This window comes from Mesorhizobium sp. M0001 (genome assembly GCF_040324255.1).
Lineage (GTDB): Bacteria > Pseudomonadota > Alphaproteobacteria > Rhizobiales > Rhizobiaceae > Mesorhizobium.
Genome location: NZ_JAMYVS010000001.1, coordinates 967,981 through 1,023,429, shown reverse-complemented (window position 1 = coordinate 1,023,429; position 55,449 = coordinate 967,981). Strand labels below are relative to the sequence as shown.

Below are 55,449 nucleotides of genomic sequence, written 5' to 3'. Positions count from 1 at the left end.
GTCGAAGCCTTGCAACGAGGCATTCTCGCCGATCAGGTCGAAACCGGGGTTTTGTCCGAAATCAGCGAAGCGCCTTATGGCGGCAAGGCCAGTGGGTGTCAACCGCACCGCAAGGCAAAATGCGCTGATTTTGACAGCTCACCCGGCAAGCCGGCTTTCTGCCTGTATCCATGGCCCGGCGACGCGGCTATAGAAGCCGGCCATGAGCAATGACAACACGCCCAAGACCGCCAAAGACACCCACTACGCCAAGCTGCGTCGCGCCCATCGCGACGAGAAGGCCGGCGGCGCGCCTGCCTTCCGGCCGCGCCAGCCGGTGCCGCCGGGCGAGAACGCCGCCGACGGGCTGGTGCGGCTTTATGGCCTGCACACGGTGCGCGCCGCGCTCGACAATCCGCGCCGGCGGATCAGAAAGATGTTGGTGACGCGCAATGCCGCCGAGCGGCTGGCGATCGCCGACCTCGCCGCTTTGCCGTTCAAGGCCGAACTGGTCGAGCCGAAGGACATCGACAAGATCACCGGTTCGGACGCCGTCCACCAGGGCGTGCTGATCGAGGCCGAGCCGCTGAAGCCCAAGCGCCTTGACGCGCTCGGCGATACCAAACTGGTGCTGGTGCTCGACCAGGTCACCGACCCGCACAATGTCGGCGCCATCCTGCGCTCGGCGGTCGCCTTCGGCGCCGGTGCGCTGATCACCACGGCCCGCCACAGCCCGCAGGAATCCGGCGTGCTGGCCAAATCCGCCTCCGGCGCGCTGGAACATATCGACCAGATCGAGGTGAAGAACCTCGCCGGCGCGCTGGAACAGCTGCACGAAGCCGGCTTCCAGACCATCGGCCTCGATTCGGACGGGCCGGCCGAACTCGAAACGAGTTTTTCAGGCGAAAAGATAGCCCTGGTGCTCGGCGCCGAAGGCAAGGGCCTGCGCCAGAAGACGCGCGAGACGGTGACGACACTCGCCCGCCTCGACATGCCCGGCGCCATCCGCTCGCTCAACGTGTCGAACGCCGCGGCGGTGAGCCTTTATGCGGCACGGAAGTTCCTTGGAAAGTGAATAGTGAATGCTGAATGGAAAGCGTTCTTACCGTCACCGTTCACTATTCACCCACTTCATGCCCCGCCATCCGCTCCAGCGCCCGCACCAGCGCCGAATGATCCTCTTTCGCCCCGCCATTCGCCGCGCACGAGTTGAACAGCTGCTGCGTCGTCGAGGTGTTGGGCAATGAGACGCCGAGCGCCTTGGCGCCTTCCAGCGCCAGGCTGAGATCCTTCTGGTGCAGTTCGATGCGGAAGCCCGGCGCGAAGGTGCGCTTTATCATGCGCTCGCCATGCACCTCGAGGATGCGCGATGCCGCCAGCCCGCCCATCAGCGCCTGCCGGACCTTGGCGGGGTCGGCGCCGGCTTTTGCGGCAAAGACCAGCGCCTCGGCGACCGCCTCGATGGTCAGGGCTACGACGATCTGGTTGGCAACCTTGGTGGTCTGGCCGACGCCGTTCGGGCCGACAAGCGTGACGTTCTTGCCCATCTTTTCGAACACGGGCTTGGCGCGCTCGAACGCCTTGTCCTCGCCGCCGACCATGATGGTCAGCGACGCCGCCTTTGCGCCGACCTCGCCGCCCGACACCGGCGCGTCAAGATAGTCGCAGCCGAGATCGTTGATTTTCTTGGCGAAAACCTTGGTCTCGATCGGCGAGATCGAGCTCATGTCGATGACCAGCTTGCCCTTGCTCAGGCCGGAAGCGACACCGTTCTCGCCGAACAGCACCTCGGCTACCTGCGGGGTGTCGGGAACCATGGTGATGATGATATCCGCGGCCTTCGCCACTGCCGCGTGGCCGGTGATGCTTCTCAAGCCCTTGGCGACGAGATCGGCCGGCGGCTTCGAGCGGTGGTCGCTGGCAATGACGGCGTAGCCGGCATCCAGGAGATGCCCCGCCATCGGCGCGCCCATGATGCCAAGGCCGATGAAGCCGATGGTTTCCATTGTTTTCTCCTTTGTTGAGGCTGAGTTCCTTCGCGCCCCCTCTGACCTGCCGGCCATCTCCCCCACTTGTGGGGAGATTGGCAGTTTCGGCGCCTCGCTCACCCTGCAATGTTGGGGAGCGAAAGCCGGGATGACGTCCGATCTCCCCACCTGTGGGGGAGATGGCCGGCAGGCCAGAGGGGGGCGCGAAGGAACGCGACTTCAATCGTAACAGCTAAGCCGCGGCACTCCCCTGCCCGTTAAGCTCCCGAAACCACCCCAGCCCAGCCTCCGTCCCCGCCTTCGGTTTGTATTCCGCTCCGACCCAGCCGGAATAGCCGATCCTGTCGATATGCTCGTAGAGGAAGGGATAATTGATCTCGCCCGTCCCCGGCTCGTGACGGCCGGGATTGTCCGCAAGCTGGATATGCGCGATGCGGCCGAGGTTGGCCTCGATGGTACGGGCGAGATCCCCCTCCATGATCTGCATGTGATAGATGTCGTATTGCAGGAACAGGTTCTTCGAACCGACGCGCTCGATCAGCGCCAGCGCCTGCTCCGAATAGTTCAGGAAAAAACCCGGTATGTCGCGCGTGTTGATCGGCTCGATCAAAAGCCGGATGCCGGCCTGCTCCAGTTTCTCGGCTGCAAACGCGAGGTTCTCGGCTAAAGTATTTTCCAGCACCGAACGATCCACGCCCTGCGGCGCGATGCCGGCGAGGCAATTGACCTGCTCGCAGCCGAGCGCATGGGCATAGCTGATCGCCTTGGCGATGCCTTGCCGGAATTCCGGCGCGCGGTCGGGCAAAACCGCGATGCCGCGCTCGCCGTTGCCCCAGTCGCCGGCCGGGAGGTTGAACAGCACCTGTGTCAGGCCGTTCTTCTTCAGCCGGGCCGCGACCACGTCAGGCGTATGATCATAGGGGCCGATATATTCGACGCCCTTGAAGCCGGCGCGGGCTGCGGCATCGAAGCGATCGAGGAACTCATGCTCGCCAAAGAGCATCGACAGATTGGCTGAAAAACGCGGCATTCTTTTTCTCCTTCTTCTGCTTGGCCCTAGGCGTGTTGAGATTCAGGTCGGGCAGAGTCGAAAACGGTGACTTTCGAAAACCGGAGCGGAACGTACTTTCTGTACGTGAGCACCGGAAGCGCAGGAAGGCGCCGTTTGCAGGCCTGTCTCACCTGAATATCGGCGCGCCTAATCGAGCAACACAATCGCCGTTGGCGCATCCTCATGGCTTTCGGCAAGGTCCTCGAATTCGGTGATCTTGTCGATTTCCGTGCCCATGGAAATGTTGGTGACGCGCTCGAGGATGAATTCGAGCACCACCGGCACCTGGTATTCCTTCATCAGCCGCTGCGCTTCCTTGAACGCGCCGGCGAACTCTTCCGGTTTGCGCACCCGGACCGCCTTGCAGCCCATCGCTTCTGCGACCGCGACATGATCGACGCCGTAGCCGGCCTCCGGATCGTTGGCGCGGTTGACGTTCTCGAAGGCCAGGCTCACCTCGAAATCCATCGCAAAACCGCGCTGCGCCTGGCGGATCAGGCCGAGATAGGCATTGTTCACGACGACATGGATATACGGCAGTTTGTGCTGTGCGCCGGCCGCCAGTTCCTCGATCATGAACTGGAAGTCGTAGTCGCCCGACAGCGCCACGATGGTGCGATCCGGATCGGCGGCGCGCACGCCAAGCGCTGCCGGCAGCGTCCAGCCGAGCGGGCCGGCCTGGCCGCAATTGATCCAGTTGCGCGGCTTGTAGACATGCAGGAACTGCGCCCCGGCGATCTGCGAGAGGCCGATCGTGGTGACGTAGGTGGTGTCACGGCCGAACGACTTGTTCATCTCCTCATAGACGCGCTGCGGCTTCAGCGGCACCTGCTCGAAATGCGTCTTGCGCTTCATCGTCTTCTTGCGGGTCTGGCATTCCTTCGCCCAGCCCGACCAGTCGCGCAGCTTTCCTGCCGTCTTCCATTCGGTGGCGACGTCGAGCAGCATCTTTAGTGCCGCACCGGCGTCCGAGACGACGCCGAGATCCGGCGCGAACACCCGGCCGATCTGGGTCGGTTCGATGTCGACATGGATGAATTTCTTGCCCTTGGTGTAGACATCGACCGAACCGGTGTGGCGGTTGGCCCAGCGATTGCCGATGCCAAAGACGAAATCGGCTTCCAACATCGTCGCATTGCCGTAGCGATGCGAGGTCTGCAGCCCGCACATGCCGGCCATCAGCCGGTGGTCGTCGGGGATCGCGCCCCAGCCCATTAGCGTCGGGATGACCGGCACGCCCGTTATCTCGGCAAATTCGATCAACAGATCCGACGCATCGGCGTTGATGATGCCGCCGCCGGCGACGATCAGCGGCTTTTCCGCGGCATTGAGCATCGCCAAGGCCTTTTCGGCCTGGGCGCGCGACATTGCCGGCTTGAACGGGACCAGCGGTTCATAGGCATCGATATCGAATTCGATCTCGGCCAATTGCACGTCGACCGGCAGGTCGATGAGCACCGGGCCCGGTCGCGACGAGCGCATCAGGTGAAATGCCTTCTGCAGCGCCATCGGCACGAGATAGGGCTCCATGACCGTGACCGCCCATTTGGCGACGGGTGCGGCTATGGCGGCGATATCGACCGCCTGGAAATCCTCCTTGTTGAGCCGTGCCCGCGGCGCCTGACCAGTGATGCACAGGATCGGGATGGAGTCCGCCGCCGCCGAATAGAGCCCGGTGACCATGTCGGTGCCGGCCGGGCCCGACGTGCCGATGCACAGCCCGATATTGCCTGATTTAGCTCTCGTGTAGCCCTCGGCCATATGCGAGGCCGCCTCGACATGGCGCGCCAGGATGTGGCGGATCGAGCCCCTCGCCTTCAGCGCCGAATAGAACGGATTGATCGCCGCGCCCGGCACGCCGAAGCCGCAGGAAACGCCTTCCTTTTCGAGAACGAGAACCGCTGCATCTACAGCGCGCATCCTGGCCATGTCCAGCCTCCGCAAATTGTTGGTCGACCGACAATGCCAGTATGGTTTTCATTTTTCAATTTTTTCAGAATAATTTTTCATTTCTAGAAAACGGCTCCTGTCCACTGATTTCGCTGGCTTTTCCGTTTTTCATGAATCCGGGCACCAGAATCTGTGAAAAAGTTTTTCATTGCGATTTCGGCGAAACCGGCGACAATGCCGCCATGGAAACCAGCGAAAAACGCCAGCGCGGCCGGCCGCGCGCTTTCAACGGTCCGTCCGAGGCCGGTTCTGTACAGTCGCTGGACCGGGCCTTGCGCATCCTGGCCATCGTCGCCGAAGGCAGTGGCCTGTCGCTGAGCGAGATTTCGGCGCGTAGCGAGCTCGCGGCGTCCACCGCCTACCGCATGCTGACGACGCTGCAGAACCACGGCATGGTCGAGTTCGATACATCGGACCAGCTGTGGTCGATCGGCGTCGAGACCTACCGCATGGGTGCCGCCTTCCTGCGCCGCCGCAAGCTTGTCGACCGGGCCCGCGTGGTCATGCAGGAATTGATGGAGAAGACCGGTGAAACCGCCAATCTCGGCGTCGCCGAGGACGATTGCGTCGTTTTCGTCAGCCAGGTCGAGACCCATCAGGCGATCCGCGCCTTCTTCCGCCCGGGCACGCGCAGCTCTTTCCATGCCTCGGGCATCGGCAAGGCGGTGCTGGCGCAGCTCGAGCCGGAACGCGTCGCCGCCATCCTGCGCAAGTCGGGCCTGCAGCGCTTCACCGACAAGACGCTGTCCGACATTTCGGCGCTGGCCCATGACCTGGCTGTCATCAAGCACCGTGGCTGGTCGGTCGACGACGAGGAGCGGCATCCCGGCATGCGCTGCGTGGCCGCCGCCATTTTCAACGAGTTCGGCGAGCCGATCGGCGGTGTCTCGGTCTCCGGACCGACGGTGCGGGTGACGATGGAGCGGCTGGACGAGATCGGGCCGCTGGTGCGCGACGCCGCCGCTGAGGTGACGAGGATGATCGGCGGGTTCCGATCATAATGCGGAGAACGCTTCAGCTTTTGCTCGCCGCTTCACTGTGCGGATGCGTGGCGACGGCGCCCGAACCCGCCCCTGTCTCCCAGCAAGTCAGCGAGATTCCGATCTCGCTCGCTTTGGAGGAGACAATCACGATCGGCATTCGCCAGCATTTGCAGGATCCTGTATCCGCCAAATTCGGGACGATGCGCGCCGGCGAGCGGACGCTCAACGGCCGCCGGGAAATCGTGGTCTGCGGCCATGTCGCCGCGAAGTCATCGTCCGGTGGTCATACAACAGACCAACCGTTCGCCGCCAAGATCTATCCGGATGAAGGAAGCAGCTTCGAACTCATCGCCATGGGCGATCAATCGCTGAATGCGAGCGGTGGTGTTGTCGGCACCTGCCATGCAGCCGGATTACCGATCTCCAAACCGTAGCTGACACTGCCACGCGCTCAAATGTAGGAAAGAGGGGCTGCGTACAGCCCCTCCTTCTTGTGGGGAGCCTCCTCTTAGAGGCGGCAATAGTGGCGGTAGCCGTCATAGCCGACATAGGTGTCGGAGTACGGATCGTAGCTGGCGTAGTAGCGATTGGCGCAGCGGCGGACGTGCCAGGAACCACCCTCGTCGTCGACATAGACGGTGCGGGGCTGCTGGTTGAGCAGGCTGCCGAGCACGAAGCCGCCGACGCCGGCGGCGATGCCGATGCCGATTTCGCGGTTGTGGTGATGGCTGTGGGCGGCCGAGGGCTGGACGGTGCCGACCAGCGAGGTGGCGGCGACGGTGCTGGCGATGAGGGCAGAAGCGATTTTGCGCGTGAACATGACGATCTCCTTGTTTCGTTGCGAGAGGCGATCCATCCGCCTCTTGATCATCTGTCGTTTCGGCGCGGAAAAAGGTTCGAAAGAATTTGGGATTTTCTTGAAGGCCGGAAATCAGCCGATGGAAACCAAGATCTGATCGATCGAGCGCTCAACGCAAAAAAGGGCGGCCGAAGCCGCCCTTCCGCGAGGCAGGTCGTCTCGCTCAAAGGAAGATGATCACCTTGCCGTGGTGATGATGATGCTTGTGGTGATGGTGCTTGTGTTGATGGTTCCACCACCAAGAGGGCTTGTCGTGGTGCTTGTGATGGTGGTGATGATGGCTGTGAGCGGAGGACGACTGCACGGTACCGGCGAGCGCGCCGGTGGCGACGAAGATGGCGACCAGGCCCGAAGTAAGACTGCGCTTCAACATGATGATCTCCTTGATCGAGGCGACCATTCGCCTCTGGAGATCAGTCGCGGTGACGTGGTGAAAGGTTCGAGGTTTTGAGCGAGTAGTGAGTAGTCAATGGTCCGAAAGGCGTTCGCCCATTCACCATTCACCATTCATCCCCATCCCAGTCACATGCCGCAGCCAAAACGCCATCGCGATAAAACCGACGATGGCGGCGATGCCGGTCCAGTCGACATTGGCGCTCTTCACGTCCCTGATGAGCTTTACCGCAAGCAGCCAGGCAATGACGACAAGCGGCAGGATGATGACAAGTCTGATCATGCGACACCCCGTTCGATGCGTTTGCACCTGAGAGATATGTAGGGATCGCATTGGCGGTTTTCAGCATGGCGGCCCGCCCACCTCGGCGGGGTCCATTAGCGATCGAAAACGGAGTTTTGTCTTTACTGGCGCACGAAATATGCTAACCGGAGCGCCGTGCCCTTGTAGCTCAGCTGGTAGAGCAGCGGTTTTGTAAACCGAAGGTCGGCGGTTCGATTCCGTCCGGGGGCACCACCTTTCGCTCTTCGAGCTTCGGGTGGCAGGCCACTCGAAGCTCGTTAGTCGAAGGAGGACTGCCGACGGTTCTATTCGGCGGAGCTGGCAGCACGACATCAGGCCAACTCGCAGCCGTCGGACCTTCTAGGAAAATGTGGCAGCCTGTATGGCTGCCGTATCGCCGAACGTGTTCCTCACCCTAACCGACCTGTAGACGTAGGCGGCCCAGATCCCTGTGACTATGAAGGATGCCAAAGGTGTAACCAGAGCTCCTCCGGCAAGCAAACGGTTTACCGGGACACCCAGAACAGTCGATATCCAAACTGTGTCCAGTACGAATAAGAGAGGGATCGCGAACCACAGACATATGAACAGCTGCGGAAAGCGGTGGCTTCGCCGCAGCATCGAAACAAGCACGACCAGCTGAAGCACCAGAAATGCCAGATTGAGGGCTGCCTCGCCATAGATGGCCAAGGCCCCGTTGGGCACTGTAACAAGCTGTTGGTAGGTTTTGACCAGACTGGCCATATCGACAAGTGTGCGCAACGGCGAAAGGGACAGGCTGATCGCCAGCAGGATCAGCCAGCCGCCGAACCCCACGAGGTCATCTGGGCTCTGTGAGGATTTGCGCGACGACCGGACGGCGAAGAAAACCGGCACGCCAATCAGCAACAGAAGTATCGCCCAATGCCACATTTACCCACCCTCGAATGCATCCCTGGGTTGTTTAGCTCGCACCTCTGGATTGTGCAAGCGTTTTTACAGAGATCAAGGCATCGTAGAGATTTTCGGGTTTAGGTTTGCAGAGGACGCTTTCGTCGCTCGCAATGGCCGCATCTCACCCCAAGTCAAAATGCCGCGGAAAGGCCTGGTGCAGCAGGAGCAGCATGGTCTTGCGCAGCACGTCGGTGTCGCGGCTGGACGGGTTGAGATGGTCCCAATACCAGGCGCCGTGAACCAGATAATTCAGGCTCTCCGACAGCGTGTCTATGTCGACGCCGGTGTAACCGCCGCTGCGCGAAATCTCGATCAGCAGTTCGCGCGCTTCGGCCGTGTAGGCGAGATCGCTGGGCAGGCCTATCTCGTTGTAGAGCTGCATGCTCTTGCGGTCGCTGGAGAACACGACGAAGACCGACACCCAATTCGGATGCTGGCGGGCAAAGCGTTGCGCGCAATCGACCGCGCCCAAGACCCGCTCGACCGGCGACAGGCCGGGCGCCCGCACCAGCGTCAGCCACAGCGCGTCATATTGGTCGCTGAGATATTGCAGGACGGCTCGGAACAGGTTCTCCTTGCTGCGAAAATGAAAGACCACCAGTGCGTTGGACGAGCCGACATGCTCGGCGATGCGCTGCATGGTGACGCTGGCCAGCCCCTCCTCCGCGATGAGCTCGATTGTGGCGTCGATGATGCGCTGGATGCTCGCTTCGCCGCGCTCGCGCCGGCGGTCCTTGGGCGCAGCGTCGTTCGCCGCACCCTTGGCCGCCTTGCTTTTTCCCGCATCCGGAGTGGCTATGCGTTGCGCCATTGTCGTCAGGCCTTTCCCCGGCGGCCGAAACATCCCGCCGCTGCCTTGGGATGCCGGCGCCCTGCGGACTCACAGCGCCGGGCGTGTCCCGGCATTCGTGTACCACTGACCACGAGCCGTCTCATAGGCCATACCCGCCCGGAACACGTCGGCGTCGCTATAGGTGCGGCCGACAATCTGGATGCCGGTGGGCACGCCGTTGGCGGCGCGGCCCGACGGCACGGACAGAACCGGGCAGCGGCTCAGCATGTTGAACGGCGTCGTCATCACCCAGCCCAGCGACGGGTTCACCTCCCGTCCATTGATCTCGACCTTGCCTTTGGTCTGATCGAATTCCGCCGGCACTGCGGGAAGCGCATTGGTCGGGCAGATCAGCACATCGTGTTTTTCCAGCAACGGCCCCAGCGTCAGATACATCCTGGCCGCCACGTCCAAGGTCGCGACGAAGTCCGTGGCCTTCGACTTCTGCCCGTCGTTGGCAAACTGCCTGGCATAGCTGGTCATGTCCTTGCCGTGCTTGGCGAGCAGCGGCGACAGCGAGGCGCCGAAGAGATGTTCGAGATAGGCCATGCCGGCCTTGAGCACCTCGTCGCCCCAGCCGAGGTCCACCTCCTCGACGGTGGCGCCGAGCGAGCGGAACACATCGCAGGCAGCGAGCGTGTTCTTGCGCACGTCCGCATCCACCTCGAAGGACCCGAGATCCATGGAGAATGCGATCTTCCAACCCTTGATCGGCTTGTAGTCGAGCGGCAGGCGCAGTTTCGGGCGCAGCGTGGCGATGTCGAGCGGGCTCGGCCCGGCCATGACGTTCTGCAGCAGGATCGCATCCCCGACGTTTCGGGCCAAGGGCCCGGTGTGGCAGTAGAAATCGAGATTGAACGGCGCCTCATCGGGATTGCGGCCGTAAGGCGGCTTGAAACCGACCAGGCCGCAGGCCGAGGCAGGGATGCGGATTGAGCCCGCTATGTCCGAGCCGGTTGCGATCGACGACGTGCCGGAGGCCAGCGTTGCCGCCGAACCGCCCGACGAACCGCCCGGCGTGAAATCCGGGTTCCAGGGGTTGCGCGTGACGCCCCAGCGCTTCGACCAGGTATAACCGGCGCAGCTGAATTCGGGCGTCGCGGTGCGGGCGTGGACGATGCCGCCGGCCTTCATGACACGCTCGTTCATGGTCGAGGTATGGCCGCCAATGGCGTCCCCGGACAGCAGCGAGCCATGCGAGGTCGGCTTGCCCTTGATGTAGCTCTCATCCTTGATGCCGATCGGCAGGCCCTCGAGCGCGCCGGTCCTTGCGCCTCTGGCGTATTTCGCCTCGGCTTTTCTGGCGAGATCCATCGCCTCGTCGAAATGCGTGAAGGTGAGGCAGTTGATCGTCGCCTTGGTTGCCTCGGCGCGGCGGATGGTGGCCTGCATCAGTTCCACAGGCGACAGTTTCTTCGCCTTGAACAGCCGCAACGCCTCGCTGGCCGGCATGTAGCAAAGGTCGAGATCGGACATAAAAAATCTCCCGCGGCGGCTTTACGGCATCTGGCATTGGGGATGGCCGAGCCGCGATGCGCGGCCCGATGTTGGTCAGCTTCGGCCGGCGGCGCTGCTATTTCTGCAGATCGGTCCAGATCCTGGTGTAGAGCGCCTGGACGTCGGCGGGACAGGCCGACATGAATTGGCCCTTGTCGGCAAATTCGGCCGGAACATCCACTTCGGGCGCGCCCTTCATATCGGCCGGCAGGAAGGGCTCGGAGCCCTTGATGCCATTGGCGTAGTGCGCGAAGGCCGAGATCATCGCTGCATTCCTGGGGTCCATGATGAAATTCTGGAAGAGCTTGGCGTTCTCGACGTTCTTGGCATCCTTGAGCACCGCGACACTGTCCATCCAGATTGGAAAGCCCTCCTTGGGATAGCCGTAGACGATCTTGTCGTTCTCCAGCCGCTCGCGCAGCGATATGCCGTTCCAGTTGACGCCGGCGGCAATGTCACCCCTGCCGAGACCGTCGACGGCCGCATAGTCGAGCGACAGCCATTTCGCTTTCGCCTCGATGAGCTTGTCATGCACCTTTTTCAAAAGCACCTTGTCGTCGGTGCAGTACTTACCGCCCTCATAGGCAATGGCGAGGAACATGATGTCTCCCATTTCGGGCACGACATTGATCTTGCCCACGAGTTCCGGCGGCGGATCGAGGAAAATCGCCGAGGTGTTCGGATCGCCCGCATAGACCGATTTGTTGACCGAGATGCCGGTCGTGCCCCATTGCCACGGCACCGAATATTTGCGGCCGGGGTCGAACGGCACGTCGACCCATCTCGGATCGACGTTTCTAAAGTTCTCCATCGTGTTGGGATCGGTTTCCAAGAGCAGGCCTTCGCTGATCCAGATCGGCATCACGCTGGCCGATGGAACGACGATGTCATAGCCGGAAGCGCCCTGGCGGACCTTGGCCAGAGCCGTATCGTTGGAGTCGTAGTCGGTGACGGTAACCTTGACCTTGTAGGTTTCCTCGAACTTCTTGATCAGGTCCGGGCTGGTGTAGTTGCCCCAATTGTAGATTTGGAGTTCGCCCTCGGCGCGGGCAATGCCGGTCATCGCCAGCAGCGACAGGCCGAGCGCCGTGGCGGTCGATTTCAACTGCATGCTTGTGTCTCCCATTGTTGGGACCGGCGGGATTGCGCCTCGAGTCCCTAAGTTCCCTTCGTCCTGGTGATCATTCACCGGCGAATGCCGGCTGACCAACTCGGTATCTCGGCAACGGTATTAATTACTAAACATACAGTCAATATCTTTTGCGACACAACTGCATGATCGGCACCGGCAGTGCGCCGGCGAAGCCGACATGATATGGTCAAGGTTGGGCCATTGATGAATTGGGGCAAGCCGTGGCGTGAGCGCCGCAGCCTGCAGGGCTTGGATCACGGTCATGCGCCTTTTTCTGGCGGTCGTGCTGCTGATGACCATGGCGCTCTTCTCCGCTGCGCGCGGCGAAGCGCGGATAGCGCTGGTTGTCGCCAATCCGGCCTCTGAGGGCTCACCGGCAATCGCCAACGCCGACCTCAGTGCCGAACTCGTTGCAGCGACACTACGATCGCTTAGCTTCACCGTCCGGCAGGTGTCGGATGGCGACCGCGCCGATGTCGCGCGCGCCATGCATGATTTCGCCCAATCCCTGGCCAATCCGGACTCCGTCGGCATCTTCTACTATGTCGGCCACACCGCGCAGGCCAACGGCAGGAACTATTTACTGACGCGCGGCACCCGGATCGATTCAAAGGAAACGGTCGACCAGACGGCATTGCCCCTCGATCTGTTCATGCAGGCGCTCGAGGCAACCCCGACATTGAAGGTGGTTCTGCTCGACAATCCCGGCGATGGCCACAACCCTACTTCCGGCGTGATGCAGGGTCTGGCTGCGGTCGATCCCCTCACCCACGCCATCGTCGCTCTGTCGGCCAAACCCGGAACCGTTGCACTGGACGAAGCCCGCCCCGTCACCGTATTTGCCGATGCGCTCACCGCTGCGCTGGTCAAGCGCGGCGCGGACATAGCCATCATCCTCGCCTCGGTCAGGCAAACCACTATCGACAAAACGTCAGGCGCCCAGTGGCCATGGATGGCATATGGCCGCTCGGCAGACGCTGCCTTTGTGCTGACGCCGGACCAGGTGGCCGGCGCGGCACCGGCGCTGCCGCTTGTGCCGGAACCGGCACCGCCGGCGATGGCGAGCGGCGGCTACATCTCCGGGAGTGGCGGTTGGGAGCCTGATGGCAGCGACTACGCCGATGGCAGCGGTCAGGAGCCCTACCCCATGGACGTTGCCCCGGGCTCCGGCAGTCCCGATGCCGCGATGGGCGACAGCGCCAAGGAGGCGGCGCTCTACGAGGAATACAAACGCCAGGAACAGCAGCGCCAATTGCAGGAAGAGCAGGCTCGGCAACGATACGAAGAGGAAAAGCAACGTCTTGAAGACGCAGCTGCGGCCGCTGCCCAGAACAATCTCGGCGGGACCTATCCGCAGGATGGCGGAGCCACCGGCGCCGAACCGCCCCCCGATAAGGCAGGGATCCCCCCTGAGGACGGCATGACATCGGCCCCGCCACCCGCGACCGGCGCCGAAAGTCCGCCGGAGGCGCAGGCGCCACCGAAACCAGCGCCGCCGCCCATCGACCAGGCGCAAAGCCCTCCTTCCGGCGGCGCCCTTCCACAACCCGAGACGGGCGCTGTCGAAGTGGTGCGCCATCCAACCATCGATGCGCCGGATGAGATTGTCGCCGGCGAGACGGTGACCGTTTCGATCGCCCTTACCGAAGAGCAATTCACGCCCGAAGTGAAGGTGAAGGCAGCGCCGGGCTCGTCGGTGACGGAAGATGGCGCCCTGGCCATGGCGATGCCGGCAGGAGCCGAGCAATGGCCGATCGACATCGATCTGTTCGCCTCCGGCTTCGATCTCACCGACGGCGACAAATGGAGCCGACGGACGACGCTCTACCGCCAGGGCGACAGCGACTTCGTCCGCTTCGACGTCAAGGCGCGGCCGATCGCCAAGGACAGCAAGCCGTCCCAGTTCATCGCACGCATCTACAGCGCCGGGAGGTTCCTCGGATCGGCGTCGCGGTCCGTTGTCATCCGTCGCACAGCGCCTGTCGAGGCAGCCGCTCCGAGCGCCACAGCCGAACGCTCCGCAGCACCTGCCATGCTGATGCTGGCCGCAGCGGCGCCGCAGCCGGCGGTGCCTGGCAATGTGACGCTCGGCGGCGCAGCCGGCGATGACGTCCCCGATCTCGACGTGACCATACTCTATGACGATCCGAGCGGGCTGGGTTCGGGGCAGATCATCATCCATTCGCCGCATCTGGCCGGTCCGGTGACCGATACGTTCTCGACGCCACCTGAGATGGCGGCATGGCTGGACTCCGAATATCGCCGCCTGCTGCAGCTCGGCCTGAGCCTGCGCGGCGCGGTATCGCTGCAGCAGCCTGCCGCAAGCAGCGATCCGGGGACGCAAAAGCGCTTTGTCACGCTCGCCGCCGAAGGTTTTGGCGATGCGCTCTACCGCGACTATGTGCCGAAAGCGTTCAAGGACGTGTTCTGGTCGCTGCGCGGCAAAGGCGAGCTGCATTCGATCCAGATCACCTCGAACAGCCCGACACTGCCCTGGGAATTGATCCGCCCGCGCAGCGTCGACGGCGCCACCGCCGACGGTTTTCTCGGCATGGGCTATCGGCTGGCGCGCTGGGCTCCGCGCAGCAGTGCCTCACAGGTCGACAACCCGCTCGACCGCATGACCTTCACCGGCGTCGCGGCTGTCGCGCCCTCCTATGTCGACAAGCGCTCGCTGCGCTTCCAACAGGACGAGATCGCGGCGCTGAGCAAGCTTTACGGCTACCGCCGCTTCGATGGCGATTTCACCTCTTTCGAGAAACTGGTCGGTGAAGTCTCGACCGGTTTCATTCATTTCTCCGGTCATGGCGCGGTCAACCAACCGGGCAGCGGCCGGCCGGTCTTTGCCATCGATCTCGTCGATCAGTCGCTCGACCCGGATACATGGGCTGCGTTGGTCGCCACCGCGCATGGCAAGGGCAATCCGTTCTACTTCTTCAACGCCTGCGACACAGGCCGTTCCCAGATGCTCGGCGGCTTCGTGCAGGGCTGGGGTCCGGCGGTTCTGGCGGGCGGCGCTTCCGGCTTCATCGGCGGCATGTGGCCACTGACCGACCGCGCGGCAGCGGCCTTCTCGACCGATTTCTATGGTGGCATCAGCACGCGGATCAAGGACAGGCCGGTCTATCTGGCCGAGATCCTGCAGGATGTCCGCAGAGAATTCTACCAGACCGGCGATCCGACCTATCTCGCCTACACATTCTACGGCAACGCCAATCTTCAGATCGTCGCGCAGTGAGCGATGGATCGTCGTTGGCAGATTGGCTTCAGCCTACAACGCGTTTTGCGGGCATGGCACGCCGGCGTCGCCGCAGCGTGAGGCCGTCGGCCTGGAGCTCATGTCTTCGGAATGCCGTACAAGCTCAGCAAAGAGAAGGGCGAAGCTTCCCAGCATCAGGAAGACGATAATCAGGCGTGTCACCGGCAATATACAGGTCTCGACTGGCTAGCCCCCAGCCACCCATCCTCTGTCGGCTAACATGATCGATCAGGCTTTACGAGTGCTTAAGCTCGCACTTAACCATCACATTCGCCGTTCCGGCGACATGAAGCGCGAGCCGCCGATTTCGTTTCGCCGCGGCCGCAACTGCGCCGACGATGCCTCCCTTTGCAGATGCGCTTGCCCATGCTACCCCACGCAACCGCCGCCGACCGCCATCGGCCGACCGCCATCGGAATGTCATGAGCAAAGCCAATTTCGCCTTCGTCTCCTCCGACACTGCCGATGCCAAGGCGGCGATGGAGAGCCTGTCGGCCCGCTATGGCCAGGCATCCTTCGACGACGCCCAGGTGGTGGTGGCGCTGGGTGGCGACGGCTTCCTGCTGCAGACCTTGCGCGACACGATGAGCACGGGAAAGAAGGTCTACGGCATGAACCGTGGCACCATCGGCTTCCTGATGAACGAGTACCGCGTCGGGGGCCTCACCGAGCGCATCGCGGCCGCCGTCGCCGAAACGATCCGCCCGCTGGAAATGCTGGCGTTGACGCATGAGGGCGAGACGGTTTCGGCACTCGCCATCAACGAGGTGGCGCTGTGGCGTCAGTCCTACCAGACGGCAAAGATCCGCATCACCGTCGACGAGCAGGTCCGCATCGAGGAACTGAACTGCGACGGCGTGATGATCGCGACGCCGGCCGGCTCCACCGCGTACAATCTTTCGGCGCACGGGCCGATCCTGCCGCTGGATGCGCCGTTGCTCGCGCTGACCCCGGTCAGCCCGTTCCGGCCGCGCCGTTGGCGGGGTGCCTTGTTGTCAAACAAGGCGACCGTACGCTTCGATATTCTGGAGTCGGAAAAGCGCCCGGTGAACACCGCCGCCGACCACACCGAGGTCAAGGCGGTGGCTTCCGTAACGGTCCGCGAATCGCCGACTGCGACGGCGACGCTGCTGTTTGATCCCAACCATTCGTGGAACGAACGCATTCTCGCCGAGCAATTTCGCTATTGAGCCGGCGCAAAGAGTGACTACCTAATTAAGCATCGCGATTAAGCTTACGTTTTCACAATCGTGCCAATCCCGCCCGTTTCTGTTGACAAATCGCGGGCTTGCGCCTAATCGCAATACCAATCTTGCAGGCACGCTGTGCTTGCCGCGACGGATGCCGTTGCGCTTCCCCGAACCAGCCAAAGACAGCAACTCTTGTCCTCAGACACCACGACCGCTCTAGAAGCGTTGACCTTTTCAGACCTCGGCCTGTCGCCCAAGGTCCTTTCCGCAGTCACCGATGCGGGCTACACCGTGCCGACGCCGATCCAGGCTGGCGCCATCCCGCATGCCTTGCTCGGCAAGGATATTCTGGGCATAGCACAGACCGGCACCGGCAAGACGGCTTCCTTCGTGCTGCCGATGCTGACCCGCCTCGAAAAAGGCAGGGCCCGTGCCCGCATGCCGCGCACGCTGATCCTCGAGCCGACGCGCGAGCTCGCCGCGCAGGTCGAAGAGAATTTCATCAGATACGGCAAGAACCACAAGCTCAACATCGCGCTGCTGATCGGCGGCGTCTCCTTCGACGAGCAGGACAAGAAGCTGGAGCGCGGCGCCGACGTGCTGATCGCCACGCCCGGCCGTCTGCTCGATCACCGCGAGCGCGGCAAGCTGTTGCTCAACGGCGTCGAGATCCTCGTCATCGACGAGGCCGACCGCATGCTGGACATGGGCTTCATCCCCGACATCGAGCGCATCTGCGAGATGATCCCGTTCACCAGGCAGACGCTGTTCTTCTCAGCGACCATGCCGCCGGAGATCACCAAGCTCACCGAGAAATTCCTGCATGCGCCGGTGCGCGTCGAGGTGTCCAAGGCGGCATCCGCTGCCACCAACATCATCCAGCGCCTGGTCAAGTCCGGCTCCAAGCCGTGGGACAAGCGCGAGACGCTACGCAATCTGATAAAGGCCGAAGACGCCGAGCTGAAGAACGCTATCATTTTCTGCAACCGCAAGGTCGAGGTCGCGGAGCTGTTCCGCTCGCTGCTGAAGTATGACTTCGACGCCGGCGCCCTGCATGGCGACATGGACCAGCGCGCCCGCATGCAGATGCTGGCCAATTTCCGCGATGGCAAATTGCGCTATCTCGTGGCGTCCGACGTCGCCGCGCGCGGCCTCGACATTCCCGACGTCAGCCACGTCTTCAACTACGACGTGCCGATCCACGCCGAAGACTATGTCCACCGCATCGGCCGCACCGGCCGCGCCGGACGCTCGGGCAAATCCTTCACCATCGCCACCAAGTCCGACACCAAATACATCGACGCCATCGAGCGGCTGATCGGCAACAAGATCGAGTGGCATGACGGCGACCTGTCGACCGTGGTCGCCAGCGAAGGCGGCGAGGACGAAGCGCCCCGCCGTGGCCGTGGCGCTCCGCGCCGCGCCGGCCGCAAGGACGAGGACCGCAAGCCCCATGATCGCAAGGACGGTGGCGAGCGCAAGCCGCGCGAACGCCATGCCAAGCGCAGCGACGACGCGCCGGCGGCAGATGCCGCGCGCGAGGAACAGCCGGTGGTAGCCGAGGCCGCGGTCGCCGACATCGGCGAACGGCATCAGCGCAAGGAAGCGATCCGCTCCGAAAACAGCGACCGCAAGGTCTCCGATCGCAACAACGAGAACCGCGCCCCGGAACGCGGCGACACAAGGCCGCAGCGCGCCAGCAACAGCCGCCCTGCCCGCGGCAACAACCGCGGTGAAGACAATGACGGCACCGTCGGCTTCGGCGACGACATGCCGGCCTTCATGAAGATCGTCGCCAAGGTCTGATCCCATGAGCCGCGGCGTCCCGAGGACGCGCGGCTTGCCTGGACGCGACGGGGATGTGAGATCTGGAGCCCGCTCCAGGATCAGTCGGCGCCATGCGCGGTAATCGCAAGACAGGCTCGATCTACCCGATCGCTTCCGGCCTGGAGGGCTTAAATAGCCCGTCGATGCTACAGGCTTTTCAATTCCAGGCGGGATGCCAATAAATCCAAAAATGCCCGAACCTTGGCCGAAGATGACCGGCCTTCCTGCCACAAGGCATGGATCGGCACCGGTGCCGGCTCGAATTCCGTCAAAACCAGTTCGACGAGACCGTCGTCAACCAAATGTGTTATCTGCCACAGAGGCGAGAAGCCCAAACCCAGTCCGTGGATTGCGGCGGCATAGACCGAGGTCATCAGATTGGAGCGAAAAGCGCCTGCGACCTTCACGGTCCGGGGTTTCCCGTCGATCTGAAACGTCCATTCACCTGGACGCTCGTTAGCGGTTCTGATGATGCAACTGTGCTCACTCAGCTGGAAGGGATGGGCCGGCCGGTCGCACCGCGCGAAATAGGAAGGCGCGCCGAACACAACGCGCCGCAACGCTCCCAGGCGTTTGGCTTTCAAGTTGGAATCCGGCAAATCGCCGATGCGTATTGCCAGGTCGAGACCTTCGGCGCCAAGATCGGCAAATCCATCGGAAAGTTGAAGATCGACCTCGACCCGGGGAAATGTCCGCATGTATTCCGCGATGACAGGCATCAGGACGTTCGGGCCAAACAGAACCGGCGCCCCGATGCGCAGGACGCCTGCCGGCTCCGATCGTTGATTGATCGCCTGAAGTCTTGCGTCGTTTATGTCGTCGACCGCGGGTTTGATCCGGTTGAAAAAGGCTGCTCCGACTTCACTCGGTGTCGAGCGACGCGTTGTCCTGTGGATCAGCTCGACGCCGACTGATTGCTCCAGTGCCGCCAGGGACCGGCTGACCGACTGCAGCGAGCGGTTCAGCCGATGTGCGGCAGTCGTCAGACTTCCATGCTCGACGATCGCGATGAAAGCCTCGAAATCGTCCATCCGGCTCATGCATTCTCCCGACATTCGACATAATATATCGCAAAAACGGGTAATTGTAACGACACTTGCGACGTCGTACCTCTGCAAGTTGTCCCGCGAGGACAGGCTTGATGGAAGGAAATCGTCATGCAAGTAGCCAATCCAACTGTTCTGGTCGTTGGTGCCACAGGCCGAGTTGCGGGACTTGTCGTGCCTGAACTTGTCCGCCGCAATGCCAATGTTCGAGCGCTCGTTCGCGACCCTGCGAATGCCGAAAAGGCCCGGAAGCTAGGGGCATCCGAGGTTGCGACAGGAGATTTGCGAAATCGTCAGAGCCTCGAAAGGGCGGTCGAGGGCGTCGACGGCGTCTTTCACATTGGGCCGGCTTTTGCTCCCGATGAAGCAGCCATGGGCGTTGCCATGGTTGAGGCCGCCACGCGAGCAGGAGTTCGAAAGTTCGTCTTCTCGTCGGTGATCCAGCCTACCAATACGCGACTGAAGAACCATGCCAGCAAGGTGCCTGTCGAGGCTGCTCTCTACTCGACGACGATGGAATATACGATTCTGCACCCTGCCAATTTCATGCAGAACCTCGCAGCGGCCTGGCCGTCCGTCGTTGAACATGGTGTTTTCTCGGAACCGTTTCCAAAGACGGCGAAGCTGGCCCGCGTCGACTACCGCGACGTCGCTGAGGTGGCGGCGATCGCCCTAACCGAAGCGCGATTGTCCTACGCGACCCTCGATCTGTGCGCTGACGGCATGCACAGCCGGGAAGACATCGTTGCGATGATGAGTGAGGAACTTGGCCGACCCATCTCTTCTGGTGAGCCGACATTTGGCGAGTGGGCGGCCGAGGCACGCCTTCCCTACAATGACCGCCAAATGCAGGTGCTGGCCAAAATATACGCCCACTATGCCCACTATGGCCTTGGCGGAAACAGTCTGACATTGCGCGCCGCCCTGGGCCGCGAACCGCGTTCGTTGCGCGGCTTTATTCGGAACCTGGCCCAGCAAATGGCGCAGGCCGCCTGACTGCGCCCAGCCGCGCATACTTTCACTTTTCGAGAAGGAGATAGGTGATGCGACCGTCATCCCACAAGGTTTTGAAATCGAGAAAGCTACCGGCCTCTTACAATGCGCTGGTGATGCCATTCGTTCTTTCCATCCTGATGTCGTGCATTGTTTCCGCGGTAGCGACGCTGATCAATGCGGGCTGGACAACCGGTTTCGTGGCGACCTGGCCGTATGCATGGGGAGCATCATGGCTAGTGGGCTTTCCAAGTCTGCTGCTGGTCTTGCCGATCGTGCGCCGTATCGTTGCGGCAATTGTCGATCAGCCGACCTCGTAGGCCTTGATTACAGGGGCCGATATGCCAAGCAAAACGGCCCTTGCGGGCCGCTTCTACCTTCGACTGACGGCTCGCAGCGCCATTGTCGGGTTCCGCGACCAGATACCTGTCTTCATGCGGGCAGCCTTCATGCGCGCCAGCCCTCATGCCGATCGTCCTCCGAGCCTGATCCCGAGCGCCCTCAAATGGCAGCCGGCCGGCTTGCACTCTTGGCAAGCTCCTATCCTGGCCCGTCCGTCACATCGGGCCGGGCATCATCTTGGTCGGTTTTTCCAGCATCGGAAACTCTGCCTTGCTGCATTTCACGTTCGGGTTGGTCGGACTGAACATGCCGTTCGGATTGTCTCTGAACAGCCAGGCATGAAGGTCGTAGTGGACGAACTCCCTCGGAATGAGCGGATAGTGCCCTTCCATCGGTCCCATGAAGGTCTGGCCAAATAGTTTTGGAGGTTCCTTGGTGTCTGGCGTCAGGGGCATCAGCCATTCCACGCCAACCAATTTCAAGCCTTTCTTGGTCGGCTCGTAGATCAGCACATTGGGGCGCATCGGATCGAGTTTCTGACCGACACTCGGAACGTTGACGAAATGGATGCCCATAGCGCCCTTCGGATAGTCCATTGCGCCCTCGATCCTGTCCCCGCTGTAATAGACACACCCGACAGTCGACAGATAAAGGTCGCGGACGGCGACCGTGTAGTCCTCATATTTGGCGAGCGATTTCTTCAAAGCTTCGATGTCGGCTTTGTTGGCGTCCTCGGCTCGAGCCGTGGCGGCTGCGCACCAAGCTGAGACCAGACCTGTCAAAATGAGGACGCCGCAACGCCCAAGACGAGCTGTTCTTGTCATGCATTCCTCCCAGATTTCCTTATCTGGCCGTGCAGGACCGGGGCCGACTAAGTGACTGCGCGGCCGTTTGTATCGCCCCATCCCCTCTGGAACCGCACCAATGCTAATCCCTTCCAAGGTCTCCGGAAAGGGATTATTAGAAATCTCTAATGCATTAGACCTTTTGGCGGACCACAGGAGCCCAAAAAGAAAGCGGCCCTTGCGGGGCCGCCTTCGCGTTTCGATGCCGACCTGATCAGGTCAGCGGCGAAAGCTGGATCTCGACGCGCCGGTTCTGCGCACGGCCGGCCGCCGTTCCATTGGACGCGATCGGACGGGTCTTGCCGAAACCGGTGACGGCGAAGCGGCGCGAATCGACACCTTGGCCCGAGAGATAGTTGGCGACCGCCAATGCACGGCGCTGCGACAGATCGAAATTGTGTTCGTCGCCGCCGGTCGAATCGGTGTGGCCGAACACGTCGACCGTGGTCTGCTTGAACTTCTTCAGCACCAGCGCAACCGAGTTCAGCACCTGGTAGAAGCCAGGCTTCACCGCATCCTGGTCGACGTTGAAAGTAATGTCGGACGGCATGTTGAGGATGATCTGGTCGCCGGTGCGGGTGACGCTGACGCCGGTGCCTTCGAGCTGGCGGCGCAGTTCAGCCTCGTTCTGGTCCATGGTCGCGCCGATGGCGCCGCCGGCCAGCGCGCCGATACCGGCGCCGATCAGCGCGTTGCGGCGGTCATTGCCGCCGGCAAGCAGGCCGAGGCCCGCGCCCGCCAGGGCACCAAGGCCGGCGCCGGCTGCGGTGTTCGAAACCTTCTGCTCGCCGGTGTACGGATCGGTCGTGGTGCAGGCACTCACCAGCACAGCCGTCGCAACGGCGACGAGCACAGTCTTTTTCATAGAATCGTCCCTCTCCAAAGCGCGGCCTTTGCGCTCGCGCATATAAGCCCTTCTCGGGTCTTGTAACATGAAATGCGGCGAAAAACCGAGCGGCGAAAGCGGCTTTTCCCCGCTCGCGCCACTCTTCCGCTTCGGTGGCTGGTGCTGGCCTACCAGAGGTTCTTGCCGTCAATGACGACCACCTCGACCTTATCGAGGTCGAAATCGTCGAACAGCCGCGAATTGACTGATATCTTGGGATTGTCGAAGTCCGGTTTGCCGGTTGACCAGTCCGGCGTTTCGGTGAAGGTGCCGCAGCCGCAAATGGCGCAAAACCCGTGTTTGACGGTCTTCGATCCCCATTGATAGAAGGAAACGTTTTCCGGCGAGCTGGTGAGCTTGAATTGCGACGGAACGTAGTAAGCCCACAGCGAACCGCGCTTGGAGCAGAACGAGCAGGTGCATTGTGTTACCGTCTCGGGCGCCTGCGAAACCTCGAACGTCGTCGCCTTACAATGACAGCTGGCCTTGATGGTCATGAAAAGCTTTCCTCTCCGTTGCCGCCACCCATGCGGCAAGGCACCATAAAGGAAGGCTCCTGACAACTGTCTGTCAGCAGGCTCTGATCGATCGAGCCGAGCGGCGCTCTGGCCGAAGCGGACCCGTCGTCACCTCCCAATCGTCGTCACCTGCCGATATAGGCGGCCAGTTCGTCCGGCGTCCCGTTTGGGAAAGCCTGTTTCAGAAAATCCAGGAACGCCGACACGCGCGCGCTGAGCAGCCGCCGCGACGGGTAGAGCGTCCATAGAGAAATTTCGGGGCCGTCGATATCCCCCCAATTCACCAGTGTGCCGTCAGCCAGGTCGTGGGCCACCAACGAAATGGGAAGCCGTCCTGCGCCGATGCCGGCTCGCACCGCATCCCGGACCATGATGAGCGTCGACAAGGCGAGGACCGGCTCGATTCTAAGTGTTGCCCGGCCACCTGGTGTCTTCACCTGCCATGTTTGCCGCTCGCCTGTCCCGCGCGCAACGCCAGGAGCGGCGAGCCCATCGGCCGGGCGAGGAAGGTCCGGGCTCGCCACAACGACCAGGCGGTCGCGGAGAAACGCCCGTCCGACCAGGCTTTCATCGGGATCCGGATTGACCCGGATTACCAGATCGTAGCCTTCCTCGATCATATCGACATGCCGGTCTTCGGTGGTCACTTCAAGCCTCACCTCAGGATACCTCAGGGCAAATCCCGCAGCGATCCTCCCCATTGCAGTCTGCGAAAAATGCAAAGGCGCGCTGATCCGCAATCTGCCCTTGGGTCTCTGACCGCCCGAGGCAATCGCCGATGCCGTCTCGTCCAGCTCGGCAAGCAACGCCCCCGTCCGCTCGAAGAGCGCCCGTCCTTCTTCGGTCAGCTTCAGGTTACGCGCACCCCGTTCGAACAGACGCAGATCGAGACTGCTTTCCAATTCGCCAACGCGCCGGGACAACGTTGCCTTGGGCCGGCCGGTGGACCTTGCCGCTTTGCCGAAGCCGCCATGGCGAGCCACGAGGTTAAAATCGGCAAGGGCTAAAAGATCCATGACTGTCCCACCAGTGAGACGACGTGTCTAAAATTGCCGTCTACTGGGCTCTTTTTGAGCCACACATATTGGGACTGTCAAGCAACCCAACAGGAGAAATTCCATGACCATTCTCGTTACCGGCGCCACCGGCAATATCGGCCGCCAAGTCGTCGAACAGCTCGCCAAGCGCGGCGCCGATGTGCGTGCTCTCGTGCGCGATCCGTCGAAAGCCAGTTTTCCGGCAGGCGTATCGGTCGTGCAAGGCGACTTTCTCGATGTCGATTCGCTGCGCAAAGCCATGTCTGGCGTTTCCACGCTGTTTCTCTTGAACGCCGTGGTGCCGGACGAATTCACCCAGGCTTTGATCGCCTTGAACGTCGCCCGATCGGCCGGCATCGAGCGGATCGTCTATCTCTCGGTGATCCACGCTGACGTCTATGTGAACGTGCCGCATTTCGCGGGTAAGTTCGGCGTCGAGCGAATGATCGAGCAGATGGACTTCAAAGCTACGATCTTGCGCCCGGCCTACTTCATCCAGAACGATCTGACGGTCGAAGACGTCATCACCGGCTACGGCACCTACCCAATGCCGATCGGCCCCAAGGGTCTCGCCATGATCGATGCCCGCGATATCGCCGAGATCGCCGCTCTTGAGCTGCTGCGTCGCGAACGGTCCAAGGAGCCGCTTGCGTTCGAGAGGATCAACCTCGTCGGTCCGCAGACATTGACCGGGACGGACATTGCCGCAATCTGGTCAGACGTACTCGCCCGCCCGATCAGCTACAGCGGCGACAATACGGAGGGTTTTGAGCAAAATCTCAAGCAGTTCCTGCCCGCCTGGATGGCCTACGACATGCGCCTGATGGGCGAGCGCTTCTTCACCGACGGGATGCTGCCCGAGGCCGGCGACGTCGAGCGCCTGACGGCACTTCTGGGTCGCCCACTGCGCCCGTATCGCGACTTCGCCTCGGCACTCGCTGCTGCCGTCTGACGCAAGCGCCTTCAGCACCAAGGCCGGCCTTCCGATGAGAACTGCCAACAGAACTCAGTAGGAACGCGGTGGCACGAACAGGCAGATCGTCTTGCCTGCGTCGAGGCCGGCCTGATGCGCGCACCAGTGGAAATCGCCGTCGGGTGAGTCCTTGACCCGCTTGTCGCTCATCGGAACGACCTCCCCCGTTCCGGCGATGACATAGCCCTCCGGCTTTTCCAGCACCTCGCCGGTATGGGTGGTGCGGCAGTCGTAGTTTGCGCAGCAGGCGAAGGGATAACTCCAGCCTTGCGGCTTCGCCGCCGTGGGCTTGGCGTCATGGGCGAAGGCGGGTGCGGTCAGCACCGCCATCGCAAGCATCGCGATGGCAAAGATCGGGGTCACGAACAAGGAAAACAGGAGTCGGCCAGCCGGTTGAACGGCTCTGGCCGATCGGAGAGTGGCAGCAGACATGGAAGCGTTCCTTTCAAACGAGCATCAAGCGTTCGCTTGCCCGTTCCCGGAACGTGTCTTCCCAGTGGCCGGATCGTCAGGTCGCAGATATGCCGCGTCCGGCCATAAATGCTTTTTCTCTTCCAGCCCTCGGATGCTGGGCTGATTCCTAGGCTGGCGCAAGAAGTTGCTGCGCGAGGCCGCACATCTACGCCGCTATCTGCAACCGCTGACGAGATCCAAGGCCAGGCTCAACTCCCGGCAGACGGGCATCGAAACAACGGGATTGGCCGAATGTGGTTCCAGCCTATACTTCGCCTGGACCGGCGATCACATGCCCTTCATATTGCGGCAAGTCGTCGGCGATGGTGAACCATGGCGCTTTGGAGCCGACGAAGATGTGCGCGGTCGGCCGGATCGTCGGATCGTCGACCAGCGTGCCCATGGCGACATGGACATAGGCGCCGTCGCGGACCAGCGAATACAGCAACGAGCCGCAGCGGCTGCAATGCGCATCGTGGCCGCTGTCATCGCCGAAATGGATGAGCCCGTGATGCCCTTCGGCAAGGGCAAGTTTCTCGCGCTCGATGCCGGCGAAGGGCTTGAAGGCGGAACCTGTGGTGCGCCGGCAGTTCGAACAATGGCAGATCGCGGCATAGACGAACTCGTCCGCCACTTCATACTGAACCGTGCCGCAAAAGCATTTGCCGGTGAGCCTGCGAGTCATGGTTCCTCCTTCGCTCCCCCGCCAAGGGATGTTCTTATTCAAGTCAGCCGAGTCGAAAGTGGCGGAAGCGCAGGAATCAGCCATTCGCAGCCCGGCCTCAGCTGAATATGGACATATCCTAGTCGAGGTCGGCCACGGCTTCACCGGCACCGCCCTCGATGCGCTGCGACAACGAGGCTTCCATGAAGTCGTCGAGGTCGCCGTCGAGCACGCTCGACGGGCTGGTGCTCTCGACGCCGGTGCGCAGGTCCTTCACCAACTGGTAGGGCTGCAGCACATAGGAACGAATCTGGTGACCCCAGCCGATGTCGCTCTTCGACGCTTCTGTGGCATTGGCCACCGCTTCGCGCTTCTTCAGCTCTTCCTCGTAAAGGCGCGAGCGCAGCATTTCCCAGGCCTTCGCCTTGTTCTTGTGCTGCGAGCGTTCGGCCTGGCAGGCAACCGCGATGCCGGTGGCGATATGGGTGATGCGAACCGCCGAGTCCGTGGTGTTGACGTGCTGGCCGCCCGAACCGGATGAGCGGTAGGTGTCGATGCGTACATCGGATTCCGAGACGTCGATCTCGATCCTGTCATCGACGACCGGGTAGACCCAGACGCTGGAGAAGGACGTGTGGCGGCGCGCATTGCTGTCATAGGGTGAAATGCGGACCAGGCGATGAACGCCCGACTCGGTCTTCAGCCAGCCATAGGCATTGTGGCCCTTGATCAGGAGCGTGGCGGACTTGATCCCGGCCTCTTCGCCGTCATGGACTTCCAGCACTTCGACCTTGAAACGGCGACGCTCGGCCCAGCGCGTATACATGCGCAGAAGCATCGAGGCCCAGTCCTGGCTCTCGGTGCCGCCGGCGCCGGCATGGACTTCGAGATAGGTGTCGTTGGCGTCGGCCTCGCCCGACAGCAGCGTCTCGACCTGGCGGGCCTTGGCCTCGCCCTGCATCGAGCGGAGGGCTGCTTCCGCCTCGGCGATCACGCTCTGGTCGCCCTCTTCCTCACCCAGTTCGATCAGGCCGATATTGTCTTCCAGCGCCTGAGCCAGGCTTTTGACGCCGGCGATCCCGTCTTCGAGGCCCTGGCGCTCGCGCATCAGCTTCTGCGCTTCCAGCGGATCATTCCAGAGGCTGGAATCCTCGGCGCGCACGTTCAGGTATTCAAGCCGCTTTATGGCCTGATCCCAGTCAAAGATGCCTCCTCAGCAGGGTGATCGCCTGCCTGATCTCGTCGACAATATTCTGCGTTTCCGCGCGCATGGCTGGTTGTTCTGTCCTGTTTTTGAAGTGGCGCTTGGGTCGGCGCGATACATAGGCACGGCATTGCTGCCTGTAAAGCGAAATGGGCCGGCTCAACAAGCCAGCCCATTCGACGTAAAAAATCAGGTCGTCAGTAGAGTCCGCCGCCGGGTGCCTGGATAGCTTCCGTAGCCTGCGGCGATAGCGGTCCGCCGGCGCCGTTGGACCCGTCGGCGCCCATGCCGATCACCCAATAGCTGTCGGCGGGGCCGGTGCCGGGCTTGAAGGCTTCGATGATGGTGCCGGGATCGCCCGACGCGGCACGCATGCCGGTCTTGCGGTTGATGGCGACCAGGTTCATGCCTTCCGGCACCTTGAAGTCGACATTGGGCGTGCCGTCCAGCGCAACGCGCATGAAGTCCTTGAAGATAGGCGCCGCCAGACCACCGCCGGTGGCGCCATGGCCGAGACCGCGCGGCGTGTCGTAACCCATGTAGAGGCCGACGACGAGGTTCGGCGTATAGCCGATGAACCAGGCGTCCTTCTCGTCATTGGTCGTTCCGGTCTTGCCGGCGATGTGGCGGCCAAGCTCGGCGATGGTGGCGCCGGTGCCGCGCTGGACCACGCCTTCCATCATCGAGGTGATCTGGTAGGCCGTCATCGGATCGAGCACCTGCTCGGAATTGTCGACCAGTTCCGGTTCGGGCTGGTTGTTCCATTCGGGCGCATTGCAGCCTTCGCAGCCGCGCTCGTCCTGCTTGAACACGGTCTTGCCGTAGCGGTCCTGGATGCGGTCGATGAGCGAGGGTTTGATCGACTTGCCGCCATTGGCCATGATCGAATAGGCCGACACCATGCGCATCACCGTCGTCTCGCCGGAACCCAGCGCCATCGGCAGATACGGCGCCAGATGGTCGTAGACGCCGAAACGCTCGGCATATTCCACCACCAGCTTCATGCCCATGTCGTTGGCGAGCCGCACCGTCATCAAATTGCGCGACTTTTCGATGCCGGAGCGCAAGGTCGCGGGGCCGGCCACCGTGCCGTCATAGTTCTTCGGCGTCCAGGTCGTGTTGCCGCTCTGGATGGTGATCGGTCCGTCCATGATAACCGAGGCCGGCGTATAGCCATTGTCGAGCGCGGCCGAATAGACGATCGGCTTGAAGGACGATCCCGGCTGGCGCATCGCCTGCGTGGCGCGGTTGAACTCCGACTGCGCATAGGAGAAGCCGCCGACCATGGCCAGCACGCGGCCGGTATGTGGATCCATGGCGATCAGGCCGCCCTCCACTTCCGGCACCTGGCGCAACGTGTAGGCGCCTTCCGACCCTTCGTTCTTCTGCACGAAGATGACGTCGCCGGGCTGCAGTACATCGGCCGGAGACTTGGCCTTGACCGTCTTGCCATCGACCACATGGCGCATGGCAAAGCTCATGTCTTCCTTGCTGACGGCGCCTTCGACGCGTTCCTTGACGATATCGCCCGAAATCTGCCGCGTCGGCTGCAGGCCGATGGAAAGGCCGGTCGCCGAGCTGTCGAGCACGACGGCAAGCGACCATTCCGGCACGTCTTCCAGCCCCTTGACGTTGCCCAGCGCCACGCCCCAGTCGCCGGAAGCATCGATATGCGTCACCGGTCCGCGATAGCCGCGCAGCGTGTCGTATTTGAGCAAGCCGTTCTGCATCGACTTGCGGGCGATGAGCTGGATCTTCGGATCGAGTGTCGTGCGCACCGAAAGGCCGCCCTCATAGAGCGCGTTCTCGCCATAGCGCGAGATGATCTGGCGGCGCACTTCCTCGGTGAAATATTCGCCCGCAAACAAATAAGAGCCATTGCGGCGCGGAGTCACGCCGAGCGGCTCGGCCTTGGCCTTGTCGCCTTCCTCGCGCGTCACGTAGCCGTTCTCGACCATCTGGTCGATGACCCAGTTGCGGCGCTCGATGGCGCGGTCGGCATGCTTGAAGGGATGGTAGTTGTTGGGCCCCTTCGGCAGCGACGCCAGATAGGCGGCTTCCGCGACGGTGAGTTCGTTGACCGACTTGTCGAAATAGGTCAGTGCCGCGCCCGCAACGCCATAGGCGCCGAAACCGAAGAAGATTTCGTTGAGATAGAGCTCAAGGATGCGGTCCTTCGAATAAGCCTGCTCGATGCGGAAGGCCAGGATCATCTCCTTGATCTTGCGCTCGTAGGTCTGGTCCGAGGACAAGAGGAAGTTCTTCGCCACCTGCTGGGTGATGGTCGAGGCGCCGACCTGGCGCCTGCCCGAACCCAGATTCTGCAGGTTGACGTAGATGGCGCGGCCAAGCCCGGTGATGTCGATGCCGGGATGGTTGTAGAAATTCTTGTCCTCGGCCGACAGGAACGCCGCCTTGACCCGGTCCGGAACCGCCTGGATCGGCAGATAGAGCCGCCGTTCGCGCGCATATTCGGCCATCAGCGAGCCGTCGGAAGCATGGATGCGGGTCGTCACCGGCGGCTCGTACTTGGCCAGAACCTCGTAGTCGGGCAGGTCTTTCGATAGATGGCTGATGTATATCGCCACGCCCGCGGCGACGATAAGCGCCAGCGTCGTGCCGATACCAAAGAAATAGCCGATAAGACGAATCATGCCCGCTCCAGTCCGAGGTCCGGGAATTTCCTAGACGAAGCCGCCTTTCGCGCAAGCCTTCGCAACTGTCCCGATCCGTGATGGAAAACCCATGTCGCCACCATGTGGGCAAAATACGGCAGTGCCCGGTTTCGGCATCCCCCACCGGAAATAAAAGCGCCTGGTGTTGTCGGCGTGCAACGCTGCCTCCGGTTGTGGGCGGCGGCGACCATCTCAGCCTCCGGTTCCCGTTCCCATCTTGGCGGAGGCAAACAGGGCGACGGCATTGGTGATGCTCTGCGCCGCCTTGCCGCGCCAGTCGGCGTCGAGCAGTTGCGCCTCATCCTTGGCGTTGGAGAGATAGCCGAGTTCGACCAGCACCGACGGAACATCGGGCGCTTTCAGCACTTTGAAGCCGGCTGAGCGCTGCGGATTGTTGATCAGGCCGACGCTGGTGGACAACTGGCCGACCAGAGTGTGGGCAAAGCTCATCGAGAAATTATGCGTCTCGCGGCGGATCAGGTCGATCAGTATGTCGGTGACTTCCTTGTTGTCGTCCTTGATCACCATGCCGGCGAACTGGTCGGAGAGGTTTTCGCGGTCGGCAAGCGCCTGCGCTTCCGGGTCGGATGCCTTGTCGGAGACGGTATAGACGGTGGCGCCTCTGATACCCTTGACGCTGATCGTGTCGGCATGGATCGAGATCAAAAGGTCGGCCTCGTGCTGACGGGCGATGCGCACGCGGTCATCGAGCCGCAGGAACTCGTCGGTATCGCGCGTCATGAACACGTCGTAGTTGCCGACGGCGGCGAGCTTGTCGCGCAGTTCGGTGGCGAAGGCCAGCGTCACGTTCTTCTCGATGGTGCCGTTGAGGCCTTCGGCGCCACCGTCGATGCCGCCATGGCCGGGATCGATGACGATGGTGAAGCGATGCCCGGGATTGGAGATCGGCCCTGTGCCGACCCTGGAGCCCTTGTCGGTGGAGACGGTCGAGCCGGTGGTCAGCGCCTGGTTGGCAAGGGCTTCGTCGAACTCGCGGTCGGAGGCTGCCGACATGTCGATGGCGATGCGATAGCCTGCGCCGTCCTCGTTCTTGAGCACCTCGAGCTTGTCGACCGAGAACGGCCCCTTGCCGGTCAGGATCAGCCGCGATCCCTCGCCCTGATCGCCATAACGCACCGCTTTGACCAGGCCGCGGGCCTTGGCGTCCTTCGCGCCAATGGCGAATCGGGTGCGCGGCAGGTCCACGACCAGCCGGTTGGGGCCGCGCAGCAGGAACCATTTGATGTCGGGCTCGCGGTCGAAATCGATGACGATGCGCATCTTGGTTGCGTCGCCGGCCATCTTGTAGGCGGTGGCGCCGAGTGGCGCATCGGCGGCGCGTGAAACCGGCGCAAAAGCAAGGCAAAGCGCCAGCAGCAACAGCACACCGGCAGCGCGCAGGAAACGGCCTGCACGGCCATGGCCCTTGCCTGTGATGCCCGCCAGTCCCATTTCTTTGCAGTCGCTCCCGGTTTGGCGCTTGCGCCCGCGTGGTTGGTCGAAATGCCGGTCAGGCCGCAGACTCGATTAACGATTGGTATCCAGAGAAGGTTAACCAAGCCTTTTCATCGAGGATTAAGGCCTGTGCTTCCGTTACGGCACTGCTTTTTGCCGGCATCCGAAATCGGGGTTGCCTTCCACCCCGTCAAATCATAAAAGCGATGGTGGATCACTGCAATCCTGGAACCGCTTCTCCCGCAGCTTCCTGCTACAGGTCAGATGAAAGGCGGCTCCTTTCGCTCCAGCGAAAAGGCTTAGGTGATCGCGACGAATTTCGCAGGTGTGCGCCCGTGGCGGGGGAATCGCCTGCGTGAGGAAAACGGCCGGGTTTGTTCCCGTGCCGGCTCTGTATGAGCAAACAAGCTGGTCCGGTTCGTCCGGGCTTTGGTTCAAAAGGTTCTGCTGGTGACGATGGCTTCAAGCGCAATCATGGAAAGGTCCGCATCAAACCGCGCCATTGTGGCTGCGGGCGGCACCGCCATGGCGCTCAAGCGGCGTCCGGCGGACATTCAGACATCCGGCACCCACATCCCAGACACGCAGCAGCGGGCTTTGCCTCGCAAGCTGCGGCTGACGGCTGCCGGGAGGAAACGAAATAATGCCCAACAAAATGCTGATAGACGCCTCCCACCCGGAGGAAACACGCGTTGTCGTTATCCGCGGTAACCGTATTGAAGAATTCGACTTTGAATCCCAGGACAAGAAGCAGCTCAAAGGAAACATCTATCTCGCCCGCGTAACGCGCGTCGAACCTTCCCTTCAGGCAGCCTTTGTCGAATATGGCGGCAACCGTCACGGTTTCCTCGCCTTCAGTGAAATTCACCCCGACTATTACCAGATCCCGGTCGCCGATCGTCAGGCTTTGCTGCGCGCTGAAGCGCAGGAAGCCGAGGACGAGGAGAACGAGGACAATGACGGCGACGACCGCCAGAGCCGCGATCGCGGCCGGCGCGGCCGCCGGCGCGGCGGCAAGGGTCGTGAGCGGGGCGAACACAAGCGCGACGCCGGCGCCGATGATGAGAACGGCGAACATGGCGATGCCGGCAGCGATGCCGTCTCCGAAGCGCCTGCTTCCGAGCATGCCGCGGCCAATACCGCCGGGCATGACGATCATGCCGGGCATGGCGACAGCGAAGCCTCCGACGCCGAGACATCCGGGACCGAACCGTCGGAAGGCGGCCCGACATCGATCGCGGCAAGCGTCGAAGCGGATGTGATCTCCGAAGCTGTCCCTGCGGCGGAGCCGGGTGACGAAAGGTCGTCCAGCGAGGCAAGTGGCGAAGCCACCTCCGAGGACAATGATCGCGGCATGCTGGAAGAGGTGCAGTCCTCGCATCCGGACGACCACGAGATCGAATCCGTAGGCGCCGAGGATGCGCTGGAAGAGGTGCGCAGCCGCCGCAAGCCGGTGCGCCGCCAGTACAAGATTCAGGAAGTCATCAAGCGCCGGCAGATCCTGCTGGTGCAGGTGGTCAAGGAAGAGCGCGGCAACAAGGGCGCTGCACTCACCACCTATCTGTCGCTTGCCGGCCGCTATTCCGTGCTGATGCCCAACACCGCACGCGGCGGCGGCATTTCGCGCAAGATCACCAGTGCGGTCGACCGCAAGCGCCTCAAGGAGGTCGTTGCCGATCTCGAAGTGCCGCAGGGCATGGGCGTCATCCTGCGCACCGCCGGCGAAAGCCGCACCAAGGCGGAAATCAAGCGCGACTACGAATATCTGATGCGGCTTTGGGAAAACGTCCGCAATCTGACGCTGCAATCCACCGCCCCTGCCCTCGTCTATGAGGAAGGCAGCCTGATCAAGCGCTCGGTGCGCGACCTCTACAACAAGGATATTGACGAGATTCTTGTCTCCGGCGAGGAAGGCTACCGCGAGGCCAAGGATTTCATGCGCATGCTGATGCCGAGCCACGCCAAGGTGGTTCAGCCGTTCCGCGACACGACGCCGATCTTCGTGCGCAACGGGATCGAGGCGCAGCTCGACCGCATGCTGCAGCCGCAGGTGACGCTGAAGAGCGGCGGCTACATCATCATCAACCAGACCGAGGCGCTGGTCGCCATCGACGTCAATTCGGGCCGCTCCACCAAGGAGCACTCGATCGAGGACACCGCTCTCCACACCAACCTTGAAGCGGCGGAAGAAGTCGCCAGGCAATTAAGGCTGCGCGATCTCGCCGGCCTGATCGTCATCGACTTCATCGACATGGAGGAGAACCGCAACAACCGCTCCGTCGAGAAGCGGCTGAAGGATCACCTCAAGAACGACCGAGCCCGCATCCAAGTCGGCCGCATCTCGCATTTCGGCCTGATGGAGATGTCGCGCCAGCGCATCCGCGCCAGCGTGCTGGAATCAACCATGAAGCCGTGCCCTCATTGCGGCGGCACTGGCCATGTGCGCTCCGATTCGTCGGTGGCGCTGATGGTGGTGCGGGCGATCGAGGAATTCCTGCTCAAGGATTCGCGCAGCCACATCACGGTGCGGACCCCGGCGGCGACCGCTCTCTATGTGCTCAACCACAAGCGCGGCACGCTGGTGGAACTCGAAAGCCGCTTTGGCCTGACCATCACCGTCGAGGCCGATGATACGGTCGGTGTGCAGCACTACGCGATCTTCCGCGGCGCCATTGCCGAAAAGCCGGAAGGCTTTGTCGAAGCGCGAACCTTCCCGGCCTATGTCGAGCCGGAAGAGCCCGAGGACGAGATCGTCATCGAGGAGGAAGACGACGAGGTTGTGGTACAGGCCGAGCAGCCGCGCCAGGCGCAGCCGCAATCGCAGCAGCAGCAGCCGAGATCGGCTGAGGACGGCGAAGGCCGCGACCGCAAGCGTCGCAAGCGCCGCAGGCGGCGCGGCGGCAAGGATCGCGAACGCGAACATGGCGATCGCGAGCATGGCGCCGAAGGTGCTTCGGTTTCGGCGGCAAGCGACGACTTTGCCGCTGAACCAGGCGATGACGATGCAACACAGCAAGACGAAGCCCAGGTTGGCGCCGTCGAAACGGTGGAAGCATCAGATGACGCCCAGGGCAAGAAGCGCCGTCGCGGCAAGCGCGGCGGCAAGCGCAATCGTCGCGAAGACGGCACGGAGACCGAAGCCGGCGAAACCGCCTCGGTGGCCGAGGCCGCTGAAGTCGGAACGGCCGCAAGCGAGCCCGTAGCAGCCGTAGCGGTTGAAGAAGCGGCGGCTCCCGCCGCGGCGAACGACGACGCTCCAGCCGAAAAGCCGAAGAAGAAGCGCGCTTCAAGGGCAAAGAAGGCTGTGGTGGAAGTCGCCGATGAGACGGCGGCCGAGGCTGCACCGGAAGCTGCCGTCGAAGCTGCCGCCCCCGCTGCGGCCGATGCCGCCACGGAAACGACCGTCGACGACGAGCCCGCCAAGGCTCGCCCGTCACGGCGCAAAGCCGTGGCCGCGGATACCTCCGCGGTGCCGGTGGTTTCCTCCAGCGTTGCCGACGAGGCAAAGGCCGAGGAAAAGCCGAAGCGCGCCGGCTGGTGGCAGCGGAAGGGCTTTTTCTAAGCTATTCAGCCGATTAAGATAGGTTCCTGACAAAAATCCCGCGCCGTTCAAACCACGGCGCGGGATTTTTGCATGCACGAATGACGGAAGGCGTCAGGGGGCGAAAATCGACCAGTTCATCATCCTGGCCAGTTTTTCCAAGGCGATCGACCCCAGCTTGGAATTGCCGTTGGCGTTCAAGCCCGGCGACCATACGGCGAGCGAAGCAACACCCGGCACGATCCCCAATATGCCACCGCCGACGCCGCTTTTGCCGGGAATGCCGACACGGAAGGCGAAATCGCCGGAACCGTCATAGTGGCCGCAGGTCAGCATCATGGCGCCGATGCGCCGCGCCCGCTCGGCAGACACCACGGAGTGCCCGGTTGCCGGGTTTCTGCCGCCATTGGCGAGGAAGCGGCCGGCCAGCGCCAATTGCCGGCAGCTCATTGCGATGGCGCAATGGTGGAAGTACACGCCCAGCGCCAGCTCCGGTGCATGGTTGAGATTGCCGAAGGATTTCATGTAGTTGGCAAGCGCGAAGTTGCGATAGCCGGTGGCGCGTTCGGAAGCCGCGACCTCGCGGTCGATGATGATGGTTTCGTCATCGGCAAGGAACTGGATGAAGCGCAGGATTTCGCCGATCGCCTCGCGCGGCTGGTGGCCGGCAAGCAGTATGTCGGACACGACGATGGCGCCGGCATTGATGAACGGATTGCGCGGAATGCCGTTCTCATGCTCGAGTTGCACGATCGAGTTGAACGGATTGCCCGACGGCTCGCGTCCGACACGCTGCCACAGCGCGTCGCCGACATTGCCGAGCGCCAACGTAAGCGTAAACACCTTGGAGATGGACTGGATCGAAAACGCCTGGTCGGCGTCGCCGGCGACCAGCACGCGGCCGTCATTGGTCACGGCGGCAATGCCGAATTTCTTCGGATCGACCTTGCCGAGCTGCGGAATGTAGGTGGCGACGTCACCGCAATCGGTGCGCTCGGCCATCTCGGCGGCGACATCGGCCAGCGCTTGTTCAAGATCCGGCATGCTCGTCCCCGCTTTTCAGCCAGCGCTCGATGCGCGCCATCGCCTCGACCATGTCGTCATGGCTGCCGGCATAGGAAAAGCGCATCGTGCGGTGGCCCTGAAGTGGATCGAAATCGCGGCCGGGCGTCGCCGCCACATGCGCCCCGGCCAGCATCTTGCGCGCAAAGGCCATGCTGTCATTGGTATGCCGGGTAACATCGCAGAAAGCGTAGAAGGCGCCGTCCATCGGCGCCGCCAAGGGAAATCCGAGTTCCGGCAGGCGCCGCATCAACAGCTCGCGGTTCCAGGCGTAGCGCGCCTTTACCGCTTCCAGCTCTTGCGTCGCCTTGAAGGCTTCGATCGCCGCGATCTGCGACAGTTCCGGCGGCGAGATGTAGAGGCTCTGGGCGATGCGCTCGATCGGCCTCACCAGAGCTTCCGGCAGCACCATCCAGCCGATGCGCCATCCGGTCATGCAATAATATTTCGAGAAGGAATTGATCACCGTCACGCCTGAGCCATGGGCCAGCGCCGTGGTGTCGGGCGCGGCATAGGCCAGCCGGTGATAAATTTCGTCCGATATCACCGCGATGCCGAGTTCTTCGGCTGTCCTCACCAGTGCCGACAACTCGTCGACGGGAATGACCGCACCTGTCGGATTGGCCGGGCTGGCGAACAACACGCCCTTCAGCGGTTTTTCCCGGTGCGCCGATTTCAAATGTTCGGCATGAAGATAGGCGTCGCTGCCGAGCTCGATCTCGACGATCTGGATACCGAGCGCGGCCATGATGTTGCGGTAGGCCGGATAGCCGGGTGCTGCGATGGCGACGCGGTCGCCGGGATCGAACATCGCCAGGAATGCCAGATTGAAGGCGGCCGACGATCCCGTGGTCACGGCGATCCGGTTCGGCGCGACATCGATCCCGTAATGGTCGCCACAATGCGTCGCGATCGCCTTACGCAGATCCGCCAGACCGAGCGTGTCGGTATAGCCGATGCGTCCGATCCTCAGCGCATTTGCGGCTGCTTCCCTCACGCCCACGGGCGCCGGATCGGATGGCTGGCCGACGGCCATGGACACGACAGGCACGCCCGTCGCCTTCAGCCGGTTGGCTTCGGCCAGAATGTCCATGGCGTGAAACGGCTCGACTTCACCGCGGCGCGACAGCGAAACTACCATTTGACCTCAATCTTTCCGTCCGGCCCGCCGCTCAAAGCCATCAACCGGCGGCAGCGCCGCACAAATGCCCGATTGATGTGAGGATCACAAGTTCGCCTAGTTTCGGTGCCGTGACTTTTCATCGTTCGCCCGCTCGTTTACCAGTGGACCTCATGCTGAGCCGACCCAAATCGACGATGTCCAAATCTTCCATCGGGAAGACAGCGCGCGGCTTCGCGACGCTTTTGCTTGCCGCCGCCGTCGCTGTCACCGGCTCGGTGACGGCCTTCGCGCAGGCGGTGCCGGTCGTGCGCGATGCCGAGATCGAGGCGCTGGTGCGCGACTATGCGCGGCCGATCTTCAAGGCGGCCGGTCTTGCCAATGACGGTGTCGATATCGTTCTGGTCAACGATCAGAGCTTCAACGCCTTCGTTACCGGGCGCCGGCTGTTCATCAACACCGGCGCGCTGATGCAGGCCGAAACGCCCAACGAGATCATCGGCGTCATCGCCCACGAGGCCGGCCACATCGCCGGCGGCCATCAGCAGAAATTGCGCGACCAGCTCGAGCGCGCCAAGACCATGGCCATCATCGCCACGCTGCTTGGCGCCGGCGCCATCGTTGCCGGCGCCACCACCAACAGCCGCGGCCTTGCCGGCGCCGGCATGGGCGTGGCTGCGGGCGGCGGCGAGATGGCGCAGCGCAGCATTCTTGCCTACCAGCGCACCGAAGAGTCGACCGCCGACCGCTCTGCCATCACCTATCTCAATGCCACCGGCCAGTCCGGCATGGGCATGCTGAAGACCTTCGCCCGCTTCCAGAGCGCGCTGTCGCTTTCCGGCACGCAGGTCGATCCCTACCGCATCAGCCACCCGATGCCGCAGGAGCGCATCGCCAATCTCGAAGTGCTGGTCAAGCAGAGCCCTAACGTCGACAAGGTCGATCCGCCGGCACTGCAGCAGCGGCACGACATGATGCGCATCAAGATCGCCGCCTATATGGGCGGCCAGGCCGCCGCCACGCGGCTGATCCGCAAGGCCCCGGGCAGCCTCGCCTCGCGCTATGGCGAAGCGCAGATGGCCTATCTCTACGGCAATCTGGGTGCAGCACTGACCAAGGCCAATGCATTGATCAAGGAACAGCCGAAGAACCCCTACTTCCAGGAAATGCGCGGCGACATACTGATGAAGGCCAACAAGCCCAAGGACGCCGCGGACGCCTATGCCAAGGCGGTCAGCCTCGATCCGGTGAGGTCGGGCCTGTTGCCCGTTTCCCTCGGCCAGGCGCTGATGGCCATCGGCACGCCCGACTCGCTGAAGAAGGCGGTGGTGCAGATCAACAACGGTCTCGGGCGCGACAAGGAAAACACGGTCGGATACCGCTATCTCGCCCAGGCCTATGGCGAGCTTGGCAACATTCCGGCGGCGGAACTCGCCACCGCCGAGGGCCACTTTTATTCCGGCGATTACACGAATGCGAAAATTTTCGCCATGCGCGCGCAAAAAGACTTGAAGCGCGGCGAGCCCGGCTGGATTCGGGCGCAGGACATCATAAACTACAACCCTTCAGGCAAACTCAAGAAATGAACCTTCCGGTCGCCCGCGGCGACTAGGATAGACCGGAACCGGTAAAGAGGATGAGACGATGAACAAGGCAATATTGCTCGGCACGACGGGAGTGGCGGCTGCTCTTGCCATGCTCGCTTTCGGGTTCGTCGCCGGCAGTCCGCAGGTGGCCAAGGCCGGCACGGCGCAGACCGTGCAGACCGCCTCTGCCGACACCAAGATCGATCGCACTGAGGTCGAGGGCATTATCCGCGACTATCTCCTGAAGAACCCCGAAGTGCTGCTCGAAGTGCAGGAGGCGCTCGAGGCCAAGCAGAAGGAAGAGCAGCGCATAGCCAGCCTCGGCGTCATCGAGAAGGCCAAGTCCGAGATTTTCAACTCGACCTTCGACGGCGTCGTCGGCAATCCGAAGGGCAAGGTCACCATCGTCGAATTCTACGACTACAATTGCGGCTTCTGCAAACGCGCCATCGACGACATGCAGGCTCTGACAAAGGCCGATCCGGAGCTGCGCTTCGTGCTCAAGGAATTCCCGATCCTCGGGCCGGATTCGCAAAAGGCCAGCGTCGTCTCGATGGCTTTCCACCTGATGCATCCGGAGAAATACGGCGAGTTCCACAACGCCCTGCTCGGCGGCCAGGGCCGCGCCACCGAGGCGGCGGCCATCAAGGTTGCGCTGTCGCTAGGCGCCGATGAGGCGAAATTGCGCGAGAAGATGAAGGACCCGACCATCACCGAGGCCTTCTCCAAGACCTTCGACCTCGCCAACAAGCTGGCCATCACCGGAACGCCGTCCTATGTCGTCGGCAATGAAGTGGTGTTCGGCGCGCTCGGCCAGGAAGTGCTGGCCGAAAAGATCGAGGCGGCGAAAGCCGCGCTCTGATCTTGCACGCGAGCCTTCTCACGGGCACATTTCCGCCTGTTGTGGACAGTGAAAGATCGCACTTGTGCTCTTTCCGCGGGCGGCTATGCCCATTATAGAAGGCCCTGCGCGCCGGCTTGAGGCCGGCGTCGGAAAAGGTCGGCATTTTTGAAAACGATTTTCGTCCTGAACGGCCCCAACCTGAACGCGCTCGGCAAGCGCGAGCCGGGCATCTATGGCGGCAAGACGCTTGCCGCGATCGCCGACGACTGTAAGCAGGCGGGCGCCGCCCTTGGCCTCGAGATTGATTTTCGCCAGTCGAACCATGAGGGCGACCTCGTCGACTGGATCCAGGAAGCCGGCGACAAGGCAGCCGGCATCGTCATCAATCCGGGTGCCTACAGCCACACCTCGATTGCCATTCACGACGCCATCCGCGCTGTCGCGCCGCTGCCCGTCGCCGAAGTTCACCTCTCCAACATCCACGCGCGGGAACCATTCCGCCACGTCTCCATGGTCGCGCCGGTCGCTGTCGGCATGATCTGCGGGTTCGGGCCGCTTGGCTACTCGCTGGCGCTGCAGGCGCTGGCGGCACGCCTATGACCGGCCCACAAACAGAAGGCTCGAAAATGTCGATAAAGAAGACCGGTGTTGACCAGCAACTGATCCGCGATCTCGCGGGCATACTGAACGACACCAATCTCACCGAGATCGAAGTCGAGCTCGGCGACCTGAAGGTGCGCGTGTCGCGCCAGGCGCCGGCCGTCCACGCCATCGCCGCCCCGCAGGCCGGTTATGCTCCGGCAGCGCAGCAGCCCGCGGCGGGCGCGGCTGCCGCACCAGCAGTGGCCGACCCGTCCAAGAACGCGGTCCCCTCGCCGATGGTCGGCACCGCCTATCTCGCGCCCTCGCCCGACGCCAAGGCCTTCATCGAAGTCGGCCAGAAGGTCAAGGAAGGCCAGACGCTGCTGATCATCGAAGCGATGAAGACGATGAACCAGATCCCTTCGCCGCGCGCCGGCACGGTGACGGCGATCCTGTTCGAGGACGGCCAGCCGGTCGAGTACGGCATGCCGCTCGTCGTGATCGAGTAGAGCGGGCCGGATGTTCCAGAAGATCCTCATCGCCAACCGCGGCGAAATCGCGCTTCGGGTGCTGCGCGCCTGCAAGGAACTCGGCATCCAGACCGTGGTCGTGCATTCGACCGCCGACGCTGACGCCATGCATGTCAGGCTCGCCGACGAAAGCGTGTGCATCGGTCCGCCGCCGTCGCGCGACAGCTATCTCAACATCCACCAGATCGTCGCAGCCTGCGAGATCACAGGCGCCGATGCCGTGCATCCGGGCTATGGCTTCCTGTCGGAAAACGCCAAGTTCGCCGACATTCTCGCCGCCCACAACATCACCTTCATCGGTCCGTCGGGCGACCATATCCGCATCATGGGCGACAAGATCGAGGCCAAGCGCACGGCAAAGCGGCTCGGCATTCCGGTTGTGCCGGGCTCCGACGGCGCCGTCACCGACCAGAAGGAAGCCAGGCGCATTGCCGCCGAGATCGGCTATCCCGTGATCATCAAGGCTTCGGCAGGCGGTGGCGGGCGCGGTATGAAGGTCGCCCTTACCGAAGCCGATCTCGAGATCGCCTTGCAGACAGCCAGCACGGAGGCCGGCGCGGCCTTCGGCGACGATGCCGTCTACATCGAGAAATACCTGGAAAAGCCGCGCCACATCGAGGTGCAGGTATTCGGCGACGGCGCCGGCCGCGGCGTGCATTTCGGCGAGCGCGACTGTTCGCTGCAACGCCGCCACCAGAAAGTCTGGGAAGAGGCGCCCTCGCCGGCCCTCAACGCCGAGGAGCGCGCCCGCATCGGCAATATCTGTGCCAAGGCCATCGCCGACCTCGGCTACTCCGGCGCAGGCACCATCGAATTCCTGTACGAGAATGGCGAGTTCTACTTCATCGAGATGAACACGCGGCTGCAGGTCGAGCATCCGGTAACGGAGGCGATCACCGGCATCGATCTCGTCCACGAACAGATCCGCGTCGCCTCCGGCGGCGGGCTTTCGGTGCGCCAGGAGGACATCAAGTTCAACGGCCACGCCATAGAATGCCGCATTAATGCCGAGGACCCGCGCACCTTCACGCCTTCGCCCGGCACGATTACGCATTTCCATACGCCTGGCGGTCTCGGCATCCGCGTCGATTCCGGTGTCTATTCCGGCTACAAGATCCCGCCCTATTATGACAGCCTGATCGGCAAGCTGATCGTGCACGGCCGCAACCGCGTCGAATGCATGATGCGGCTGCGCCGGGCGCTCGACGAGTTCGTCGTCGACGGCATCAAGACGACGCTGCCGCTGTTTCGCGACCTGGTCGGCAATGCCGATATCGCCAATGGCGACTACGACATCCACTGGCTGGAAAAGTATCTGGCCAAAGAGGAATAGCGCCCGACTTGCCGCTATGATGCCGCGATGACCCGTCCTTACGCTCCCGGCTATCGCATTCCGACCGACCTGTTGCTCAAGGCCTATGCCTCGGGCGTCTTCCCGATGGCCGAGAGCGCTTCCGACCCGGAAGTGTTCTGGGTGCGGCCGGAGACGCGCGGCATCATACCGCTCGATGGCTTCCACACGCCGAAGAGCTTGCGGAAGACAATTCGCAAGCACCCGTTCGACATCCGCTTCGATTTCGATTTCGAGGCGACGATCGACGGCTGCGCCGAAAAGCGCGAGGAGCGCCGCTCGACCTGGATCAACGCGCCGATCCGCGAAGCCTATATCGAACTGCACCGTCTGGGGCACTGCCATTCGGTCGAGGCATGGCGCGAGGAACGGCTGGTCGGCGGCCTCTATGGCGTCTCGCTCGGTCGCGTGTTCTTCGGCGAAAGCATGTTCGCCCGGGAAACCGACGCGTCCAAGACCTGCCTGTATCATCTGGTCGAGCGGCTGAAGGCGCGCGGCTTTGCCCTGCTCGACACGCAATTCACCACTGAGCATCTCAAACGCTTCGGCGCGGTCGACGTGCCGCGCGTCAAATACGAGAAGATGTTGGCCGACGCGCTGAAGGGCGAAGCCGTTTTTTATCCCTGACCGGAGACCGAGCGGCCGAGCCGGCTCGACCGGTGAAAGGGGTCAGCCCTTCGCGGTTTCCATCGGCGTCTGCGAATGGAACATCATCTTCCAGCCGTTGACACGATGAACATAGCCGGTGCTAACCAACGCGGCGTAGGGCTCGCCGTTTTCTCGTGTCGCATGAGCCTCATAGGTCAGCATGATAATGTCGCTGCCGGGCTCGATGATACCCTTGAGGTCGATCTGAAGGTCGCGCCAGCGGTTCGGCTTGGTCGCGGTCTTGGCCAGATCGGCATTGTCCATTGCCTGTGCCATCTCAGGAAATGCTACCAGGCATTCTGTGTCGACATTGGCGGCGTAGTAAGCTTCGTCGCCCGTCCAGAACCCCTTTTCGAGTTCGAGCAGGTCGTCTTTGCTGGCCGTGATCCGTTTGCTGTCCGACATCAGAATATCCTCCAAGCGCATAAATGCGTCATCGTCCATGGCCCAACGCATAGTTGCCACCACGGTTCCGGAGGATCAGTTGGTGTTGGTCGCGTCAGGTTCCGTAGGGTCCGGCTGTTCGGCGGCCGGAGCAGCGGCGGGCTTTGGCTTGGACGTGTCGACCTTGGGCGTCTCGGCATTGGCCGCGTCGGGCGGCGGCACATCCGACTTCTGCTTGCAGCCCTTTAGCCAGACGTCATAGACGGCGTGCTCGACGGCGTTTAGGCCGGGGCTCTCGGCGAACATCCAGCCGGTGAAGATGCGGCGGATCTTGCGGTCGAGCGTGATTTCGTCGACTTCGACGAAGGAATCGGTCTTCGGCTCTTCATTCTCCGGCCGCGAATAGCAGATGCGCGGCGTCACCTGCAAAGCGCCGAACTGCACGGTTTCGTCGATGTAGACATCGAAGGTGATGATACGGCCGGTGATCTTGTCGATGCCGGCAAATTCGGCGACCGGATTGGTGATGCGATCGGAGATTGCGGGTGCTGCCGCAGGCGCCTGCGCCGCGGCAAACGCTGTCGGGAACATGGCGACAGCGCCAATTGCCGCCAGTCCGGCCATCGATGTCAGGCTGAAAATGTTCATGCGGAGATACCGGTGGTTTGGGCCCGGGTGATTCTGTCACGCCCAAGGCTATTCGCCGTTGTCATATCAGCAAGCAGCTAAACGCCAATTGTGGCGACAAAGGACCGGCCGGCGGTCAAGAACCAGGCGTCCACGCATCGTAGTCGCCCGTCACCTGCGGACGGTGCTGATTGGTGAGCACGGAACCCTTCGGGCGATAAGCCGCCGGTGTTCCCGTGAGGTTCGGCTCATGCGCCTTTTCCCATTCGCGCGGCCGATAGTCGTCGCTTGGCGGCGCCACATCGACGCGGTGATGCATCCAGCCGTGCCAGCCCGGAGGGATCGCCGACGCCTCCGAATAATTGGCGTAGATGATCCAGCGGCGGGTGCGGCCTTCCGAATCGACGCCGCCTTCGTAGTAGACATTGCCGGCCCCATCCTGGCCGACCTTGTTGCCGTGGCGCCAGGTGTGAAAACGGGTTCCCAGCGTCTGGCGGTTCCACCAGGTGAAAAACTGCAGAAGGAAAGTTTTCATTCAGATCCTCGCGGGCGCGCGGCGGTGGCTGTTCCCTGCTTATGGCGTCAGGCCTTGGCGAAGGCAAGGGTTTTGCGGCGCCTGCGGCACTGACGGCATGCCGAAACGCTCGGTCATTGGCCGATCCATTTCGCACCTGCGAACCGACGCTTGCCAAGCCGGCTGCGTCTTCCTAAAGCTCTCATCGCCCGCCCGGCGCTGCCGCATGACCCCGAAAATCGAAATCGATTTTCGGAAAGGATCATGCGCAAACCAAAGTGCTACAGCGTCCTTTGCGCGTCCACGGGACGCGCGGCGCTGTAGTCAACGCCGGCTGCGGGAGGTGAGGAATGGCCTTAGCTGTCGCCAGGATCAGTGCGGAGACAATACGCGCCCGCAAGGGCGGCGTGCCGGTCGTATGCCTTACCGCTTACACCTATCCCGTCGCCCGCCTGCTCGACGATCATGTCGACCTTCTCCTGGTCGGCGACAGCGTTGCCATGGTGCTGTATGGCCACAAGACCACGCTCGGCGCCTCGCTGGAGATGATGATCGCCCATGGCCAGGCCGTGATGCGCGGTTCGTCAAAGGCCTGCGTGGTGGTCGACATGCCGGCCGGCAGCTACGAGACTTCGGCCGCGCAAGCCCTTGCCTCGGCGCGCCGCATCTCTGAGGAAACCGGCTGCGAGGCGGTGAAGCTGGAAGGCGGCGTCGAAGTCGCCCTCCAGATCGCCGCAATCGTCACGGCCGGCATTCCAGTGATGGGCCATATCGGCTTGCAGCCGCAATCGGTGGAAAAGGACGGTGGCTACAAGATCAAGGGCCGCACGCCGGAGAATGTGGCCGCGCTCATGCGCGACGCCGACGCGGTCGCAAAGGCCGGCGCGTTTTCGCTGGTCATCGAAGGCACGGTCGAGACCGTTGCCGCCGACCTCACCCGGCACATTACCATTCCTACCATCGGCATCGGCGCCAGCCGCGATTGCGACGGCCAGATCCTGGTCATCGACGACATGGTCGGCCTGACGGTCGACCGGGTGCCGAAATTCGTCAAGGAATACGCCGATTTGCGCAGCGCTGTCGCCGATGCCGCGGCGCGTTATGCGGCGGAGGTGCGCAGCCGCACCTTCCCCGGGCCGGGCCACGTCTTTTCAGCCGCGAGCGACAAGGACAAGGCATGAACCGGCCCCCCATCCGCCAGCCGCTCGTCGTCGACACCGTGCCCGGCCTTCGCGCGCAGATCCGCGAATGGCGGCGCGAAGGCCTGAGCGTCGCCATGGTGCCGACCATGGGCGCTTTGCATGACGGCCATATCTCGCTGGTCGGGGCTGCGCTCGCAACGGCCGATCGCTGCGTCGTCTCCATCTTCGTCAACCCGGCCCAGTTCGCCCCCACTGAAGATCTCGACAAGTATCCGCGGCAGCTGGCCCGCGATCTCGACCGGCTGACCGAGGCCGGCGCACAGCTTGCCTTCACGCCTACGGTTTCCGAAATGTATCCGGCAGGCTTTGCGACGAAGATTTCGGTCGGCGGCCCGTCTTCTGGCCTGGAATCGGATTTCAGGCCGACCTTCTTCGAGGGCGTCGCCACGGTCGTGGCCAAGCTCTTTCTGCAAGCCCTGCCCGACTACGCCATCTTCGGCGAAAAAGACTACCAGCAGCTTTGCGTCGTCCGAAAGCTCTGCCGCGATCTTGACCTTCCGGTGGAAATCGTCGGCGCGCCAACCGTGCGCGATGCGCATGGCCTGGCAATGTCGTCGCGCAACGCCTATCTCGACGCCGCCGAGCTCGACGTCGCGCGACAGCTCAATGTCATCTTGCGCCAGACGGCGGCAGCGCTCGCGGCCGGTGCCGATGAAAACGGCGTGACCGGTAAAGCCACTGCCGCGCTTCTCGAGGCAGGCTTCGACAGCGTCGACTATGTCGCCGCGCGCGAGAGCCTGACGCTCACCTCGTGGCGGCGTGACGGCGATGGCCGCCTGCTTGCCGCGGCGTGGCTTGGCAGAACCAGGTTGATCGACAATGTGGAAGTTTACTCATTTATTCCCTGAAAAATTCCAATTCCGTTCACTTTGATTTGTATCGCAGAGCGGCCCGAGCGCTCTTAGACAACGGCTCATCAGGTACGTTCTGGCCAGCCCGTAAGCGCTCACGATACACCGAACGCCGCTGTGAGACGTTTCACAGACGTAACCAAGCCGGCTATGTTGTGTGCGACCCCAGGCAGAGACAGTGTGTGACCTGCCACTACGCTGCAATCCTTACGAGGCTCTACGTGTCTGTCCAGGCCAACATAGTCGGTCGCGCCCTGCCGCAGATCGTCGAGGCAATCTACGATTCGATTGTCGATGTCGGCCGTTGGCCATCGACGCTTGAATCAATCTGCAAATTGGCGCTCGGCCGGCTTGCCATGCTGGCGGTCGTCGATACGGCGAGAAACTCGGCCCGGTTTTCGACTTCCTGCGGCGATCCGGTTCTGCTTGAGCCGCTGCAGCGCGACTACGCCTGCGAGGTGCCCTTTTTCAAGGCGGTGCCGAAGATGGAAGTCGACATACCGTTGACCGTCGACAGCGTCTACGCCCTGCAAGGCCCTGACGCCCGCCAGAACTGGCTCGAAAGCCGCATCGTGCGCGAGTGGGTGGAACCCAACCGTCTCGACGATTTCTTCTGGGTAGCGCTGATGAAGCAGCCGGCGCGCACCGGCACGCTGATGGTGGTTACCGACAAGGACAGGCCCCAGATTTCAGCCAGGGATATCGACCTGATGTCCAGGCTCGCCCCCCATGTCCGGCGTGCGGTGACCATCGGCGACCTGTTCGAGGCCGAGCGGCGCAAGGCCGACATCTTTCGCTCGATCCTTGAGAGCCTCGACCATCCAGTGCTGATCGTCGCCGACGATATGCAGATCATTTTCGCCAATCCGGCAGCCGAAGCCCTGCTCACCGAAACCGCCTCAGTGTCCTCGGTGCGCGGCCAGCTGTCCTTCGCTTATGCCAACGCCAACACCGCCATCGGCCGCGCCGTCCAGCTCGGCACGCGCGACGAATTCGCGCTCGGACCGTCCGGCATCAACATTCCGCTGGTGAAGGCCATGTCTCCGGCGGTGGCGCATGTCATGCCTCTGGCGCGACGCGACATTTCGGCCCGCATGTCGCCGCGCGCCGCCGCGGCCATCTTCATTGCCGCCGCCGGCGCCGCATCAGTGCCGGCGCTGGAAGCGATCGCTGCGCTGTTCGGACTGACCGCAGCGGAAAAGCGTGTCGCCGGCCATGTCGCCGCCGGGCTGACACGGCGTGAAATCGCGGCTGCCAGCGGCGTCTCGGACGGCACCGTCAAATCACAGCTGGCAACCATCTTCGACAAGACCGCCACCGGCGACCAGCGAGAGCTGGAACTCCTGATGCGCGAATTGACGCCGCCGCTGCGCTCGGCCTGAAGCCATACTCGGAGCCAATCATCAAATTTTTCAACTATTTGCCGGTACGCAGGCGTAATCCACAATACCAAGCCGGCATCGTTGCAATTCGGCCAAAATCATGGTGCGGTTCTGCTCCGGTCCGGAGACGGTGCATCGTGCACGACCGGACGTGGAAAACCATTTCCTGGGCGGTCCCGAACTTGATACCGACACGAATTGAACGGCTGCTGCCTTACCTCTTCCTGCTGGCCCTGCTTTGCATCGCGCTCGCTTTCCGTCCGCTACTGCCGGTCGACGAGACGCGTTATCTCAGCGTCGCCTGGGAGATGTATCTCGGTGGACATGTCTTCGTACCGACGATGAACTTTGCGCCCTATCTGCAGAAGCCGCCGCTGTTGTTCTGGCTCATCGATCTCGTCTGGAACATCTTCGGTGTGAGCCGCGCGGCGGCGATGCTCGTCATCTTCGCTGCCTCGTCGCTGGTCATCTGGCTGACGACACTTCTGGCCAAAACCCTGTTTCCCGAGCGCCCGGAAATCGCCAGTCGCATCCCCTGGCTGGTGGCCGGCAGCACCGTCTTTGTCATCTATTCGACCCTGATCCTGTTCGACATGCTTTTGACGGCCTGTGTGGTCGCCGCACTGCTGGCGTTGCTGGGCTTCGCCAGGACCGGCAACCGCTGGCAGGCGGTGCTGGCGGGTCTCTTCATCGGGCTCGGCGTGCTGGCCAAAGGCCCGGTCGTGCTCATTCACATCGGCGCGCCCGTCCTGCTCTATCCCCTCTGGCGTGACCGGCGAGCCGGCCTTGCCCCTTTGCAGTTCTTTGCCGGAGCCGGCCTGGCAATTCTCGCCGCCCTTGTCCCGGTCGCTATATGGCTGGCGCCCGCGACCATCCTGACCAAGGGCAGTTTCGTCTACGATCTCGTCTGGAACCAGTCGGCAGGTCGGGTTACCGGAAGCCTGCACAATTCGCATGGCCGGCCGTTTTACTTTTACCTGATGCTGTTGCCGCTCATGTTCGTGCCCTGGGCCTTTATCCCCCCGGTGTGGCGGCTGAGGCCGGTTGCCCGGATACGCAGCCTGATCGACACCAAATCCCCGGATCTGCGTGCCCTGCGCCTGCTGTCGTTCTCGTTCATTGCGGTGCTGCTGGTCTTCAGCGCCATATCCGGCAAGCAGCCGCACTATGTCGTGCCGGCACTACCGTTCGCGACCATTCTGCTGGGCTATTTCATGGCCGAGATTTCAGTCGCCAGGCTGAGGGCGACGGCCTTTGTCATGCTTGCCCTTTTCGCCATCGGCCACGCCGCCGCCTCGGCGACCGTGTTCAAACGCTACGATCTCACGCAGCTGGCGAGCTTCATCGACGAACGAAAGGACGCCGACTGGGCCGTCGCTTACGACTATCAGGGCGAGGTCGGTTTCCTTGGGCGAATAGAGAAGCCATTCGAGAACGCCGACAAGCCTGAGGAATGGCTCAAGTCTCACCCCGGCGGCTACGTCATCGAAAAGCAATCGAAAGATCCGGGCACATCCGAACAGATCGCCTTCCGGCAGCCGGTGGAACGCGGCTATCTGGTCGTGCTGAAAGGACAGCACTGAGCGTTTCGTCGGGCGCCTATCCCAGCGGTTTCTCGAAGATCAGCGCCGGCAACCCCGAACCGCCGCCGCAATCGGCGGTGCTGCCGACCGGCAAAAATCCCTTCGAACGGTAGAAGGCGATGGCCGGCACGTTGGCCTCTTCCACCTCGACGCGCAACCTGTTCGCCTCGGGAAAGCTGGCTTCGACCTCGTCCAGCAAGGCCTGGCCGATGCCTTGCCGCTGGCAGGCCGGCAGTACATAGAGCTGGTTCAGCAGCACGATCTTCGCATCCGTCGTTGCGGCGGCAAAAGCCATGCCGCCGATACGCTTGCCGTCATCGGCGACCAGGAATTCCGAGTTCGGCCTTGTCAGCCGCGCCTTGAGCGAGGCGATCGAATGCCAGTCGTCGGTAATTTCGATCACCCGCTGGGCGCCATAGATCGCGTCGTAGGTTGCGTGCCAGGTTTCGACCAGCAGCGCGCGGACAGCGGCAAGGTCACGTTCGCTGGCGGTGCGGACGAACATTGTTCTATTCGATACCGAGCTTGGCCTTGACCAGATCGTTGACCGCCTGCGGGTTGGCCTTGCCGCCGGTGGCTTTCATCACCTGGCCGACGAACCAGCCGGCCATGGTCGGCTTGGCGCGAGCCTGCTCGACCTTGTCGGGGTTGGCGGCGATCACCTCGTCGACCGCTTTCTCGATGGCGCCGGTGTCGGTGACCTGCTTCATGCCGCGGCTTTCGACCAACTGGCGCGGATCGCCGCCCTCGTTCCAGACGATCTCGAACAGATCCTTGGCGATCTTGCCGGAGATGGTGCCTTCCTTGATCAGGTCGATCACGGCACCGAGCTGCTCCGGTGTTACAGGAGCATTTTCAATGCCCTTGCCGGCCTTGTTAAGCTGGCCGAGCAGGTCATTGATGACCCAGTTGGCGGCAAGCTTGCCGTCGCGGCCCGAGGCCACCTGCTCGAAATAGTCGGCGATCGGCTTTTCCGACACCAGGATCGAGGCGTCGTAGGTCGACAGGCCAAGTGAAGAGATCAGGCGCGCCTTCTTGTCGTCGGGCAGTTCCGGCAACTCCTTGGCCAGCGCGTCGACATAGGCCTGATCGAATTCCAGCGGCAAAAGGTCGGGATCGGGGAAGTAGCGGTAGTCATGCGCCTCTTCCTTGCTGCGCATCGAGCGCGTCTCGCCTTTGACGGCGTCGAACAGCCTGGTTTCCTGATCGATCTTGCCGCCATCCTCGAGGATGGCGATCTGGCGGCGCGCCTCGAACTCGATGGCCTGGCCGATGAAGCGGATCGAGTTGACGTTCTTGATCTCACAGCGCGTACCGAATTCGCCGCCGGGCTTGCGAACGGAGACGTTGACGTCGGCGCGCATCGAGCCTTCGTCCATGTTGCCGTCGCAAGTGCCGAGATAGCGCACGATGGTGCGCAGCTTGGTGACATACGCCTTGGCCTCGTCGGCGGAGCGCATGTCGGGCTTGGAGACAATCTCCATCAGCGCCACGCCGGAGCGGTTGAGATCGACATAGGACATGGTGGGATGCTGATCGTGCATCGACTTGCCGGCGTCCTGCTCCAGGTGCAGGCGCTCGATGCCGATCTCGATGTCCTCGAACTCGCCCTGCCGGTCGGGACCGACCGAAATGACGATCGTGCCTTCGCCAACGATCGGCTGCTTGAACTGCGATATCTGGTAGCCCTGCGGAAGGTCGGGATAGAAATAGTTTTTCCGGTCGAAAACCGACTTGTGGTTGATCTGCGCCTTCAATCCGAGGCCGGTGCGGATCGCCTGCTTGACGCATTCCTCATTGATGACCGGCAGCATGCCGGGCATGGCCGCGTCGACCAGGCTGACATTGGCGTTGGGCGCCGCGCCGAAAGTCGTCGACGCCCCGGAAAACAGCTTTGCTTCCGAGGTCACCTGCGCATGGACCTCGAGGCCGATGATGATCTCCCAATCGCCGGTAGCGCCGGGAATAAAACGTTTGGCATCGGGCGTGCGGGTATCGATAAGGGTCATGGTGGCCTGCGCTTTTGGCTCGCGAAAACTGCGATTTTCGCGAATTTGGGTATCGGTCTTCGCTAGTGCAAACCGCTTCGCGAGACAAGCGCCCAAAGCAGCGCAGAGCAGTGGGCTGGCCTTTTCAGCCCCTTTCGGCCGCTCGGCAACCGATAGAATGAACGCCGCCGGCCGGTATTCGGTCGGCGGTTTCTTCGTCAGGTCAGGCCGTTGCGATATAGGCCCTGATTTCGTCGGCCTCGCGCTCGACATCCTCGATGCGGCGCTTGACCACGTCGCCGATCGACACGATCCCGTCGAGCAGCCCATCCTTTTCCACCGGCAGATGGCGGAAACGGCCTTTGGTCATGATCTCCATCACCTCGTTGACCGTGTGGTTCTCGTTGCAGATCTTCACTTTCGGCGTCATCGCCGAGCGTACCGTTATATCAAGTGCGGCAGCGCCTTCCCTGGCAACGACCCGCACGATGTCACGCTCGGAAAGGATGCCGACGATCTTGCGATCGCCATTGGTGATGACCAGTGCACCGATCTTGTGGTCGGCCAGGATTCGAATGGCTTCGCTGAGCTTTACATTCGGCCCGAGCGTGAACACGTCATGGCCTTTTCTCTCGAGAATTGCCTTAACCGTCATGGCGTCCTCCTCCTCCTGCTTGGCTAGCCAGCTCCCGCCCTGACCGGCTTCACATAAGAGTGAACATCGTGCGCCGTGATCGGTTGCTTTTCAAGTGTGCCAGTGGGGTGTGCCAGTGGGGTGCGCCAATAGAGTGCGCTAGTCGGGGGTGCGCTGGTCGTCGGGGATCTCCCATTCAGGCGCCCGCCAGCGCCGGTCGAACCAGCGCAATCCGAAGAAGCCTGCGACGAGGCCGCCAATGTGCGCTTCCCAGGCGATCTGGCCGGGTTCTCCGAGCCCGAGACCGTAAAGGCCGGTGGCGAGATTGATGACCATCCAGGCGCCGAGAAAATTGACGACGCCGCGCATGCGCAAAACCATTGCGATCGGCAGCACGGGACCGGCAAAGGCCGCCCTGCCGGAGGAGCGGTCGGTACGGAACCCGAAGCGAGCCGCCGCACCCATCATGCCCGATATCGCCCCGGAAGCGCCGACCAGCGGTGCTTCGCCATATGGATGGACCGCCCAGAACAGCACCACCGCGGCCAGCCCGGTGGCGGCGAAAAACAAGGCGAACCAGAACCAGCCGAGACGGTTGGCCAGCGGCGACCCGAAGGCGGCCAGCGCAACCATGTTGATGGCAATGTGAGCAACGCCGCCATGCATGAAGGCATAGGTGAAAGGACGGGTGAAGAGGAACCAGTCGAAACCGTATTGGCCGGTGTAGAGGACCGGAATGAAGGCGCCATCGGTGAGCAATGTTATCTGCTGCTCTTCGGTCAGCACATATTGCTGCAGCAGGAAGACGGCGACGCAGATGCCGATCACCGCCAGCACCACCGGTGGCAGGTTGAACACCGGCTCGCGGCGCGGCGGCGGCGCCTCCGCGGTCTGTTCGGTCTCCAGGGGGCCGGCCGGTTCGCTCATATGCTCTGATCCAGGGATTTGCGTGTCGCGAGCATCTAGGCCATGCCCGGACAAATCACAAACTACGAATCACAAAGCGCGAATCACAAACCGCGAATCAAAAAGAAGCCGTCCAAGGTTTCCCTTGAACGGCTGGTCGAGCCCCCTGCTCCCCTAAAACTATTGACCGAAGTGCTGTTGGTCGTCGCGAAACGACCGCTTCTGGAGTGGTTTTGGTGTGCCATGGCGAGCCTGTGCGCGCAACGTAAACCGTTTGTTAACCTTAACGTCCCCGACCCGTGAACAAGTCTTAACGACGCTGGCACGCATCCTGCTCCGGAACGCATGTAGGTCATCGGAGGGCGCCCTTTCTGTTCACCGATGGGACCATCAGACGGCAGAATGCGCGGAGTTTCATAGCATGAACCAGAACGGATCAATCGCGCTGTTCCATTATTGGAATCGCCTGCGTCATGGACGTCCTGCCCCAAAGCGTTCGGAAGTCGAACCGGCCGATATCAAGGCGCTTTTGGCCGACACCTTCATCCTGGAAAGGGATACGCGCGGCGAAGCGGTGTTCCGGCTTGCCGGCACCAGGCTTTGCGCCGGCTACGGCCGCGAACTCAAGGGTTTTTCGTTCCCCTCGCTATGGCGCGAGAAGGACCAGCGGCTGGTGTCGCGCCTCATTCACGGCGTTTTCGAGCAGAAATCCGTGGTGCTGATCACTTATGAGGGGTTCAGCCGCAGCGGCCGGTCCAACCACTTCGAACTGCTTGCGCTGCCGCTCGACGGCGGCGTCGAGAACCCGCGCTGCCTCGGCGTCATCAGCGCCGTGGAAAAGCCGTTCTGGCTGGGCGCCGACCCGATCACCGACGCGCTGATCGACGCCATCCGCGTCATCGCTCCCGACAAGGAACCGATGTTCCTGAAAAACCGTCCGGAAATATCCGTTCCTTCGCTGGCTCCCACCGAACTCGAAGCGGCGGAGACCATCTCGGCGCTCGGTCGGTCGCGCCGTATCCGCCACCTCGTCGTGTTCGACGGCGGGCGCGAGCAATAGTCTCCAAGCCGGCGCTAATCTTAACTATCGGCGACCCACTTTTCTCCTTTGTTAACCTGCTTGGCTGTAGTTTTGGCCGAGATTCCACGCACGACGCGGGAACGCCAACGGGGTGTAGGCAGTCATGAGGTCAGCGGCGGTCGAATACGCACCGTCCCGCGCCGAAAGGCGTAACTTTCAGCGCGTCCGGGTCAAGATCTACGGGCGCTTCATGCTGGAGGACCGCACCGAACACCCTTGCCAGGTCGTCGATATGTCACCGGGCAATGTCGCGTTGCGCACCGAGCGCATCGGCATGCCGGGCGAAAAAATCATTGCCTATATCGATCATATCGGCCGCATCGAGGGCGTGGTGACGCGCACCTCGCAGGACGGCTTCGCCATGACCGTCATTGCCTCGGATCGCAAGAAGGACAAGCTTGCCGCGCAGTTGACCTGGCTCGCCAACAAGCATGAACTCGACCTGCCGGAAGACCGTCGCCACGAACGCGTGGCGCCGCGCAACCCGACAAGCGTCCTGCAGCTCACCGACGGGCGCCAGTATCAGTGCCGCATCATCGACCTGTCGCTGTCGGGCGCGGCGGTCGAGATCGACGTCAAGCCGGCGCTCGGCATCCAGGTCATGCTGGGCACCATGCGTGGCCAGGTGGTGCGTCATTTCGAGGATGGCGTTGCCATCGAATTCGCCGTCATCCAACGCCCGGAAACGCTCGATTCCGAGTTCAACGCCCCGCGCGCCTGAACGATCGGCAACAAGCAGCAAAAACGAACCGGCCCTGCGCGGCCGGTTTTTTGTTGCCGGCGTTCCGCCTGCCTCTCCAGCTTGTAGCGGCACGCAGCAAATCCACGGCTCCACCCGGAAATCCGCGCCCCGACACCGCGGTTTTACGCCGAGACCCTGAACGATTTTATACTCAAATAGATCAAATTTTACGCGTATTCTATTGAGGTTTTACTCAATGTCTACTTCGGGTTTTTGCGTCAAATAAATCCAACGCTGTCATTGTCTCCTCAAACGGGGAGACTGACGAATGGCAAAGACGTGGGGCAAGCTGTTGCTCTTGGCAATGGCGATGCAGCTTTCCGCTTGGGGAACGGCGCAAGCAGCAGGACCGGCCTACATGCACACTGGCGGCCGCACGACACAGCCGGTCGGTCACTACGAATTCTGCCAGAAGCTGCCGCAGGAATGCGCTCAGCGCACGCCGAAGCAGGCGCCCGTCGAACTGACGCGCAAGCTGTGGGCGGCGATCGTCGACGTCAACAATTCTGTCAACACCCGGATCGTGCCGCGCACCGATATGGAAATGTGGGGCAAGGAAGAGGTCTGGTCCTATCCCGACAGCGGCTTCGGCGACTGCGAGGACTATGCGCTGGAGAAGCGCCGCGAATTGATGGCGCTTGGCGTTCCCGCCGGCAATCTCTTGATGACCGTAGCGCGCCAACAAAATGGCGACGGCCATGCGGTGCTGACCGTGCGCACCAGCCTCGGCGAGTTCATCCTCGACAATCTGGAGTCCAAGGTGCTGTCCTGGACCGACACCGACTACACCTACCTGAAGCGCCAGTCCGACCAGAATTCCGGCGTGTGGGTGACGATCAACGACGGCCGCGCCGACGCGGTTGCCAGCGTCCGCTAAAACGCCATCACAGAGGTCAAGCACATCGAATAATGCGACGTGCCTAACGAGAAAGCCCGGTCGAGTCCCCACCCTCCCCGTCCCCAACGACCGGGTTTTAAGGAGCCGGCCCCGTCCCCGGGCCGGCTCCACCATTTCAGACCATGATCCCGAGCCGAAGGACCGCG

Annotated in this window: 52 protein-coding genes and 1 tRNA gene; 24 read left to right on the top strand and 29 right to left on the bottom strand. The window is 62.4% G+C overall.

Annotated elements, in window-relative coordinates:
- The first annotated feature begins 202 nt into the window (after positions 1-202).
- Positions 203-1,054, top strand: a complete 852-nt coding sequence (locus NKK50_RS04930) for a TrmH family RNA methyltransferase (protein WP_352499661.1) — start codon at positions 203-205, stop codon at positions 1,052-1,054.
- Positions 1,055-1,097: 43 nt separating this feature from the next.
- Here the strand turns inward: NKK50_RS04930 and NKK50_RS04925 are convergent, their stop codons facing one another.
- The 3 genes from NKK50_RS04925 to gcl all read right to left on the bottom strand — a co-directional run bounded on the left by NKK50_RS04925 (position 1,098) and on the right by gcl (position 4,947).
- Complete coding sequence (locus NKK50_RS04925; protein ID WP_023715772.1) at positions 1,098-1,985, bottom strand: 2-hydroxy-3-oxopropionate reductase; 888 nt, start codon at positions 1,983-1,985, stop codon at positions 1,098-1,100.
- A gap of 214 nt (positions 1,986-2,199) precedes the next feature.
- Entirely contained in the window at positions 2,200-2,997 is a 798-nt protein-coding gene (hyi, locus tag NKK50_RS04920) for a hydroxypyruvate isomerase (protein WP_023715773.1), read from the bottom strand.
- Positions 2,998-3,165: 168 nt separating this feature from the next.
- A complete protein-coding gene (gcl, locus tag NKK50_RS04915) occupies positions 3,166-4,947 on the bottom strand; it encodes a glyoxylate carboligase (RefSeq protein ID WP_027050436.1) in 1,782 nt (593 codons plus the stop codon).
- 203 nt (positions 4,948-5,150) lie between these two features.
- Between gcl and bhcR the strand changes: the two genes are divergently transcribed.
- Complete coding sequence (bhcR, locus tag NKK50_RS04910; protein ID WP_023667454.1) at positions 5,151-5,969, top strand: HTH-type transcriptional regulator BhcR; 819 nt, start codon at positions 5,151-5,153, stop codon at positions 5,967-5,969.
- A complete protein-coding gene (locus NKK50_RS04905) occupies positions 5,969-6,385 on the top strand; it encodes a hypothetical protein (protein WP_023688404.1) in 417 nt (138 codons plus the stop codon). Before bhcR ends, NKK50_RS04905 begins: the two co-directional genes overlap by 1 nt.
- Positions 6,386-6,459: 74 nt before the next feature.
- On the opposite strand, the gene NKK50_RS04900 is transcribed toward NKK50_RS04905, so the two are convergent.
- The 3 genes from NKK50_RS04900 to NKK50_RS04890 all read right to left on the bottom strand — a co-directional run bounded on the left by NKK50_RS04900 (position 6,460) and on the right by NKK50_RS04890 (position 7,486).
- A complete protein-coding gene (locus NKK50_RS04900) occupies positions 6,460-6,771 on the bottom strand; it encodes a BA14K family protein (RefSeq protein ID WP_352543141.1) in 312 nt (103 codons plus the stop codon).
- 202 nt (positions 6,772-6,973) lie between these two features.
- Positions 6,974-7,183: a hypothetical protein gene (locus NKK50_RS04895; protein WP_023688402.1), complete on the bottom strand. Its 210-nt coding sequence runs from the start codon at positions 7,181-7,183 to the stop codon at positions 6,974-6,976.
- Positions 7,184-7,303: 120 nt separating this feature from the next.
- Positions 7,304-7,486, bottom strand: coding sequence for a hypothetical protein (locus NKK50_RS04890; RefSeq protein WP_023667458.1), 183 nt, complete (start codon positions 7,484-7,486; stop codon positions 7,304-7,306).
- Between the two features lie 158 nt (positions 7,487-7,644).
- Here NKK50_RS04890 and NKK50_RS04885 point away from each other — a divergent pair.
- Positions 7,645-7,720, top strand: a tRNA-Thr gene (locus NKK50_RS04885).
- Between the two features lie 126 nt (positions 7,721-7,846).
- Here NKK50_RS04885 and NKK50_RS04880 read toward each other — a convergent pair.
- The 4 genes from NKK50_RS04880 to NKK50_RS04865 form a co-directional block, all read right to left on the bottom strand.
- Positions 7,847-8,374, bottom strand: a complete 528-nt coding sequence (locus NKK50_RS04880; protein WP_245260196.1) for a DUF2569 family protein — start codon at positions 8,372-8,374, stop codon at positions 7,847-7,849.
- A gap of 166 nt (positions 8,375-8,540) precedes the next feature.
- Positions 8,541-9,230: a TetR/AcrR family transcriptional regulator gene (locus tag NKK50_RS04875; protein WP_023725772.1), complete on the bottom strand. Its 690-nt coding sequence runs from the start codon at positions 9,228-9,230 to the stop codon at positions 8,541-8,543.
- A gap of 69 nt (positions 9,231-9,299) precedes the next feature.
- Positions 9,300-10,727 (bottom strand): amidase, encoded by a 1,428-nt coding sequence (locus NKK50_RS04870; protein WP_027050435.1) that lies wholly within the window; start codon positions 10,725-10,727, stop codon positions 9,300-9,302.
- A 97-nt stretch (positions 10,728-10,824) separates the two neighbouring features.
- Positions 10,825-11,859, bottom strand: coding sequence for an extracellular solute-binding protein (locus tag NKK50_RS04865; RefSeq protein ID WP_023715777.1), 1,035 nt, complete (start codon positions 11,857-11,859; stop codon positions 10,825-10,827).
- Between the two features lie 283 nt (positions 11,860-12,142).
- Here NKK50_RS04865 and NKK50_RS04860 point away from each other — a divergent pair, with 283 nt between their 5' ends.
- The 3 genes from NKK50_RS04860 (at position 12,143) to NKK50_RS04850 (ending at position 18,135) form a co-directional block, all read left to right on the top strand.
- Positions 12,143-15,118, top strand: a complete 2,976-nt coding sequence (locus NKK50_RS04860) for a caspase family protein (protein WP_352543140.1) — start codon at positions 12,143-12,145, stop codon at positions 15,116-15,118.
- Between the two features lie 443 nt (positions 15,119-15,561).
- A complete protein-coding gene (locus tag NKK50_RS04855; protein ID WP_023715779.1) occupies positions 15,562-16,329 on the top strand; it encodes an NAD kinase in 768 nt (255 codons plus the stop codon).
- 192 nt (positions 16,330-16,521) lie between these two features.
- The gene (locus NKK50_RS04850; protein WP_031203971.1) at positions 16,522-18,135 is read left to right on the top strand and encodes a DEAD/DEAH box helicase; all 1,614 of its coding nucleotides are present in this window, start codon (positions 16,522-16,524) and stop codon (positions 18,133-18,135) included.
- A 167-nt stretch (positions 18,136-18,302) separates the two neighbouring features.
- On the opposite strand, the gene NKK50_RS04845 is transcribed toward NKK50_RS04850, so the two are convergent.
- On the bottom strand, positions 18,303-19,196 hold the full coding sequence (locus NKK50_RS04845) for a LysR family transcriptional regulator (protein WP_023833715.1): 894 nt from the start codon (positions 19,194-19,196) through the stop codon (positions 18,303-18,305).
- Positions 19,197-19,313: 117 nt separating this feature from the next.
- Between NKK50_RS04845 and NKK50_RS04840 the strand changes: the two genes are divergently transcribed.
- Together NKK50_RS04840 and NKK50_RS04835 are read left to right on the top strand one after the other, a co-directional pair.
- Positions 19,314-20,198: an NmrA/HSCARG family protein gene (locus NKK50_RS04840; RefSeq protein ID WP_023702467.1), complete on the top strand. Its 885-nt coding sequence runs from the start codon at positions 19,314-19,316 to the stop codon at positions 20,196-20,198.
- A 47-nt stretch (positions 20,199-20,245) separates the two neighbouring features.
- The gene (locus tag NKK50_RS04835; protein ID WP_023667468.1) at positions 20,246-20,515 is read left to right on the top strand and encodes a DUF2798 domain-containing protein; all 270 of its coding nucleotides are present in this window, start codon (positions 20,246-20,248) and stop codon (positions 20,513-20,515) included.
- Positions 20,516-20,752: 237 nt separating this feature from the next.
- Here NKK50_RS04835 and NKK50_RS04830 read toward each other — a convergent pair whose 3' ends face one another.
- The 4 genes from NKK50_RS04830 to NKK50_RS04815 all read right to left on the bottom strand — a co-directional run bounded on the left by NKK50_RS04830 (position 20,753) and on the right by NKK50_RS04815 (position 23,802).
- Positions 20,753-21,361: a hypothetical protein gene (locus NKK50_RS04830; RefSeq protein ID WP_023667469.1), complete on the bottom strand. Its 609-nt coding sequence runs from the start codon at positions 21,359-21,361 to the stop codon at positions 20,753-20,755.
- Between the two features lie 235 nt (positions 21,362-21,596).
- The gene (locus NKK50_RS04825; protein WP_023667470.1) at positions 21,597-22,247 is read right to left on the bottom strand and encodes a YiaD family glycine zipper/OmpA-like lipoprotein; all 651 of its coding nucleotides are present in this window, start codon (positions 22,245-22,247) and stop codon (positions 21,597-21,599) included.
- Positions 22,248-22,396: 149 nt separating this feature from the next.
- The gene (locus tag NKK50_RS04820; protein ID WP_023667471.1) at positions 22,397-22,765 is read right to left on the bottom strand and encodes a GFA family protein; all 369 of its coding nucleotides are present in this window, start codon (positions 22,763-22,765) and stop codon (positions 22,397-22,399) included.
- A gap of 146 nt (positions 22,766-22,911) precedes the next feature.
- Positions 22,912-23,802 carry a LysR family transcriptional regulator gene (locus NKK50_RS04815; protein WP_023681487.1) on the bottom strand — a complete coding sequence of 297 codons (891 nt, stop codon included), beginning with the start codon at positions 23,800-23,802 and terminating at the stop codon, positions 22,912-22,914.
- A gap of 103 nt (positions 23,803-23,905) precedes the next feature.
- On the opposite strand from NKK50_RS04815, the gene NKK50_RS04810 reads away from it, so the two are divergent.
- Positions 23,906-24,775, top strand: coding sequence for an NmrA/HSCARG family protein (locus NKK50_RS04810; protein WP_023833717.1), 870 nt, complete (start codon positions 23,906-23,908; stop codon positions 24,773-24,775).
- Positions 24,776-24,829: 54 nt separating this feature from the next.
- Here the strand turns inward: NKK50_RS04810 and NKK50_RS04805 are convergent, their stop codons facing one another.
- The 5 genes from NKK50_RS04805 to NKK50_RS04785 form a co-directional block, all read right to left on the bottom strand.
- Entirely contained in the window at positions 24,830-25,228 is a 399-nt protein-coding gene (locus NKK50_RS04805; RefSeq protein WP_023708478.1) for a hypothetical protein, read from the bottom strand.
- A gap of 286 nt (positions 25,229-25,514) precedes the next feature.
- Positions 25,515-25,934 carry a GFA family protein gene (locus NKK50_RS04800; RefSeq protein ID WP_023833718.1) on the bottom strand — a complete coding sequence of 140 codons (420 nt, stop codon included), beginning with the start codon at positions 25,932-25,934 and terminating at the stop codon, positions 25,515-25,517.
- Positions 25,935-26,052: 118 nt separating this feature from the next.
- Positions 26,053-27,184, bottom strand: a protein-coding gene (gene prfB, locus NKK50_RS04795; RefSeq protein WP_352543139.1) for a peptide chain release factor 2 whose coding sequence is annotated in 2 segments (ribosomal slippage) — positions 26,053-27,117 and positions 27,119-27,184 — 1,131 coding nt in all. Because the reading frame shifts where the segments join, the coding sequence is not laid out codon by codon here.
- A gap of 130 nt (positions 27,185-27,314) precedes the next feature.
- Positions 27,315-29,771: a penicillin-binding protein 1A gene (locus tag NKK50_RS04790; protein ID WP_023695364.1), complete on the bottom strand. Its 2,457-nt coding sequence runs from the start codon at positions 29,769-29,771 to the stop codon at positions 27,315-27,317.
- Positions 29,772-29,984: 213 nt separating this feature from the next.
- A complete protein-coding gene (locus NKK50_RS04785; RefSeq protein WP_023833719.1) occupies positions 29,985-31,244 on the bottom strand; it encodes an N-acetylmuramoyl-L-alanine amidase in 1,260 nt (419 codons plus the stop codon).
- 646 nt (positions 31,245-31,890) lie between these two features.
- Between NKK50_RS04785 and NKK50_RS04780 the strand changes: the two genes are divergently transcribed.
- A complete protein-coding gene (locus tag NKK50_RS04780; protein ID WP_023691224.1) occupies positions 31,891-34,809 on the top strand; it encodes a ribonuclease E/G in 2,919 nt (972 codons plus the stop codon).
- 93 nt (positions 34,810-34,902) lie between these two features.
- Here the strand turns inward: NKK50_RS04780 and NKK50_RS04775 are convergent, their stop codons facing one another.
- Together NKK50_RS04775 and NKK50_RS04770 are read right to left on the bottom strand one after the other, a co-directional pair.
- Positions 34,903-35,832 carry a glutaminase gene (locus tag NKK50_RS04775; protein WP_023691223.1) on the bottom strand — a complete coding sequence of 310 codons (930 nt, stop codon included), beginning with the start codon at positions 35,830-35,832 and terminating at the stop codon, positions 34,903-34,905.
- The gene (locus NKK50_RS04770) at positions 35,819-36,991 is read right to left on the bottom strand and encodes a pyridoxal phosphate-dependent aminotransferase (protein ID WP_023725769.1); all 1,173 of its coding nucleotides are present in this window, start codon (positions 36,989-36,991) and stop codon (positions 35,819-35,821) included. The genes NKK50_RS04775 and NKK50_RS04770 overlap by 14 nt, the downstream gene beginning before the upstream one ends.
- Before the next feature lie 152 nt (positions 36,992-37,143).
- Between NKK50_RS04770 and NKK50_RS04765 the strand changes: the two genes are divergently transcribed.
- The 6 genes from NKK50_RS04765 to aat all read left to right on the top strand — a co-directional run bounded on the left by NKK50_RS04765 (position 37,144) and on the right by aat (position 42,490).
- Complete coding sequence (locus tag NKK50_RS04765; protein ID WP_023691221.1) at positions 37,144-38,556, top strand: M48 family metalloprotease; 1,413 nt, start codon at positions 37,144-37,146, stop codon at positions 38,554-38,556.
- Positions 38,557-38,614: 58 nt separating this feature from the next.
- The gene (locus NKK50_RS04760; protein WP_023667484.1) at positions 38,615-39,418 is read left to right on the top strand and encodes a DsbA family protein; all 804 of its coding nucleotides are present in this window, start codon (positions 38,615-38,617) and stop codon (positions 39,416-39,418) included.
- Positions 39,419-39,565: 147 nt separating this feature from the next.
- On the top strand, positions 39,566-40,000 hold the full coding sequence (aroQ, locus tag NKK50_RS04755; RefSeq protein ID WP_023667485.1) for a type II 3-dehydroquinate dehydratase: 435 nt from the start codon (positions 39,566-39,568) through the stop codon (positions 39,998-40,000).
- Positions 40,001-40,026: 26 nt separating this feature from the next.
- Positions 40,027-40,491: an acetyl-CoA carboxylase biotin carboxyl carrier protein gene (gene accB, locus NKK50_RS04750; RefSeq protein WP_023681496.1), complete on the top strand. Its 465-nt coding sequence runs from the start codon at positions 40,027-40,029 to the stop codon at positions 40,489-40,491.
- Positions 40,492-40,501: 10 nt separating this feature from the next.
- Complete coding sequence (gene accC / locus NKK50_RS04745) at positions 40,502-41,845, top strand: acetyl-CoA carboxylase biotin carboxylase subunit (RefSeq protein WP_023681497.1); 1,344 nt, start codon at positions 40,502-40,504, stop codon at positions 41,843-41,845.
- Between the two features lie 27 nt (positions 41,846-41,872).
- A complete protein-coding gene (aat, locus tag NKK50_RS04740; RefSeq protein WP_023681498.1) occupies positions 41,873-42,490 on the top strand; it encodes a leucyl/phenylalanyl-tRNA--protein transferase in 618 nt (205 codons plus the stop codon).
- A 42-nt stretch (positions 42,491-42,532) separates the two neighbouring features.
- Here the strand turns inward: aat and NKK50_RS04735 are convergent, their stop codons facing one another.
- From NKK50_RS04735 to NKK50_RS04725, 3 genes are all read right to left on the bottom strand, one after another.
- A complete protein-coding gene (locus NKK50_RS04735) occupies positions 42,533-42,916 on the bottom strand; it encodes a hypothetical protein (protein ID WP_023667489.1) in 384 nt (127 codons plus the stop codon).
- A gap of 75 nt (positions 42,917-42,991) precedes the next feature.
- A complete protein-coding gene (locus NKK50_RS04730) occupies positions 42,992-43,543 on the bottom strand; it encodes a DUF2155 domain-containing protein (RefSeq protein WP_023681499.1) in 552 nt (183 codons plus the stop codon).
- A 115-nt stretch (positions 43,544-43,658) separates the two neighbouring features.
- The gene (locus tag NKK50_RS04725) at positions 43,659-44,057 is read right to left on the bottom strand and encodes an NADH:ubiquinone oxidoreductase subunit NDUFA12 (RefSeq protein ID WP_023710575.1); all 399 of its coding nucleotides are present in this window, start codon (positions 44,055-44,057) and stop codon (positions 43,659-43,661) included.
- A 329-nt stretch (positions 44,058-44,386) separates the two neighbouring features.
- Here NKK50_RS04725 and panB point away from each other — a divergent pair, with 329 nt between their 5' ends.
- The 4 genes from panB (at position 44,387) to NKK50_RS04705 (ending at position 49,054) form a co-directional block, all read left to right on the top strand.
- Positions 44,387-45,217 (top strand): 3-methyl-2-oxobutanoate hydroxymethyltransferase, encoded by an 831-nt coding sequence (gene panB / locus NKK50_RS04720; protein WP_023744843.1) that lies wholly within the window; start codon positions 44,387-44,389, stop codon positions 45,215-45,217.
- Positions 45,214-46,086, top strand: coding sequence for a pantoate--beta-alanine ligase (gene panC / locus NKK50_RS04715; RefSeq protein ID WP_444849040.1), 873 nt, complete (start codon positions 45,214-45,216; stop codon positions 46,084-46,086). The genes panB and panC overlap by 4 nt, the downstream gene beginning before the upstream one ends.
- Before the next feature lie 224 nt (positions 46,087-46,310).
- Positions 46,311-47,471 carry a helix-turn-helix transcriptional regulator gene (locus NKK50_RS04710; protein ID WP_023738939.1) on the top strand — a complete coding sequence of 387 codons (1,161 nt, stop codon included), beginning with the start codon at positions 46,311-46,313 and terminating at the stop codon, positions 47,469-47,471.
- A gap of 137 nt (positions 47,472-47,608) precedes the next feature.
- Positions 47,609-49,054 carry an ArnT family glycosyltransferase gene (locus NKK50_RS04705; protein WP_155923526.1) on the top strand — a complete coding sequence of 482 codons (1,446 nt, stop codon included), beginning with the start codon at positions 47,609-47,611 and terminating at the stop codon, positions 49,052-49,054.
- A gap of 16 nt (positions 49,055-49,070) precedes the next feature.
- Here the strand turns inward: NKK50_RS04705 and NKK50_RS04700 are convergent, their stop codons facing one another.
- From NKK50_RS04700 to NKK50_RS04685, 4 genes are all read right to left on the bottom strand, one after another.
- Complete coding sequence (locus NKK50_RS04700) at positions 49,071-49,559, bottom strand: GNAT family N-acetyltransferase (protein ID WP_023710580.1); 489 nt, start codon at positions 49,557-49,559, stop codon at positions 49,071-49,073.
- A gap of 4 nt (positions 49,560-49,563) precedes the next feature.
- A complete protein-coding gene (gene gatB, locus NKK50_RS04695) occupies positions 49,564-51,063 on the bottom strand; it encodes an Asp-tRNA(Asn)/Glu-tRNA(Gln) amidotransferase subunit GatB (RefSeq protein WP_023688375.1) in 1,500 nt (499 codons plus the stop codon).
- A 202-nt stretch (positions 51,064-51,265) separates the two neighbouring features.
- Positions 51,266-51,697 carry a CBS domain-containing protein gene (locus NKK50_RS04690; RefSeq protein WP_023667498.1) on the bottom strand — a complete coding sequence of 144 codons (432 nt, stop codon included), beginning with the start codon at positions 51,695-51,697 and terminating at the stop codon, positions 51,266-51,268.
- Positions 51,698-51,835: 138 nt separating this feature from the next.
- On the bottom strand, positions 51,836-52,603 hold the full coding sequence (locus tag NKK50_RS04685) for a rhomboid family intramembrane serine protease (protein ID WP_023667499.1): 768 nt from the start codon (positions 52,601-52,603) through the stop codon (positions 51,836-51,838).
- Between the two features lie 400 nt (positions 52,604-53,003).
- Here NKK50_RS04685 and NKK50_RS04680 point away from each other — a divergent pair, with 400 nt between their 5' ends.
- The 3 genes from NKK50_RS04680 to NKK50_RS04670 all read left to right on the top strand — a co-directional run bounded on the left by NKK50_RS04680 (position 53,004) and on the right by NKK50_RS04670 (position 55,282).
- A complete protein-coding gene (locus NKK50_RS04680) occupies positions 53,004-53,642 on the top strand; it encodes a PAS domain-containing protein (RefSeq protein WP_023833720.1) in 639 nt (212 codons plus the stop codon).
- A 124-nt stretch (positions 53,643-53,766) separates the two neighbouring features.
- Positions 53,767-54,384, top strand: a complete 618-nt coding sequence (locus tag NKK50_RS04675) for a PilZ domain-containing protein (protein ID WP_352543138.1) — start codon at positions 53,767-53,769, stop codon at positions 54,382-54,384.
- Positions 54,385-54,673: 289 nt separating this feature from the next.
- The gene (locus tag NKK50_RS04670; RefSeq protein WP_023695381.1) at positions 54,674-55,282 is read left to right on the top strand and encodes a transglutaminase-like cysteine peptidase; all 609 of its coding nucleotides are present in this window, start codon (positions 54,674-54,676) and stop codon (positions 55,280-55,282) included.
- Positions 55,283-55,449: the final 167 nt, after the last annotated feature.

Bases quoted from the DNA above. Each gene is read 5' to 3' on its own strand.
- NKK50_RS04930 (WP_352499661.1), top strand. From the start codon at position 203: ATGAGCAATGACAACACGCCCAAGACCGCCAAAGACACCCACTACGCC.
- NKK50_RS04925 (WP_023715772.1), bottom strand. From the start codon at position 1,985: ATGGAAACCATCGGCTTCATCGGCCTTGGCATCATGGGCGCGCCGATG.
- hyi (WP_023715773.1), bottom strand. From the start codon at position 2,997: ATGCCGCGTTTTTCAGCCAATCTGTCGATGCTCTTTGGCGAGCATGAG.
- gcl (WP_027050436.1), bottom strand. From the start codon at position 4,947: ATGGCCAGGATGCGCGCTGTAGATGCAGCGGTTCTCGTTCTCGAAAAG.
- bhcR (WP_023667454.1), top strand. From the start codon at position 5,151: ATGGAAACCAGCGAAAAACGCCAGCGCGGCCGGCCGCGCGCTTTCAAC.
- NKK50_RS04905 (WP_023688404.1), top strand. From the start codon at position 5,969: ATGCGGAGAACGCTTCAGCTTTTGCTCGCCGCTTCACTGTGCGGATGC.
- NKK50_RS04900 (WP_352543141.1), bottom strand. From the start codon at position 6,771: ATGTTCACGCGCAAAATCGCTTCTGCCCTCATCGCCAGCACCGTCGCC.
- NKK50_RS04895 (WP_023688402.1), bottom strand. From the start codon at position 7,183: ATGTTGAAGCGCAGTCTTACTTCGGGCCTGGTCGCCATCTTCGTCGCC.
- NKK50_RS04890 (WP_023667458.1), bottom strand. From the start codon at position 7,486: ATGATCAGACTTGTCATCATCCTGCCGCTTGTCGTCATTGCCTGGCTG.
- NKK50_RS04875 (WP_023725772.1), bottom strand. From the start codon at position 9,230: ATGGCGCAACGCATAGCCACTCCGGATGCGGGAAAAAGCAAGGCGGCC.
- NKK50_RS04870 (WP_027050435.1), bottom strand. From the start codon at position 10,727: ATGTCCGATCTCGACCTTTGCTACATGCCGGCCAGCGAGGCGTTGCGG.
- NKK50_RS04865 (WP_023715777.1), bottom strand. From the start codon at position 11,859: ATGCAGTTGAAATCGACCGCCACGGCGCTCGGCCTGTCGCTGCTGGCG.
- NKK50_RS04860 (WP_352543140.1), top strand. From the start codon at position 12,143: ATGCGCCTTTTTCTGGCGGTCGTGCTGCTGATGACCATGGCGCTCTTC.
- NKK50_RS04855 (WP_023715779.1), top strand. From the start codon at position 15,562: ATGAGCAAAGCCAATTTCGCCTTCGTCTCCTCCGACACTGCCGATGCC.
- NKK50_RS04845 (WP_023833715.1), bottom strand. From the start codon at position 19,196: ATGAGCCGGATGGACGATTTCGAGGCTTTCATCGCGATCGTCGAGCAT.
- NKK50_RS04840 (WP_023702467.1), top strand. From the start codon at position 19,314: ATGCAAGTAGCCAATCCAACTGTTCTGGTCGTTGGTGCCACAGGCCGA.
- NKK50_RS04835 (WP_023667468.1), top strand. From the start codon at position 20,246: ATGCGACCGTCATCCCACAAGGTTTTGAAATCGAGAAAGCTACCGGCC.
- NKK50_RS04830 (WP_023667469.1), bottom strand. From the start codon at position 21,361: ATGACAAGAACAGCTCGTCTTGGGCGTTGCGGCGTCCTCATTTTGACA.
- NKK50_RS04825 (WP_023667470.1), bottom strand. From the start codon at position 22,247: ATGAAAAAGACTGTGCTCGTCGCCGTTGCGACGGCTGTGCTGGTGAGT.
- NKK50_RS04820 (WP_023667471.1), bottom strand. From the start codon at position 22,765: ATGACCATCAAGGCCAGCTGTCATTGTAAGGCGACGACGTTCGAGGTT.
- NKK50_RS04815 (WP_023681487.1), bottom strand. From the start codon at position 23,802: ATGGATCTTTTAGCCCTTGCCGATTTTAACCTCGTGGCTCGCCATGGC.
- NKK50_RS04810 (WP_023833717.1), top strand. From the start codon at position 23,906: ATGACCATTCTCGTTACCGGCGCCACCGGCAATATCGGCCGCCAAGTC.
- NKK50_RS04805 (WP_023708478.1), bottom strand. From the start codon at position 25,228: ATGTCTGCTGCCACTCTCCGATCGGCCAGAGCCGTTCAACCGGCTGGC.
- NKK50_RS04800 (WP_023833718.1), bottom strand. From the start codon at position 25,934: ATGACTCGCAGGCTCACCGGCAAATGCTTTTGCGGCACGGTTCAGTAT.
- NKK50_RS04790 (WP_023695364.1), bottom strand. From the start codon at position 29,771: ATGATTCGTCTTATCGGCTATTTCTTTGGTATCGGCACGACGCTGGCG.
- NKK50_RS04785 (WP_023833719.1), bottom strand. From the start codon at position 31,244: ATGGGACTGGCGGGCATCACAGGCAAGGGCCATGGCCGTGCAGGCCGT.
- NKK50_RS04780 (WP_023691224.1), top strand. From the start codon at position 31,891: ATGCCCAACAAAATGCTGATAGACGCCTCCCACCCGGAGGAAACACGC.
- NKK50_RS04775 (WP_023691223.1), bottom strand. From the start codon at position 35,832: ATGCCGGATCTTGAACAAGCGCTGGCCGATGTCGCCGCCGAGATGGCC.
- NKK50_RS04770 (WP_023725769.1), bottom strand. From the start codon at position 36,991: ATGGTAGTTTCGCTGTCGCGCCGCGGTGAAGTCGAGCCGTTTCACGCC.
- NKK50_RS04765 (WP_023691221.1), top strand. From the start codon at position 37,144: ATGCTGAGCCGACCCAAATCGACGATGTCCAAATCTTCCATCGGGAAG.
- NKK50_RS04760 (WP_023667484.1), top strand. From the start codon at position 38,615: ATGAACAAGGCAATATTGCTCGGCACGACGGGAGTGGCGGCTGCTCTT.
- accB (WP_023681496.1), top strand. From the start codon at position 40,027: ATGTCGATAAAGAAGACCGGTGTTGACCAGCAACTGATCCGCGATCTC.
- accC (WP_023681497.1), top strand. From the start codon at position 40,502: ATGTTCCAGAAGATCCTCATCGCCAACCGCGGCGAAATCGCGCTTCGG.
- aat (WP_023681498.1), top strand. From the start codon at position 41,873: ATGACCCGTCCTTACGCTCCCGGCTATCGCATTCCGACCGACCTGTTG.
- NKK50_RS04735 (WP_023667489.1), bottom strand. From the start codon at position 42,916: ATGTCGGACAGCAAACGGATCACGGCCAGCAAAGACGACCTGCTCGAA.
- NKK50_RS04730 (WP_023681499.1), bottom strand. From the start codon at position 43,543: ATGAACATTTTCAGCCTGACATCGATGGCCGGACTGGCGGCAATTGGC.
- NKK50_RS04725 (WP_023710575.1), bottom strand. From the start codon at position 44,057: ATGAAAACTTTCCTTCTGCAGTTTTTCACCTGGTGGAACCGCCAGACG.
- panB (WP_023744843.1), top strand. From the start codon at position 44,387: ATGGCCTTAGCTGTCGCCAGGATCAGTGCGGAGACAATACGCGCCCGC.
- panC (WP_444849040.1), top strand. From the start codon at position 45,214: ATGAACCGGCCCCCCATCCGCCAGCCGCTCGTCGTCGACACCGTGCCC.
- NKK50_RS04700 (WP_023710580.1), bottom strand. From the start codon at position 49,559: ATGTTCGTCCGCACCGCCAGCGAACGTGACCTTGCCGCTGTCCGCGCG.
- gatB (WP_023688375.1), bottom strand. From the start codon at position 51,063: ATGACCCTTATCGATACCCGCACGCCCGATGCCAAACGTTTTATTCCC.
- NKK50_RS04690 (WP_023667498.1), bottom strand. From the start codon at position 51,697: ATGACGGTTAAGGCAATTCTCGAGAGAAAAGGCCATGACGTGTTCACG.
- NKK50_RS04685 (WP_023667499.1), bottom strand. From the start codon at position 52,603: ATGAGCGAACCGGCCGGCCCCCTGGAGACCGAACAGACCGCGGAGGCG.
- NKK50_RS04680 (WP_023833720.1), top strand. From the start codon at position 53,004: ATGAACCAGAACGGATCAATCGCGCTGTTCCATTATTGGAATCGCCTG.
- NKK50_RS04675 (WP_352543138.1), top strand. From the start codon at position 53,767: ATGAGGTCAGCGGCGGTCGAATACGCACCGTCCCGCGCCGAAAGGCGT.
- NKK50_RS04670 (WP_023695381.1), top strand. From the start codon at position 54,674: ATGGCAAAGACGTGGGGCAAGCTGTTGCTCTTGGCAATGGCGATGCAG.